This is a genomic window from Filimonas lacunae (assembly GCF_002355595.1).
Lineage (GTDB): Bacteria > Bacteroidota > Bacteroidia > Chitinophagales > Chitinophagaceae > Filimonas > Filimonas lacunae.
In genome coordinates this window covers 749728-807398 of record NZ_AP017422.1, presented here as the reverse complement: position 1 = coordinate 807398, position 57671 = coordinate 749728, and the positions used below count along the sequence as shown (strand labels likewise).

At 44.8% G+C, this 57671-nt stretch carries 51 protein-coding genes and 2 tRNA genes (2 of these 53 only partly in view); 25 read left to right on the top strand and 28 right to left on the bottom strand.

Features of this window, described 5'->3' with window-relative positions; translation table 11 throughout:
• Window positions 1-62, bottom strand: partial view of a tyrosine-type recombinase/integrase gene (locus FLA_RS03325; RefSeq protein WP_076381968.1) — the beginning only. It extends 898 nt beyond the left edge of the window; 62 of the gene's 960 nt are visible here — the first part of the coding sequence; it begins with the start codon at window positions 60-62; its stop codon lies off the left edge, out of view.
• A gap of 61 nt (window positions 63-123) precedes the next feature.
• Window positions 124-321, bottom strand: a complete 198-nt coding sequence (gene rpsU, locus FLA_RS03320) for a 30S ribosomal protein S21 (RefSeq protein ID WP_076381969.1) — start codon at window positions 319-321, stop codon at window positions 124-126.
• 96 nt (window positions 322-417) lie between these two features.
• On the opposite strand from rpsU, the gene FLA_RS03315 reads away from it, so the two are divergent.
• Entirely contained in the window at window positions 418-1002 is a 585-nt protein-coding gene (locus tag FLA_RS03315; RefSeq protein WP_076381970.1) for a riboflavin synthase, read from the top strand.
• A gap of 77 nt (window positions 1003-1079) precedes the next feature.
• Here the strand turns inward: FLA_RS03315 and hscA are convergent, their stop codons facing one another.
• The gene (gene hscA / locus FLA_RS03310) at window positions 1080-2936 is read right to left on the bottom strand and encodes a Fe-S protein assembly chaperone HscA (RefSeq protein ID WP_076381971.1); all 1857 of its coding nucleotides are present in this window, start codon (window positions 2934-2936) and stop codon (window positions 1080-1082) included.
• 39 nt (window positions 2937-2975) lie between these two features.
• Entirely contained in the window at window positions 2976-3356 is a 381-nt protein-coding gene (locus FLA_RS03305) for an RDD family protein (protein ID WP_076381972.1), read from the bottom strand.
• A 58-nt stretch (window positions 3357-3414) separates the two neighbouring features.
• On the opposite strand from FLA_RS03305, the gene tyrS reads away from it, so the two are divergent.
• The 3 genes from tyrS to FLA_RS03290 all read left to right on the top strand — a co-directional run bounded on the left by tyrS (window position 3415) and on the right by FLA_RS03290 (window position 5035).
• Window positions 3415-4692, top strand: coding sequence for a tyrosine--tRNA ligase (gene tyrS, locus FLA_RS03300; protein WP_076381973.1), 1278 nt, complete (start codon window positions 3415-3417; stop codon window positions 4690-4692).
• A 74-nt stretch (window positions 4693-4766) separates the two neighbouring features.
• A tRNA-Gln gene (locus FLA_RS03295) sits at window positions 4767-4837 on the top strand.
• Between the two features lie 127 nt (window positions 4838-4964).
• Window positions 4965-5035, top strand: a tRNA-Gln gene (locus FLA_RS03290).
• A gap of 52 nt (window positions 5036-5087) precedes the next feature.
• On the opposite strand, the gene FLA_RS03285 is transcribed toward FLA_RS03290, so the two are convergent.
• The 8 genes from FLA_RS03285 to FLA_RS03250 all read right to left on the bottom strand — a co-directional run bounded on the left by FLA_RS03285 (window position 5088) and on the right by FLA_RS03250 (window position 12241).
• Window positions 5088-5450: a DUF1304 domain-containing protein gene (locus FLA_RS03285; protein ID WP_076381974.1), complete on the bottom strand. Its 363-nt coding sequence runs from the start codon at window positions 5448-5450 to the stop codon at window positions 5088-5090.
• Between the two features lie 24 nt (window positions 5451-5474).
• Entirely contained in the window at window positions 5475-5996 is a 522-nt protein-coding gene (locus tag FLA_RS03280; RefSeq protein WP_076381975.1) for an acyl carrier protein, read from the bottom strand.
• A gap of 96 nt (window positions 5997-6092) precedes the next feature.
• Window positions 6093-6974: a dTDP-4-dehydrorhamnose reductase gene (gene rfbD, locus FLA_RS03275; protein WP_076381976.1), complete on the bottom strand. Its 882-nt coding sequence runs from the start codon at window positions 6972-6974 to the stop codon at window positions 6093-6095.
• 10 nt (window positions 6975-6984) lie between these two features.
• Complete coding sequence (locus FLA_RS03270; protein WP_076381977.1) at window positions 6985-8274, bottom strand: nucleotide sugar dehydrogenase; 1290 nt, start codon at window positions 8272-8274, stop codon at window positions 6985-6987.
• A gap of 5 nt (window positions 8275-8279) precedes the next feature.
• Complete coding sequence (locus FLA_RS03265; RefSeq protein WP_076381978.1) at window positions 8280-9257, bottom strand: UDP-glucuronic acid decarboxylase family protein; 978 nt, start codon at window positions 9255-9257, stop codon at window positions 8280-8282.
• Between the two features lie 20 nt (window positions 9258-9277).
• Window positions 9278-10579, bottom strand: a complete 1302-nt coding sequence (locus FLA_RS03260) for a UDP-glucose dehydrogenase family protein (protein WP_076381979.1) — start codon at window positions 10577-10579, stop codon at window positions 9278-9280.
• An 11-nt stretch (window positions 10580-10590) separates the two neighbouring features.
• The gene (locus tag FLA_RS03255) at window positions 10591-11724 is read right to left on the bottom strand and encodes a DegT/DnrJ/EryC1/StrS family aminotransferase (RefSeq protein WP_076381980.1); all 1134 of its coding nucleotides are present in this window, start codon (window positions 11722-11724) and stop codon (window positions 10591-10593) included.
• 94 nt (window positions 11725-11818) lie between these two features.
• Window positions 11819-12241 carry a VOC family protein gene (locus FLA_RS03250; protein ID WP_144264158.1) on the bottom strand — a complete coding sequence of 141 codons (423 nt, stop codon included), beginning with the start codon at window positions 12239-12241 and terminating at the stop codon, window positions 11819-11821.
• A 61-nt stretch (window positions 12242-12302) separates the two neighbouring features.
• On the opposite strand from FLA_RS03250, the gene FLA_RS03245 reads away from it, so the two are divergent.
• The gene (locus FLA_RS03245) at window positions 12303-13553 is read left to right on the top strand and encodes a 3-deoxy-D-manno-octulosonic acid transferase (RefSeq protein ID WP_076381982.1); all 1251 of its coding nucleotides are present in this window, start codon (window positions 12303-12305) and stop codon (window positions 13551-13553) included.
• Here FLA_RS03245 and FLA_RS03240 read toward each other — a convergent pair.
• On the bottom strand, window positions 13526-14500 hold the full coding sequence (locus tag FLA_RS03240; protein ID WP_096510699.1) for a hypothetical protein: 975 nt from the start codon (window positions 14498-14500) through the stop codon (window positions 13526-13528). The genes FLA_RS03245 and FLA_RS03240 overlap by 28 nt on opposite strands.
• 87 nt (window positions 14501-14587) lie before the next feature.
• Here FLA_RS03240 and FLA_RS03235 point away from each other — a divergent pair, with 87 nt between their 5' ends.
• The 5 genes from FLA_RS03235 (at window position 14588) to FLA_RS03220 (ending at window position 18265) form a co-directional block, all read left to right on the top strand.
• A complete protein-coding gene (locus tag FLA_RS03235; RefSeq protein WP_076381984.1) occupies window positions 14588-15151 on the top strand; it encodes a thymidine kinase in 564 nt (187 codons plus the stop codon).
• Window positions 15152-15166: 15 nt separating this feature from the next.
• Complete coding sequence (locus FLA_RS03230) at window positions 15167-15832, top strand: heme exporter protein CcmB (RefSeq protein WP_076381985.1); 666 nt, start codon at window positions 15167-15169, stop codon at window positions 15830-15832.
• 128 nt (window positions 15833-15960) lie between these two features.
• Window positions 15961-16641, top strand: coding sequence for a cytochrome c biogenesis protein CcsA (gene ccsA, locus FLA_RS03225; protein WP_076381986.1), 681 nt, complete (start codon window positions 15961-15963; stop codon window positions 16639-16641).
• Window positions 16634-16783 carry a CcmD family protein gene (locus FLA_RS31345; RefSeq protein WP_159445180.1) on the top strand — a complete coding sequence of 50 codons (150 nt, stop codon included), beginning with the start codon at window positions 16634-16636 and terminating at the stop codon, window positions 16781-16783. The genes ccsA and FLA_RS31345 overlap by 8 nt, the downstream gene beginning before the upstream one ends.
• Window positions 16784-16840: 57 nt before the next feature.
• On the top strand, window positions 16841-18265 hold the full coding sequence (locus tag FLA_RS03220) for a Glu/Leu/Phe/Val family dehydrogenase (protein WP_076381987.1): 1425 nt from the start codon (window positions 16841-16843) through the stop codon (window positions 18263-18265).
• 78 nt (window positions 18266-18343) lie between these two features.
• Here FLA_RS03220 and FLA_RS03215 read toward each other — a convergent pair whose 3' ends face one another.
• On the bottom strand, window positions 18344-18769 hold the full coding sequence (locus FLA_RS03215; protein WP_076381988.1) for a type I restriction enzyme HsdR N-terminal domain-containing protein: 426 nt from the start codon (window positions 18767-18769) through the stop codon (window positions 18344-18346).
• Window positions 18770-18810: 41 nt separating this feature from the next.
• Here FLA_RS03215 and FLA_RS03210 point away from each other — a divergent pair, with 41 nt between their 5' ends.
• Window positions 18811-19581: an AMP nucleosidase gene (locus tag FLA_RS03210; protein WP_076381989.1), complete on the top strand. Its 771-nt coding sequence runs from the start codon at window positions 18811-18813 to the stop codon at window positions 19579-19581.
• 5 nt (window positions 19582-19586) lie between these two features.
• Window positions 19587-21371 (top strand): ABC transporter ATP-binding protein, encoded by a 1785-nt coding sequence (locus FLA_RS03205; RefSeq protein ID WP_076381990.1) that lies wholly within the window; start codon window positions 19587-19589, stop codon window positions 21369-21371.
• Window positions 21372-21375: 4 nt separating this feature from the next.
• Here the strand turns inward: FLA_RS03205 and FLA_RS03200 are convergent, their stop codons facing one another.
• Complete coding sequence (locus tag FLA_RS03200) at window positions 21376-25050, bottom strand: TraB/GumN family protein (RefSeq protein WP_076381991.1); 3675 nt, start codon at window positions 25048-25050, stop codon at window positions 21376-21378.
• Window positions 25051-25298: 248 nt separating this feature from the next.
• Between FLA_RS03200 and queA the strand changes: the two genes are divergently transcribed.
• Entirely contained in the window at window positions 25299-26348 is a 1050-nt protein-coding gene (gene queA, locus FLA_RS03195; RefSeq protein ID WP_076381992.1) for a tRNA preQ1(34) S-adenosylmethionine ribosyltransferase-isomerase QueA, read from the top strand.
• 127 nt (window positions 26349-26475) lie between these two features.
• A complete protein-coding gene (locus FLA_RS03190; protein ID WP_076381993.1) occupies window positions 26476-27390 on the top strand; it encodes an alpha/beta hydrolase in 915 nt (304 codons plus the stop codon).
• 128 nt (window positions 27391-27518) lie between these two features.
• Here the strand turns inward: FLA_RS03190 and FLA_RS31340 are convergent, their stop codons facing one another.
• From FLA_RS31340 to FLA_RS03160, 7 genes are all read right to left on the bottom strand, one after another.
• Window positions 27519-27692 carry a hypothetical protein gene (locus FLA_RS31340; RefSeq protein WP_159445181.1) on the bottom strand — a complete coding sequence of 58 codons (174 nt, stop codon included), beginning with the start codon at window positions 27690-27692 and terminating at the stop codon, window positions 27519-27521.
• Complete coding sequence (locus FLA_RS03185) at window positions 27693-30068, bottom strand: ABC transporter permease (RefSeq protein WP_197705852.1); 2376 nt, start codon at window positions 30066-30068, stop codon at window positions 27693-27695.
• A gap of 200 nt (window positions 30069-30268) precedes the next feature.
• Window positions 30269-31588, bottom strand: a complete 1320-nt coding sequence (locus FLA_RS03180) for an aspartate kinase (protein WP_076381994.1) — start codon at window positions 31586-31588, stop codon at window positions 30269-30271.
• A gap of 103 nt (window positions 31589-31691) precedes the next feature.
• Complete coding sequence (locus FLA_RS03175) at window positions 31692-32759, bottom strand: Ldh family oxidoreductase (protein WP_231940385.1); 1068 nt, start codon at window positions 32757-32759, stop codon at window positions 31692-31694.
• Between the two features lie 11 nt (window positions 32760-32770).
• A complete protein-coding gene (locus tag FLA_RS03170) occupies window positions 32771-33262 on the bottom strand; it encodes a single-stranded DNA-binding protein (protein ID WP_076381996.1) in 492 nt (163 codons plus the stop codon).
• A gap of 48 nt (window positions 33263-33310) precedes the next feature.
• The gene (locus FLA_RS03165; RefSeq protein WP_076381997.1) at window positions 33311-34276 is read right to left on the bottom strand and encodes a type I glyceraldehyde-3-phosphate dehydrogenase; all 966 of its coding nucleotides are present in this window, start codon (window positions 34274-34276) and stop codon (window positions 33311-33313) included.
• Between the two features lie 52 nt (window positions 34277-34328).
• Window positions 34329-36755 (bottom strand): MG2 domain-containing protein, encoded by a 2427-nt coding sequence (locus FLA_RS03160; protein ID WP_096510697.1) that lies wholly within the window; start codon window positions 36753-36755, stop codon window positions 34329-34331.
• A gap of 100 nt (window positions 36756-36855) precedes the next feature.
• On the opposite strand from FLA_RS03160, the gene FLA_RS03155 reads away from it, so the two are divergent.
• Together FLA_RS03155 and FLA_RS03150 are read left to right on the top strand one after the other, a co-directional pair.
• Window positions 36856-37329 (top strand): 23S rRNA (pseudouridine(1915)-N(3))-methyltransferase RlmH, encoded by a 474-nt coding sequence (locus FLA_RS03155; RefSeq protein WP_076381999.1) that lies wholly within the window; start codon window positions 36856-36858, stop codon window positions 37327-37329.
• Between the two features lie 34 nt (window positions 37330-37363).
• Window positions 37364-38017, top strand: coding sequence for a rhomboid family intramembrane serine protease (locus tag FLA_RS03150; protein WP_231940384.1), 654 nt, complete (start codon window positions 37364-37366; stop codon window positions 38015-38017).
• A gap of 23 nt (window positions 38018-38040) precedes the next feature.
• Here the strand turns inward: FLA_RS03150 and tilS are convergent, their stop codons facing one another.
• Together tilS and FLA_RS03140 are read right to left on the bottom strand one after the other, a co-directional pair.
• Window positions 38041-39402, bottom strand: coding sequence for a tRNA lysidine(34) synthetase TilS (tilS, locus tag FLA_RS03145; protein WP_076382000.1), 1362 nt, complete (start codon window positions 39400-39402; stop codon window positions 38041-38043).
• Between the two features lie 23 nt (window positions 39403-39425).
• Window positions 39426-41321 carry a hypothetical protein gene (locus FLA_RS03140; RefSeq protein WP_076382001.1) on the bottom strand — a complete coding sequence of 632 codons (1896 nt, stop codon included), beginning with the start codon at window positions 41319-41321 and terminating at the stop codon, window positions 39426-39428.
• A gap of 342 nt (window positions 41322-41663) precedes the next feature.
• Here FLA_RS03140 and FLA_RS03135 point away from each other — a divergent pair, with 342 nt between their 5' ends.
• Genes FLA_RS03135 through FLA_RS03125 form a run of 3 tightly spaced genes read left to right on the top strand, consistent with a single transcriptional unit; the run spans window position 41664 to window position 44660 of the window.
• Window positions 41664-42113 carry a hypothetical protein gene (locus FLA_RS03135; RefSeq protein ID WP_076382002.1) on the top strand — a complete coding sequence of 150 codons (450 nt, stop codon included), beginning with the start codon at window positions 41664-41666 and terminating at the stop codon, window positions 42111-42113.
• Between the two features lie 54 nt (window positions 42114-42167).
• Window positions 42168-44015, top strand: coding sequence for an ATP-binding protein (locus FLA_RS03130; RefSeq protein WP_076382003.1), 1848 nt, complete (start codon window positions 42168-42170; stop codon window positions 44013-44015).
• Between the two features lie 15 nt (window positions 44016-44030).
• The gene (locus tag FLA_RS03125; RefSeq protein WP_076382004.1) at window positions 44031-44660 is read left to right on the top strand and encodes a response regulator; all 630 of its coding nucleotides are present in this window, start codon (window positions 44031-44033) and stop codon (window positions 44658-44660) included.
• 9 nt (window positions 44661-44669) lie between these two features.
• Here the strand turns inward: FLA_RS03125 and FLA_RS03120 are convergent, their stop codons facing one another.
• Window positions 44670-46328: a glutamine--tRNA ligase/YqeY domain fusion protein gene (locus FLA_RS03120; protein ID WP_076382005.1), complete on the bottom strand. Its 1659-nt coding sequence runs from the start codon at window positions 46326-46328 to the stop codon at window positions 44670-44672.
• 188 nt (window positions 46329-46516) lie between these two features.
• On the opposite strand from FLA_RS03120, the gene FLA_RS03115 reads away from it, so the two are divergent.
• Complete coding sequence (locus FLA_RS03115) at window positions 46517-48847, top strand: T9SS type B sorting domain-containing protein (RefSeq protein WP_231940383.1); 2331 nt, start codon at window positions 46517-46519, stop codon at window positions 48845-48847.
• Between the two features lie 66 nt (window positions 48848-48913).
• Here the strand turns inward: FLA_RS03115 and FLA_RS03110 are convergent, their stop codons facing one another.
• The 3 genes from FLA_RS03110 to FLA_RS03100 form a co-directional block, all read right to left on the bottom strand.
• Complete coding sequence (locus tag FLA_RS03110; RefSeq protein WP_076382007.1) at window positions 48914-49750, bottom strand: DUF6515 family protein; 837 nt, start codon at window positions 49748-49750, stop codon at window positions 48914-48916.
• A gap of 369 nt (window positions 49751-50119) precedes the next feature.
• Complete coding sequence (locus tag FLA_RS03105) at window positions 50120-51268, bottom strand: BamA/TamA family outer membrane protein (RefSeq protein WP_076382008.1); 1149 nt, start codon at window positions 51266-51268, stop codon at window positions 50120-50122.
• Window positions 51269-51303: 35 nt separating this feature from the next.
• Window positions 51304-51615 carry a tetratricopeptide repeat protein gene (locus tag FLA_RS03100; protein WP_076382009.1) on the bottom strand — a complete coding sequence of 104 codons (312 nt, stop codon included), beginning with the start codon at window positions 51613-51615 and terminating at the stop codon, window positions 51304-51306.
• A gap of 99 nt (window positions 51616-51714) precedes the next feature.
• Here FLA_RS03100 and FLA_RS03095 point away from each other — a divergent pair, with 99 nt between their 5' ends.
• The 5 genes from FLA_RS03095 to FLA_RS03070 all read left to right on the top strand — a co-directional run.
• The gene (locus FLA_RS03095) at window positions 51715-52458 is read left to right on the top strand and encodes an electron transfer flavoprotein subunit beta/FixA family protein (protein WP_076382010.1); all 744 of its coding nucleotides are present in this window, start codon (window positions 51715-51717) and stop codon (window positions 52456-52458) included.
• A 42-nt stretch (window positions 52459-52500) separates the two neighbouring features.
• Window positions 52501-53463: an electron transfer flavoprotein subunit alpha/FixB family protein gene (locus FLA_RS03090; RefSeq protein ID WP_076382011.1), complete on the top strand. Its 963-nt coding sequence runs from the start codon at window positions 52501-52503 to the stop codon at window positions 53461-53463.
• A 667-nt stretch (window positions 53464-54130) separates the two neighbouring features.
• Window positions 54131-56524, top strand: a complete 2394-nt coding sequence (locus tag FLA_RS03080) for an ABC transporter permease (protein ID WP_076382013.1) — start codon at window positions 54131-54133, stop codon at window positions 56522-56524.
• Between the two features lie 133 nt (window positions 56525-56657).
• Entirely contained in the window at window positions 56658-57260 is a 603-nt protein-coding gene (locus FLA_RS03075) for a TlpA family protein disulfide reductase (protein WP_076382014.1), read from the top strand.
• A protein-coding gene (locus tag FLA_RS03070) for a response regulator (protein WP_076382015.1) crosses the window boundary here: on the top strand, window positions 57257-57671 show its 5' portion. The gene runs 1886 nt beyond the window's last position; only the first 415 of its 2301 coding nucleotides appear in the window; the start codon lies at window positions 57257-57259; its stop codon lies off the right edge, out of view. The genes FLA_RS03075 and FLA_RS03070 overlap by 4 nt, the downstream gene beginning before the upstream one ends.

The following is a 57671-nucleotide window of genomic DNA, read 5'->3' as shown; positions in this document are numbered from 1 at the left end:
CGCTTCTCAAAACGGAGATAGTTGAGAAATTCCTGGACGTAAGGTTCGTATAGTGCTAACATAAAAAGGTAGCTACAAAGTTACAACCTTATAGCTACCTTTAAATATGCTTGATTAAATCAATTAAGCTTCGATTTTGCCACTAGCTAAATTCTGCTTGTAGATTGCTTTCAGCACTTCGCCGCGACGTCTAACAGACGGCTTAGTAAAGCTTTGACGCTCTCTTAATTGCAACAGGACTTTGCTTTTCTCAAATTTCTTTTTGTACTTCTTGAGGGCTTTGTCGATGTTTTCGCAATCTTTTGAATCTATAATAAGCATTGTGGATACCTCCTTTTGTGAAAAAATTTTTGGAATGCAAATATAGAACAACTGTGGAAAATTCCAAATAAAAACTGAAGTTACTAACTTTGAAAAATGTTTACAGGAATAATAGAAGCCACAGGACAGGTAAAAGAAGTAATTAGCACAGGCACCAACAAAACATTCTGGATCACTTCTCCCCTTTCAGAGGAGTTTAAAATAGATCAGAGTGTAAGCCACGATGGCGTGTGTTTAACCGTAGAAGAGATAAAAGACGGAGCCCACCGGGTAACCGCCATTGAAGAAACGCTGAAAAAAACCAACCTGGCGGGCTGGATCACCGGCCAAAAAGTAAATATTGAGCGTTGTATGTTGATGAATGGCCGCTTAGATGGTCATATTGTACAAGGCCATGTAGACACTACAGCTGTTTGCATTGACAGGCAGGACCTGGATGGCAGCTGGGAATTCCGTTTTTCTTTCCCCGAAAAATTTGCCGCTCTGGTTATTGAAAAGGGATCTATTTCGGTAAACGGTACCAGCCTTACCATCTTTAACGTTACCCGTAACGAATTCACCGTAGCTATTATCCCCTATACTTACAACCACACCAGTATTTCGGAGGTACAACAAGGTACCCGGGTGAATATCGAATTTGATATTATCGGTAAATACATACAGCGCAGAGCTGGTTTATAGCCAGCTCTGCGAAAAGGAATATTCGTATTGAGTGGTATATCTGGAATTCCACACTTACCGCTCAATACCTCCTTCCATTAAATACGTTTTCCCTTCATAGCCACACTGATTGCTTCATCCATCAACCTTTCCGCATAAGGGCGGGACACCTCATTTAAAGCTTCTATTTTAGAATGGATAGCATCTTTATCATCTGTAGCCATTGCCTGTTGCAACGCTTCTATAGCTGTGGCTGTAGCTATTGTTTCTTCCGGAGTTAAAAAGCCCGCGTTTTTAGACAAAAAACTTCCTGTGGCTTCCAGCAATTGCTCTCCTTCCGTTCTGGCTTCTACCACGGCCCTTGTTGTTATATCCGACTGGGCGTTGGTAATGCTATCCAGCAACATACTTTCCACATCTGTGTCTGTAAGGCCGTATTGAGGTTTCACTTCAATAGTTTGCTCTACCCCACTGCGTAGTTCCTGTGCTTTTACCACCAGTATACCATCTGCATTAATTAAAAAGCTTACTTCTACTTTAGGCAAGCCGGCTGGCATGCCTGGTATGCCGGTTAAGTTAAATTCCGCCAGCTTACGATTGTCTTTTACCAGGTCACGTTCTCCCTGGAACACCGATATACGCATGCTACCCTGTCCATCTTTTTGTGTAGTATACTGGCGACCAACCTTAGTGGGTATTTTAGAATTACGGGGAATGAGCACATCCATTAATCCTCCCATGGTTTCTATGCCCAGGCTTAAGGGTGTAATATCCAGTAATAAAAATTCTTTATTATTTCCGGCAAGTATATCTGCCTGTATGGCTGCGCCCAGCGCCACTACCTCATCAGGATGAACACTATTATTTACTTGCTGCTGAAAAAAGGAGCTTACTGCTTGCTGTACTGCAGGCACACGGATGCTACCCCCTACCATTACCACCGATTCAATATCTGTAGTCTGCAACCCTGCATCACTTAAAGCATTTGCACAACAGGCAATGGTTTTATCTATCAGTTGTTGTGTTACCGCTTCAAAGGCTGTTTTGTTAATTGACAACTGAATATCGTTCCAGCTGGTTTCATAACTATCATTCACACTTAACTGCTTTTTAGCTTCTTCTGCTTTCATACGCAGCAATTGCGACAGAGACTTATTTTGTTGCAGCGTGCTCACCTCTATACTATATGTGTTGATCCAGTACTCAAGTATAGCCTGATCAAAATCATCACCCCCTAAGTAAGTATCCCCATTGGTGCTAAGCACTTCAAAAATGCCATTGGTTATTTTAAGTATAGAAATATCAAAGGTACCGCCGCCCAAATCGTATACAGCAATGGTCTTATCGGCTTCTTTATCCAGCCCCAGTCCATAGGCCAAACTAGCTGCGGTAGGTTCGTTTACAATGCGCAGCACATCCAGTCCTGCCAGCTTACCGGCATCGCGGGTGGCCTGGCGTTGTGCATCGTTAAAGTAAGCCGGCACAGTAATTACCGCTTTGCTTACCGGCGTTTTTAAAATATGCTCAGCCCTTGCCTTTAATTCTTTCAGTATGAAGGAGGATAATTCAATAGGAGAGTAAAATTTATCTCCCACCTGCACCCGAACCAGGCGGTCCGTATCGTCGTCAATTACTTTATAGGTGAAAAAGTCTGCATTATTCTTAATGTCGTTATAGCTTTTACCCATTAAACGCTTAGCGCTGAAAATCGTATTTTGCGGGTCAGATTCCAGGTACTGCCTGGCCTGCTCTCCTACTACCACATTGCCTACAGCATCAAAGTGTACTATGCTAGGCACCAGGCTACTGCTATCATGTTCGCGTAAGGCTACCGGCTTTTTAGTGTCAGGATGTATAATAGCTACCAGGCTATTAGTAGTTCCTAAGTCAATTCCCACAATCATCTCTGCCTGCTGCAAGCCACCGGTTGCTATATTAATTCCAATCTTAGCCATTTCTGCTGTTTGAAAAGCAAAGATAGGCGCGCAATACGGTTATTTAGTTTCTACCACTTCGGTGCTGCTGAGCACATCATGTAAGGGTTTTTCAAAGAAAGGAATAAACAGGAAATCAATAATAGTAAGGCGCACTATAGAACGCACCAGTATTTGCCAGAAAGCCGGCTTACCCCCGTTTTTGTTCACCACCACCGAGCTGGTAAACTTTTTACCAGGCGTACGGGCCGTAATACCTTCACAAACAATGTAAAACAAAAACCAGGCGATAAAAAAACACTGGGCAAAGGTTAAATAGTAGTCGTGATAAAAGCGATAACGGAACTCAAACCACTTATGACCGGCAAATGCTATCCAGAAGAATATAAACGTGTCTATCAGATAATTCAATATTCGTGTACCTATGCCTACCTTAATCATACCGCAAAGAAAACACTTTACGTTGTTTCCTGTTATTTTTGCTTCAAATTAAGTTGGAATGAACCTTATAGAAGAATTACGCTGGAGGGGTATGATTGCAGATATTATGCCCGGCACAGAAGAACAACTTTTAAAAGAAATGACTACAGGCTATGTGGGCTTTGACCCTACAGCCGATAGTTTGCATATAGGCAGCCTGGTTCCTATCCTGTTACTGGTTCATTTGCAAAAAGCTGGTCACCAGCCTATTGCACTGGTAGGTGGCGCTACCGGTATGATTGGCGATCCATCGGGCAAAAGTGCCGAACGTAACCTGCTGGACGAGGAATCTCTGGCTAAAAACGTAGCAGGTATTAAAGGTCAGCTGGAGAAGTTTCTGAATTTTGACCCCAGCCTGAAGAACAAGGCTATTATGGCCAATAACTACGACTGGTTTAAAACCATTTCTTTTATTGACTTTTTACGCGACACCGGCAAGCACATCACTGTTAACTATATGATGGCTAAGGACAGCGTTAAAAAACGTATTGAAGGCGAAACCGGTATCAGCTATACCGAGTTTGCTTACCAGCTGATGCAGGGATATGATTTTTACTGGCTGTATCAACAGAATAACTGTAAGCTGCAAATGGGTGGCAGCGACCAGTGGGGTAACATGACCACCGGTACAGAACTGGTACGCCGCAAAGCAGGTGGTGAAGCTTTTGTATTTACCTGTCCCCTGCTTACCAAGGCCGACGGCGGCAAGTTTGGTAAAAGCGAAGGCGGCAACATATGGCTGGACCCTGTGCGCACAACCCCTTATCAGTTTTACCAATTCTGGTTAAACTCCAGCGATGCAGATGCAGAAAAATGGATTAAGATCTTCACTTTCCTGGATCAACCCACTGTAGCCGACCTGGTACAACAACATCAGCAAAACGCGGCTGCCCGTATATTACAAAAAGCATTGGCGAAAGAAGTAACCGTATTGGTGCATGGCGAAGAAGAATACAACAAAGCCATTGAAACCACAGAAAAACTGTTTGCCAACCAAAGCGCCCCTGCTGAATCTTTATCAGTAGAAGACCTGGAAGGCATGGAGGGTGTAGAAAAGATCAACTTCGCTGCCGGCACACTACAGGCGGGCATTGATATAGTAACTTTCCTAGCCGATAGCACTATTTTCCCCAGCAAGGGCGAAGCACGTAAAATGATACAAGGCGGTGGCGTAAGCATCAACAGAAATAAAGTAGGCGATGTACAATTTCAGTTGAACAGTTCTCTATTGCTGCACAACAAATACCTGTTGGTACAAAAAGGCAAGAAGAATTACTACCTGGTTGCCTTCAGCTAAAAAAGACGGGAAAAAAGTGCAAAATATTTGGTGTGAATGAGTTAAACACTATATTTGCACTCCCAACAACGGAATGGATTATGGTGTAACGGTAGCACTACAGATTTTGGTTCTGTCTGTCTAGGTTCGAATCCTAGTAATCCAACAAAAAAGCGAGATCATTCCTCGCTTTTTTTGTGCCCCTACCACACTATATATTTTTTTTATTTTTCTCGATATCATTTGCAGGTAGTTTCTTTTTTACTCCTATATTTGCACCCCGAACAACGGATTGGATTATGGTGTAACGGTAGCACTACAGATTTTGGTTCTGTCTGTCTAGGTTCGAATCCTAGTAATCCAACAAAAAAGCGAGTAATAATTACTCGCTTTTTTTATGCTCTTATAATAAGAATCTAATAACCTAGCACCAATACCGCCAGCAAAGCCACAGCCGCAGGCAACGCCTGCTTTACCAAAATACCGCGCATAGTAGTAAGGCCACCGTATAAACCGGCGACTAATACACAAGACAAAAAGAAAGTAGCTATATGTTGCGCCCATTCCTGGTTAGTAATTAATAATGACCATACAAGGCCAGCGGCCAGAAAGCCATTGTATAAACCCTGGTTAGCAGCCAGCGATCGGGTTTTCTCGAATAAGTCAGGGGCCAGGCTTCTGAATACCTTACGTCCTTTGGTGGTCCAGGCAAACATTTCCAGCCATAAAATATACAGGTGTTCTATGGCAACCAATGCCACCAATATTTTAGCAATCATAATGCAGGTGTTTTTATGTTACTACTAATCTATGCCTAAATCGTCAGTAAATGATTTTTCAGGGGCTATTTCATAATATGCCACTCCTGTTTTATTTACCGTAAGGCCACCTATAGCTATATAAATTTCATAACGGCTGCTAATACGTTCCCGCTCAATCAGCTCCTCGTAGTTAGCCATACAAACAGCATCTGTAAAGGCTCCCCATGTCAATTTACCCCAATATCTTTCGCCTATGCAGGGAACAGATAGGATCAAATATTCCTGAAACGTATTCCACTGCTCTTTGTGATATAGATCAATACAGGATGACAATGTATCCGACATCACCCATTGGCCCATGCGTCCCGATTTGGCAAGCGCATGCATTATGCTTTCAAACACCTTATTCCTAAGCAGCGCCCTATCGTACGTCACCTGTAAATGTGTAGCCACCACATCTACCATGTTTTGTATCGTAAATATATTCTCAGATTCCCTGCCAGGGATCTGAATATTAAAATATCGCTCAACATCCATTAACAGCTCAGCGCTATCCAGCCCCATAGTTCATTTTTTTAATAAAGGAATGATGCCCCCCAAAAAAATACCCGTTACACAATATAACGGGTACATTCTTTTTATCCTATACAACGGCTGTAACTACAAAGAAGCATTCAGCCTGTTGATACATTCTTTTAACGAATTTTCCCAGGGCACTACCGGTACACCATATACATCCTGTATTTTTTTCAGATCCATTACAGAGTAAGATGGACGTGCTGCCGGTGTGGGATAGGCCGAGGATGGTATGGGATGTACCTGGCAGGATAAACCGGCGATATTGCGTATGCCTACGGCAAAATCGTACCAGGAAATAACACCACTATTACTATAGTGATAAATCCCCCCTTGCGTTAAGGTTTCACCTGAATGAGTAACGGTTATGATGTGCATGATAGCTGCTGCCAGATCGCGCGCATAGGTAGGGCACCCTACCTGGTCGCTTACCACATTTAACTCGGGACGTTGCCCCATTAAGCGCAGCATTGTTTTTACAAAGTTGTTACCATGCTCGCTATACACCCACGAGGTGCGTATGATAATGGAATTAGAACAAGCTTTTAATGCCAGCTGCTCGCCCTCCCACTTGGTTTGACCATAATAGTTGAGCGGGGCTGTAGGATCATCTGGCAGATAGGGACTGGTGCCTTTGCCATTAAACACATAATCTGTGCTTACATGTATTAATTGCGTACGATGCTGCTGGCAGTAAGTGGCAATAATACCTACCGCGTCTGCATTGATACTTGCAGCTGCTTCCCGCTCTGTTTCAGCTTTATCTACAGCAGTATATGCCGCACAGTTCACAAAATAAGCGGGTTGATATTGCTCAAAAGCTTTTAATACATCGTCTTTACTGGCGATGTTTAAAGTAGTTCTGTCAGTGAACACAAATGTAAACTGCGGAAAAGCAGTTTCCAGGCGGGCCAGTTCAAAGCCCAGCTGCCCGTTTCCACCAGTAACCAATATAGTCGGTTTCATAATTATAATATTATAAGCTCCAGTACATCCTGGACGGTATCCTGTTTTTATAAATACCTTTTACATCTGCAATTAAAGCATGCGGCTTAGTGATAGCAGCAAACCAGGCATCGTCATATGCTTTATATTCATCGTGCGCCACGGCGACAATAATGGCATCATAATGTCCTGCAGGCTTTTCTACCAGGCCAAAGCCATATTCGTGTTGTAGCTCATCCGAACTGGCGTTAGGATCGGCCACTTCTACCTGCAGGTAGTACGATTGTAAACCACGTACCACATCTGCCACTTTAGAGTTGCGCACATCCGATACATTCTCTTTAAAGGTAGCGCCCAGAATTAATACTCTGGCTTCTTTCACGTTACCGTTGTGCAACAGCACATGCTTTACTATCTTTTGTGCGATATAAGCCCCCATTCCGTCGTTGATGTAACGGCCGGCCAGAATTACTTTAGAACTATACCCTAGTTCAGCCGCTTTATACGTAAGGTAATAAGGATCAACACCTATGCAGTGTCCTCCTACCAAACCCGGGTAAAACTTTAAAAAATTCCATTTAGTGCCCGCAGCTTCCAGCACCTCAAAGGTACTAATGCCCATTTTATCAAAAATGATAGACAACTCATTCATCAACGCAATGTTTAAATCGCGCTGTGTGTTTTCTATCACTTTGGCAGCTTCCGCTACTTTAATAGCACTCACTTTGTGTACACCTGCTTTCACTATCAGTTCGTACACGCCGGCTATTTGCTCCAGCGCTTCGGCATCGCCTCCGGCTACTACTTTTATCACACTGGCAATGGTATGCACCTTATCTCCAGGGTTAATACGCTCGGGAGAATAACCGGTTTTAAAATCACTGTTACGGGTAAGACCACTCACCTGTTCTATTACAGGCAGACAATCTTCTTCGGTACAGCCGGGATACACAGTAGATTCATACACTACATAATCACCTTTTTTAATCACACTGCCTACGGTGGCCGATGCGGCCTTGATAGCAGTTAAATCGGGCACATTATGTTCATCTACCGGTGTAGGAACGGCTATAATAAAAAAGGCCGCCTCTCGCAGCACCTCTATAGAAGAGGTGAACACGATGTTGCGGCCTTCGAATGATGATTTATCTATTTCGCCACTGGGATCTACTCCCTGTTGTAGCTGCCGGATGCGATTTTCTTTTACATCAAATCCTATCACTTTCAGGTGCTTCGCCATTTCCAAAGCAACGGGAAGCCCTACATATCCCAGACCAATTACGGCCAGTGTCTTTTCTTTAGCAACCAGGGAAGCAAGCATGCTTATTATTTAGATTCAAATGTTTTGGGCTGTTTGTATAGCTCTTCCTGCGGCAGGTTTTTGAAGTACTCGTATGTTTTTTTCAAACCTTCTGCACGGCCTACTTTTGGCTCCCAACCCAGCAATTCCTGCGCCTTGGTAATATCCGGGCGACGCTGCTTAGGATCATCTACAGGCAAGGGCTTGTAGATAATTTTAACAGAAGAACCGGTGAGTTTCAACACCTCTTCTGCAAAGTCTTTCAACGAAATTTCGTTCGGGTTGCCAATATTTACCGGTTTTTCATAATCACTCATTAACAAGCGGTAAATACCTTCTACCAGGTCATCCACATAACAGAAGGAACGCGTTTGGCTACCATCGCCAAATACAGTTAAATCTTCGCCGCGTAACGCCTGTCCAATAAAGGCAGGTAAAGCACGACCATCATTCAATCGCATACGTGGGCCATACGTGTTGAATATGCGTATAATACGCGTTTGCACACCGTGAAAAGTATGGTAAGCCATAGTAATAGCTTCCATGTAACGCTTGGCTTCGTCGTATACTCCACGCGGACCAACCGGGTTAACATTACCCCAGTACTCTTCGTTTTGCGGATGCACCAACGGATCGCCATATATTTCACTCGTAGAAGCTACCAGCATTCTTGCGTTTTTAGCACGCGCCAGCCCCAGGCAATTGTGAGTTCCTAATGCACCTACCTTCAATGTTTGAATAGGAATTTTCAGGTAGTCGATAGGGCTGGCAGGTGAAGCGAAGTGCAGGATATAATCCAACTCGCCCGGCACATGTATAAACTTGCTTACATCGTGATGATAAAACTCGAAGTTAGACAATGGGAACAGGTGCTCGATATTACGCATGTCACCGGTTATAAGGTTATCCATGCCTATGACATGATAACCTTCATTGATAAAGCGGTCGCAAAGGTGCGATCCCAGAAAACCGGCTGCGCCGGTTATTAAAATTCTTTTGCCCATACAGGTAATAAATAATAGAGTTAAGGACGACCAATGCTTTCGTAATAAAATCCTAAACCACGTACATAATCAACATCAAACAGGTTACGCCCGTCGAATATGGTTTTACTTTTCAGCAGAGTTGCCAGTTTATCAAATACAGGAGTTCTGAATTCGTTCCACTCTGTAGCTATAATCAGCGCATCTGCATGATGGAGTGCAGAATACTGATCGTTGGAAAAAGCAATGCTATCTCCCAGTACCCGCTGCACATTTTTCATTGCCTCAGGATCGAATGCAGTAACGGTTGCACCCGCTGCTAATAAGGCGTCGATAATATATAAAGCCGGAGCTTCGCGAATATCATCGGTATTAGGTTTAAAGGCCAAACCCCATAAAGCAAAATGTTTGCCTTTCAGCGCGTCTTTATAATAAGTTTTAATCTTGCTTACCAGGTGAAGCTTCTGTAATTCGTTTACCTCTTCTACTGCATTCAGTATTTTAAAATCGTAGGCTACTTCTGTAGAAGATTTGATCAGCGCTTTTACGTCTTTAGGAAAACAGCTGCCACCATAACCAATACCTGGAAACAGGAAGCGTTTGCCAATACGATCATCTGTACCAATCCCTTTTCTTACCATGTCCACATCTGCACCCAGCTTTTCGCACAACTGTGCAATCTCGTTCATGAAAGAGATTTTAGTAGCCAGGAAGGAGTTAGCGGCATATTTGGTTAACTCGGCGCTTTTTTCATCCATAAAGATGATAGGGTTGCCCTGACGAACAAAAGGAGCATATAAATCGTTCATCAGTTTCTGCGCTCTTTCTGAGGTAGTCCCAATTACAACGCGGTCGGGCTTCATAAAGTCGTCAACAGCTACTCCTTCGCGTAAGAACTCGGGGTTACTTACCACGTCAAATTCGCCTGAATAGTTTTTGGCAATAGCTGCATGCACTTTTGCAGCGGTGCCTACGGGTACGGTACTTTTATCAATGATTACTTTGTAGTCTTTCAGTAATTTACCAATGCTGTCGGAAACCCCTAAAATGTAGCTAAGATCTGCACTACCATCTTCGCCGGGAGGGGTAGGCAATGCAAGGAATACTACTTCTGCATCTTCCAGGCCTGCCGCCAGATCGGTAGTAAACTGTAAACGCCCATCTTTCAGGTTGCGGGCAAACAGTTTTTCCAAACCTGGTTCGAAAATGGTGATTTCTCCGCTGGAAAGTTTTTCTACTTTCTTAGCGTCAATATCCACACAGGTTACAAAATTCCCTGTTTCTGCAAAACAGGTACCAGTTACCAAACCAACATAGCCAGTGCCAACTACGGTTAATTTCATTGATACGTTTTTTAATTGTTATTTATATATTCCAACACGGTTAAAGCAATGTATTCCAGTTGTTCCGTGTCCAGTTCGGTATGCATTGGCAGGGATATTACACGTTCGGTAAGCCAGTCAGTCACCGGCAAATCATACTCAGGCAAACCCAACGCATCAAACATCTTTTGCTTATGTCCCGGCACAGGATAATAAATCATAGAAGGAATTTGCTTCTCAGCCAGGTATTGGTTTAACCCATCCCTGCTTACCCCGTTTAACACCATGGTATATTGGTGAAACACGTGGTTGCTGTAACCGGCAATGGCAGGTGTGGTAATTTTAGGATTACCAGCAAAAGCCTTGCTGTAATAAGCAGCAGCATTATTCCTTCGCTGAATATAATTATCCAGCTCACGCAACTTAATATTCAATATGGCAGCCTGAATCGTATCTAAGCGGGAATTGCAGCCTACTACATCGTGATAGTAGCGCTTACTTTGTCCATGGTTAGCAACCATCTTCAATTGCACAGCCAGCTTGTCGTCGTTCGTAAATATAGCCCCTCCGTCACCATACGCCCCTAAATTTTTAGAGGGAAAGAAAGAAGTAGTGCCCACATGACCTATTGAGCCGGTTTTCTTTACGGTTCCATCACTAAAGCGGTAATCACAACCAATAGCCTGGGCATTATCTTCAATTACCGGCAGATTATGTTCTGCTGCAATTTGCATAATCGCTTCCATATTGGCGGCATGGCCGTATAAATGTACAGGAACAATTGCTTTTGTTTTAGGTGTAATAGCCTTGCGCAATGCTTCCGGATCTATACAAAATGTATCCTTCTCTACTTCCACAAACACGGGCTTCAACTGTAACAACGCCACCACTTCGGTAGTAGCTATAAAAGTAAAAGAAGGCGTAATTACCTCATCACCTGGCTGCAAACCCAATGCCATTAAAGCTATTTGCAGAGCATCGGTACCATTGGCACAGGGAATTACATGTTTCACCCCCAGATAAGCGCTTAAAGCATCAGATAAATCCTGCACAGGCTTTCCATTAATAAAAGCGCTGCTTTCCAGTACGCCAATCACTGCTGCATCTATTTCCTGCTTCAAATGCTGGTACTGTGTCTTTAAATCCACCATCTGGATGGCCTTCATAATCCTTTATTTTGAGTGCGGACAAAACTAATGTAAAAACGTATCAAAACCATACTGTTACAATGGCCCCCGGTGGGTGCTATTGTGTTTCCCGTTAGTCTACCGGAATATGGGGATTCCATACAATTTCCCAGTAATTTTCTTCCGTGTCCGCAATATAGCCCCGATATCCACCCCATGAAACAGTTTCAGGCATTTTTAATATGCGAACTCCTTTTTTTGTAAAAGCAGCAAACAGCGTATCTACCTGTTGCCTGTTTGCCATATTTACCGCCAATGTCACTTTACTTTTACCCATTACCATCCCCTCCTCGCCTATTTCCGCAGCCAATAGCTGCACCGGATAAAGGGCCAACACGCATCCATTCATAGCAAAAAACACCATTTCCGGTGTATCTTTCATAGGTGTCCACCCAAAAAGGTACATATAAAAGTGTTTCATCGCTTCCAGGTTTTTCACCCCTATTGTAATATAACTAATGGCCTGTGGTAACATGTTATAAATATACCCACCCACATTTTACCGGTTACATTTCCCATGCGCATTTTTACCCTTTCTTTGTAACAGAGAATCAATTATGAGTAAGCTGCTATACCGCTTTTTTATCAGTGTATATCCTTTTATGGCAAGGATACTGGGTGCATTTAACGCCAAAGCCCGCTTGTGGGTGAACGGGCGTAAAAACATATTCACTGCCTTACAACAGGCCCTGCAACCAAACACACAACCGGTTATATGGATGCATTGTGCTTCACTGGGCGAGTTTGAACAGGGCCGCCCAGTGCTGGAAGCTTTACGGCTACAACACCCCCACACCCGTATATTACTCACCTTTTTTTCGCCTTCGGGATATGAAGTGCAGAAACAATATAAAGGTGCAGATTGGATCTTTTACCTGCCAATGGATTCTGCACGCAATGCCCGTAATTTTTTCGACATCGTACAGCCTTCGCTGGTGCTGTTTGTAAAATACGAGTTCTGGCACTACTACCTGCAACAGGCCCGTAACCGTAACATTCCATTATTGTTAGTATCAGGCATTTTCCGCAGCAACCAGGCTTTTTTCAAAAGCTATGGTCAGTTTCACAGGCGAATGCTGGATTGCTTCACGCATTTTTTTGTACAAAACCAGGCGTCTGCAACTTTACTGCAAAGTGTAGGCTATAACAATATTACCATAGCAGGTGATACGCGGTTTGACAGGGTGCTGGAAATTGCCGGTAACTTTTCGCCACTGCCGGTTATTGAACAGTTTTGTAATGGCAAACCCGTTATTGTTGCCGGCAGCACCTGGAGTGAGGATGATGAAGAACTGGACCATTTTGCCAATACACACCCGGACATACGTTTTATTATAGCCCCCCACGATATAGGCGTGGAAAGGATAAAAGAATGTCAGCACTTATACAAGCAGGCTGTATTGTTCAGTGAGTGGGAAAAACAGCAGAATAGCAATGCCAATGTGCTGATTATAGATAATATAGGTATGCTAAGCCGGTTATATCACTATGCCACTATTTGTTATGTGGGTGGCGGCTTTGGTGGCGATGGCATTCATAATATACTGGAAGCGGCAGTGTATTACAAACCGGTAGTCTTTGGTCCTGTTTACGATAAATACTTTGAAGCAGTGGAAATGCTGGAGCAGGAAGGTGCTTTTAGTGTGCCGGATGCCTTGCACCTGGAAAAAGTATTTGACCAATTGTTGAGCAACGCAGCGTTGTATACCGCCGCTGCTGACCATGCCGGTAACTATGTAAGCAGTAAGGCAGGCGCCACTACAACCCTGGTCAATTATATTCAGGTAAACCGTCTTTTCACCAATTGATCAAAATGCGCAACAGCTTCGCTGTGCTCGTTCCAGCCTAGTTTTACTTTTAGCTCGCGTTGTATCCAGTACTGCGCTTCGGGTAGTATATTAAAGCCATTAATGGTTTTCAGACTGCGTTCATACATGGTTTCGTCACCCCTGAACAGTTCGTTGATAAACAGGTAGCGGTCGTTGATGCCTATAGCTTTTTTCAGGTCCCTGATAGGGCTTTCCTGTAACACGCTCCCCAGCTCTATTTTCTCTACCCGCAACCTTTCGTTCAGGCTTTCGCTTTTGGTAGCTGCCGTTATCCTGTCGTTAATATCGTAAATCACTGCTGTTGCAGTATCCTGCTGATGTATTAAAGTAGGCACATCATGTACAGGGTCAAACTGCCAGCCTTTGCTTTGCTGCACAGGAGCCGGTGGCACAGAAGGAATAGCAGGCTGTGGCGCAGGCGCTTCTTCTTCCATTACCGGGGTAACAGGCATAGGTGTAACTACGTGTTGCTGTACAGGCGCTACCTGTTGCATGGGAACAGCTTGTTGCATGGGAACCACCTGCTGTACAAACGCTGTTTGTTGCACAGGTGCTGTAGCTGCGGGCATTTGCACCGTAGTAGTATGCGTGTGTGTTGCCGGTGCAGGATTTGCCTGCTGCCATCCTGATGAAGACTGGTAATGCTGATAAGGCTGGTATGGCTGCTGTGGTTGAAATGGTGGCGAACTTACTGCCACGGTTTCGGCCACTACCGGTTGATGCGCCTGCAGTACAGGCTCCGGCGCGGGTTGTGCTACAGCGGGAATCACTACGGTCACTGTTTTTGACGCAGGCTGCGCAGCTGCCAGCTCACATTGCTGCAGCTCGGTAAGCAGCATCTGGGCCGTCATCATCATTTGCCCGGGCTGTGTTTGCAATTGGTATTGCTCCAGTAATTTATAAATCAATGTACCGACTCTTTCCATAGTATCTGTACTTTTGGGGGGCGTGAGAAAAATGGAATAGTTATTTAAAGTTACTAAGGTTTTTCCTTCAAATACAATTATTTACAAATGTTTATTGAACCTAACATTACAGGTGAACGCAGAGGGTGGATAGAGGTGATATGCGGATCTATGTTTAGTGGAAAAACGGAAGAACTGATCAGACGCCTGAAACGGGTTAAAATTGCGAACCTGAAAGTAGAGATTTTTAAACCTGCTATAGATGTGCGCTACCACGAAATGCAGGTGGTAAGCCACGACTCCAATGCTATATTGTCTACTCCTATTGAAAACTCCCAAACCATTCTGCTGCTGGCCCAGGATGTAGATGTGGTAGGTATTGACGAAGCCCAGTTCTTTGACGAAGAAATTATTCATGTTTGTGAAACTTTAGCTGTGAGGGGCGTTCGGGTGATAGTAGCAGGCCTGGATATGGATTTCTTAGGTAAACCTTTTGGGCCTATGCCGCAATTGCTTGCTATTGCGGACTACATAACCAAACTACATGCCATTTGTGTAAAATGTGGCAACATTGCCAATATCTCGCACCGCAAAACCACGCAGGGCAGCCAGGTGTTGCTGGGCGAAAAAGATGTGTACGAGCCTTTGTGCCGGCACTGTTATCACCTATAACCCTACCTTTATACTATGCGGGAAAAGCCTGGAGCGCGTGTTTTAGCGCTTGTTAAAAAAGATATATTATTAGAACTGCGGCAGCAATACAGCCTGTACGGGGTGTTCCTGTACATTGCTTCTACCATTTTTGTAGTATATCTTATTATGGGGCAGCCCGAGAATGAAGTATGGAATGCCCTGTTCTGGGTGGTGCAGGTGTTTGTATGCACCAACGGGGTGGCTAAAAGCTTTTTACAGGAACAGCGTGGCCGCCTGCTGTATTATTACACCATAGCCGGTGCTAAAGACTTTATTTTATCCAAACTCATTTTTAACACTTTGCTAATGGGTGTAATGACCCTTCTTAGCCTGGTTATTTTTGTAGTACTGTTAGGTAACCCACTGGAACATTTTGTGTTGTTTGCGGGCATCTCGTGCCTGGGTGGCGCAGGGCTTAGCCTGCTGTTTACCTTTTTGTCGGCCATTGCTGCCAAAGCCCAGCAGCAGGCGTCCCTGGTAGCTGTTATGGGCTTTCCGCTGGTGGTGCCACAGTTGCTGTTACTGGCCCGTATTGCCAATATTGCTTTTGCCCCGGTGGTACAATCGGGTTTAGCACAAATGATTTTCTTGCTGGTAGGCTTTGATTGTATGATAGTTGCGTTAGCCGTTATTCTTTTCCCCTTCCTTTGGAAAGATTAAAAAAATAAAAAACTAACGCGCGTTTGTTAACACCTTTCCCCCTAATTTTGCGAAGCAGAACACAATAAAAACCCGTATTGCTTGCTAAACAAACCCGTACTGGTTTCTGCGTGTAAATTAGATTTAGCATGATTCGACAATCCTGGTGGAAGCTGTTGACCTTTATTCTTCTCATGTACGTTTGTACGATGGGCTTTTTGGTTGATATTCCCAGTTTAGATGGCAGGCTTCAACATTCTATCCGCAACCTGTTTTTTCATGTACCTATGTGGATAGTGATGATGTCTCTGTTTGGAGCGTCGGTGTTCTATGCAGTTCAATATTTACGTACCAACAATATTGAATACGACCTGTATTCCGTGGAATTTGTGCGCACCGGATGTGTGTTTGCACTGTTGGGTTTGGTTACCGGTATGATATGGGCCCGCTACCAGTGGGGCATTGCCTGGAGTGGCGATCCTAAACAAAACGGGGCGGCGCTAGCTATATTAATATACCTGGCCTACTTTGTTTTAAGGGGCGCTTTTACCGATATGGACAAACGCTCACGCATCAGCGCTGTATATAACATCTTTGCCTTTTGTATGCTGTTTCCTACTATCTGGATTTTGCCCAGGTTAAAAGAAAGCCTGCATCCCGGCGGACAAGGCAGTGAGGGTAATCCCGCATTAAACCCCGGCGATACCACCTTGGCTATGAAAACAGTGATGATTCCTGCTTTTATTGGCTGGACGTTGCTGGGTGTATGGATAGCCACTTTACGCATCCGTTTACGCATACTGATAGAAAAGAAACATGCTCATGAATAGTACTACAACAGATTTGATGTTAACCAACGGAAAAATTTACGTGGTGATGGCCGTAGTGGTTACCATTGTTACAGGCCTGTTTATTTACCTGGTAAACCTGGATAGAAAAATTGGCCGACTGGAAAAAGAGCAACACAACTAATTTCCAGCCTTATTATCGCACATTGAAAAAACAGAATACGAACCTTAAATTAAATGTATGTCAGAACAAGAACAGCACTATAGCTTTTATGACAGTGTAAACAAAAGTTTTGATAAAGCGTCCAAGTTCACTAAGTGGGAAGCTGGTATACTGGAACAGATTAAAGCGTGTAACGCAGTATACAGCATGAAATTCCCTGTTCGCCGTGATAATGGTGAAATAGAAGTAATTGAAGCTTATCGCGTACAACACAGCCACCACAAATCGCCTTGTAAAGGTGGTATCCGTTTCAGCGAAGCGGTGAACCAGGATGAAGTACAGGCGCTGGCGGCTCTGATGACCTATAAGTGTGCTATTGTAAACGTGCCTTTTGGTGGCGGTAAAGGTGGTATTAAAATTAACCCGCGCAGCTTCAGCGAGTTTGAACTGCAAAAAATCACCCGCCGTTATACCTCTGAGCTGATCAAGAAAAAGTTCATTGGCCCCGGCATTGACGTACCCGCTCCTGACTACGGTACCGGCGAAAGAGAAATGGCTTGGATACTGGATACCTACATGACCATGAACCCCGGCGAAGTAGATGCCATGGGTTGTGTTACAGGCAAACCTGTTTCACAAGGTGGTGTACGCGGCCGTAAAGAAGCCACCGGTTTAGGTGTGTTCTTTGGTATTCGCGAGGTATGTTCTATGCCTGATGTTATGAAGAAACTGGGCCTTACTGTAGGCGTTAAAGATAAAACGGTAGTAGTACAAGGTTTAGGTAACGTGGGTTATCACTCTGCCAAATTCTTCCGCGAAGGCGGTTCTAAAGTGGTAGCTATTGCTGAGTTTGAGGGCGCTATTTATAATGCAGCCGGCTTAAACGAAGAAGAAGTGTTCCAGCACAGAAAAGCAACCGGTTCTATCCTCAACTTCCCTGGTGCTACTAACCTGGCTAAAAGCACAGATGCACTGGAACTGGAGTGTGATATCTTAATCCCGGCTGCACTGGAAAACGTTATCAATGGCGATAACGCTCCTAATGTAAAAGCAAAAATCATTGGTGAAGCAGCTAACGGTCCGTTAACTCCTGAAGCAGATGAAGTCTTTGCTAAAAAAGGTATCCTGGTAATCCCAGATATGTACCTGAATGCAGGTGGTGTAACTGTTTCTTATTTCGAATGGCTGAAAAACCTGAGCCACGTACGTTACGGCCGCTTAGGCAAACGCTTTGACGAGAATATGAACATTCACATCCTCAGCACTATTGAAGAGCTGACTGGTAAAAAGGTAGCTGACCAGGAAAGAAAATTCATTGCACATGGTGCAGATGAAGTAGACCTGGTACACAGCGGCCTGGAAGAAACCATGATTGAAGCCACCCGCGAAATCATGAACACCTGGTTAAGCAATCCTACTATTCCTGATATGCGTACTGCAGCGTTTGTAGTAGCTATTAACAAAGTAGGTACTTCTTATGCCGAGTTAGGTATTTTCCCATAGTAGTTACTTTCTTTTCTTATATAGAAAAGCCAGTACCTTTACCGGGTGCTGGCTTTTTTTATGGGTACCAATATGGCTTTAATACATCGGTAATTCTGCCATTCCCTGCCTGGCTTTAGTATCCAGTGCATACGTATAATGCCCATTGGTAACCACCAGGTAGTCTACATCCAGGGTAATGTTATAGCGGAATATCTGTGATGCTACGGCATCGTTTAAAGGCACTTCTGTTTCTTTACATTCAATAATCATCCAGGGTTTGCTGTGGCGGTATACTACAATGTCGCAACGCTTTTTCAGCTCGCCCAGCTTAATGGTCTTTTCCACCGCCATAATAGCGGTAGGATATTTTTTCACCTGCACCAGGTATTGAATAAAGTTCTGCCGCACCCACTCTTCCGGGGTTAGCCGCACCCATTTACAACGAACCTCGTCAAAGATGCATTCTTTCCCCTCCTCCTCCTTGAACCGGAAATTATGCTCAGGAAATGTTATCTTCACCATATTACACGCAAAGCTAACCTGCATACTAATACTTATAACACATGAAGACAAAAGAAGAGATCGTTAACAACTGGTTACCCCGGTATACAGGCGAAAAACTAGAAAATTTCAGTAAATACATCCTCCTCACCAACTTTAGCAATTACGTGCAGATGTTTGCCGACTGGCATAATGTGGAAGTAGTTGGTAAAGACCGCCCTTTTCAATGCGCCACAGCAGAAGGTATTACCATTATCAACTTTAGCATGGGCAGCCCTAATGCCGCCACTGTAATGGATTTGTTAAGCGCCATTGCCCCTAGTGCGGTGTTATTCTTAGGCAAGTGTGGTGGCTTGAAAAAACGCAATAAAATAGGCGACCTGATACTACCTATTGCTGCTATACGCGGCGAAGGTACTTCCGACGACTACTTCCCTTCCGAAGTACCGGCCATGCCTGCTTTCGCCCTGCAAAAGGCCATTTCTACCACTATACGCGACTACCAGATAGATTATTGGACTGGCACCGTATACACCGTCAACAGGCGTGTATGGGAACACGATATCGAGTTTAAAGAGTACCTGAAAAAGATACGGGCCTACGCCATTGATATGGAAACAGCCACCATTTTTACCGTTGGCTTTTATAACCATATCCCTACCGGCGCCTTGTTGCTGGTGAGCGATCAGCCTATGATTCCGGAAGGCGTGAAAACCGAAGCCAGCGATACTAAGGTAACAGCGCAATACGTAGAAAAACATTTGCGTATTGGCATTGACTCGCTGAAACAATTAATTAATAACGGCGCCACTGTACGCCATCTTCGTTTCTAATTACTATGAGCCAAAGCCGGAGCCCTTTGTTACAGGTAGCGGCGCTTTCTGTTGCCTTTCAGCAACATAATGCCACCCACAACGCTTTACAAAGGGTTTCCGTTACTGTTAACAAGGGCGAACTGGTAGCCGTGGTTGGTGAATCTGGTTCGGGCAAATCGGTTACTTCTTTATCCGTGCTGCGTTTACTACCCAGCCCTCCTGCCCTCTACACACATGGTCATATCTGGTACACCCAAAACAATAATAGCCTGGATCTGTTACAGGCCACTCCTGCACAAATAAGGCAACTACGTGGCAAACGCATTGCGATGATTTTTCAGGAACCCATGACTTCACTTAACCCGGTGCGCACCTGCGGCAGCCAGGTGATGGAAGCATTACGGCAACATACTGCTCTTTCACGAAAGCAGGCCTATACACAAACTATTCATTTGTTTACCCAGGTGCAGCTGCCCGATCCGGAGCGCATTTTCAAAAGCTATCCGCACCAGATAAGCGGCGGCCAAAAGCAACGGGCAATGATAGCCATGGCCATGAGCTGCCAGCCGGAGCTATTGATTTGCGACGAACCTACTACTGCACTGGATGTTACCGTACAAAAAAGTATATTACAACTCATTAAGCAATTACAGCAACAGCAGCAAATGGGCGTGTTGTTCATTACGCACGATTTAGGTGTAGTAGCCGAAATAGCCGACCGCATTGTAGTAATGTATAAAGGGCAGGTAGTGGAAGAAGGCACTACGCACGATATCTTTACACAACCCCAACATCCTTATACCCAAGCGCTGCTGGCATGCCGCCCTGCTTTGTATCCCCGCGGGCAACGCTTACCTGTGGTGAGTGATTTTTTAACGCCTGGCGAATCATCGTCTTTACCTGACGAAAACAATACAGTGTCCGTGGCGCTGACAATAGCCTCGTCACCCGCATCCATTACCACTACTGAAACTGCCAGCAACAGCATATCCGATAACATTAACACCGTTGAAGCCACACCGCTTATTACCGTTACCAACCTGGAAGTATGGTATCCCCGCTCCCGTAATTTCTTTGGTAAGGCCACCGCATACACAAAAGCGGTAAACGATGTAAGCTTTCAGATATATGAAGGTGAAACATTAGGCTTAGTAGGTGAATCCGGTTGCGGCAAGTCCACATTAGGTCGCGCTTTACTGCGTTTGGTGGCCCCCACTTCAGGCGAAATCACTTTTGGCAATGAATCGCTTAACCATATGAGTGAAAGCAGGCTCAAAGAAATGCGCCGGCAAATGCAGATTATTTTTCAGGACCCGTATTCCTCTTTAAATCCACGTAAACCCATAGGCAGCGCCATTGCAGAGGTGTTGAAGGTGCATGGCATAGGCAACACAGAAGCACAACGCAAGACAATGGTAATAGAACTACTCCAAAAAGTAAACCTGCTGCCAGAGCATTTTAACCGCTACCCGCATGAGTTTAGCGGTGGTCAGCGGCAACGTATTGTAATAGCGCGGGCACTGGCTTTACAGCCCTCTTTTGTAGTGTGTGATGAAAGTGTTTCGGCGCTGGATGTGAGTGTGCAGGCACAGGTGCTGAACCTGCTGAACGACTTAAAAAAGGAGTTTCGTTTTACATCGGTGTTTATCTCGCACGACCTGTCGGTGGTAAAATATATCAGCGACCGTATTATGGTCATGAACAAAGGGCAGATAGAAGAATGCGGCCCTGCCGAACAGGTGTATAACCATCCAAAGAGTAGTTATACACAACAGTTGATAGCGGCCGCCCCCCAATTATCTCTATAAATATTTAGAATTCGTAGCGTGAAGCAATGTCTGCATTCTCAAAAAACTCAGCAGCGCTGGGTCGCAGGGCATATACCAGTTTACGCAATTCTGTATCCAGCTGCTCTTTCAGCTCATCGCCGGTTTTCAGTTTACGGTTGGTCATGCTTACCAGGTCATCACCACTGCTCACCTCCTTTGTATTCACCGGTTGCAATCCGCTAATACCCAGTTTCCACTCATCCCCTTTCTTTACACGGTATTTAAAAAAGTAAACGATGCCTTCTTTTTCTTTTAAGCGCACTTTCTGTGTCGAAAGCACGGCTATGGTATCCAACCTGGCGTATCCTTCTGCATGCATCAGCACAGCCCTTGCCACCAGGTCCTGCTTTTTATAAGTAGCCGGAAACAGATCTTTTCTTTTTATATCTTCCAGCAACTCCAGCAGGCGGGCACGATAGTCTTCTTTAGCCGCCAGCCATCGCCAGATAGTATCTGATACTTTATAATTATTCTTCAACATGATTAATGCTGCCTGGCACTGCACTTCCGGGTCTTTCGATTGCAACAACCTTTCAAAATAACGGGGCACTGCCGCGTTTTTGTTATAGTAAGGCGCAATTAACACTGCATAGTTTGCCAGGTCGGAAGAAGAGAGATCGTTATTTATACCACGCTCATAACTATCACCATCGTTTTCATCCAGCTCACTCTGTTTTTCCAGTGTTTTCTCGTCACGTCCCTGCTGCCTTTTCAATTCTATTTTAGCATCGAAATAAATTTTACTGTAATAAGTTTCATAATCTTTCGCGGCTATCTGCCCGCTATCTGCCATTTTACGTAATAAGCGAATCACCGGCGTTTTATAATCTTCCAGCGATGCCAGTTGCAATAGCTCCGGAAACAGGCTACGGGTTAACTCCAATGAATCTTCCAGGTGGTTGAACAATGCGTTCTGATCAAAGCGATTGGTTAATATAGGCGGATCCTGCAACAACAGCTCTTTCAACTTTGCATAAGATATTTTATTCTTTAATCTTGCCAGCGCACGCAACACCTCATCCTGAAAATAGCTGGTATCGGCAGTTTTGTTATACAACCTTTCCAGCTGCTGCACTACCTTATCTACACAGCAGCTGTCTTTTAAAAAGCCGAATTCGTTAATAAAACGATTCTTAACATCAAAGTAGTTTTTGTTACCGTACTGTAGCCTGTCAATGGCTTCCTGCAACCTGCCGGTATCTGCTATAGAAAAGTACACATTAGATATGGCAGCAGATGCTTTCTTGCGCACAGCCGTGTCTTTGCTATAGTAATCGGCAAAGAACTTATTTACCTTGTTCTCAAACACCGATGGCCCCAGCACAGAATCTTCCGGTGTAAAGCTGTTAAAAAAATCCTTCACAAAAGAAGAAGAAGGGCGGATAGTGTTTATAAAAGCAGAGATACAAAAGGTATAATTATCCTTTAACAAATGCCTTCTGATAATTTTCTTCGACGTGTTGGTGTCTTGTATTTCCAACTGGTAACCGATGGTACCATTGGGTAACTGTAAACGGGTTTTAGCTGTTACTACCCTGTCTTTATACTGTTTTTCATTCAACTCTTCCCGCCAGAACTTTACTGTGTCTTTACTGTAAAAGTATTTGGGATATTGTTGCACCCGCACCGTAATCACCTCCCCTGTTGAATCGGCCCTGAAGCCCGCAAAACGTTCTGCCGGCCAGTAGCTATATTGATTATAGGTATCATCCAGAAAAGATTCATTCAGCGCGCGGTTCATCATGCGCACCAATGTAGTATCTAATGTGGGCTGCACCGCTGTTTTCACCGTAAAATGCAAAGAAGTATCTGCATATAGCACCGGGGTTGCATATGTAAAATCTGTCAGCTGAAACGATTCCAGATATTTGTTCACCACCGCTTCATTCTTTTTAGGCGCAGTTGCAGCCACCAGGTAGTAATGCGCACCACGCAGCACTGCACGGGCTTTCAGCAACTGGCCACTCTTCAATTCAAAGCTCATGTCCAGCGCCGGATAACCATTCTGCAAATGTTGTTCGCGCTTTAACTGCCGGCTGATACATTCCGATTTTTTCAGACTTTGTTCCAGCAGCGACAAATCAAAAGTATCTTCTTCCAGGAAGCTGTAGTTGGCTATTGTTTTTTTCCAGATAAAGCAGGCTGTTTGTGTAGTGCTGTCTTCCGCTTCATATTCCCAGCGGGCAAGCCTGTCAGTAGTTCCCGTGTTCTTACGCACTACCGGTTGCTGTGGCAGCAACACACTAAAGTCGCCATAAGAAGGCGTAAACTGCTGCCATTTCTTTTCATTGTTACCTACCTGTATAGAGCTAAAGAAAGTGTGGGCTTCCGCACCATCTACATAATCATCATTGCCGCTCATTTTAAACACCAGCACTTCAAAAGGAGTAACAAGAATGTTGTAGCGCTGTAAATCGCCACGGCGTGTGCGATTGGTGATATCAAAGCCCGGATAACCATTTTTAACGATGGCCGTTTTTTTGATAATTCTACCAGGTATATTTTCATACAGCAGGCTGTCTATTTTTTTAACCACCTCCTTCTTGCTATCCCCTGTTACAGCAGCATGCGTTTTTACACGGGTAAGCATGTAATAAGCGCCGTTATCCATATCTGCATATTGCCAGCTACCATTGTTCATGCTTACATAGGTGTCAGATCTTTTGTATAAAGGGCCAGGCAATTGCATGGCAATAATACCATCATCTGTAGTTACTTGGTTAAACGCCACCGGCACCCGCATTTTATCAATGGCTTCTTTACGGGTAGCGTCCCTGTCCTGCATTATCACAGGTCGCAGACGATATCCTTTCTTACGCAGCAATTCTATCACCCCTCTTTCACCAGGCAGGTGCGCCGCACCAACCCCCACAAACAAGGCACGGTGGCGCATGATAGTATCCATAGAGTTGGCTTGTATCTCGTTGCGCTTGTAAATGAACTTTTCGTTGAAGGCCGCTGAAACGCTGGTTAGCTTTTCCAGAGAATCCAGCATATCCAGATCGCCACGGCGATATGCTTCCTGCAGCTTCTTGCTAATGTTCTGCATCGATTCGCCATCTGTGTCCGGACGCTTTTTATTCTTCTCTTTGGCCATATCCTGGTAGGCTTCAAACTGCAGACGCTCTGCTTCGTAGTAATCTTCCACTCCCCCAGGCTGTTTGCCTAGCTTGCGGCCGGTTTGGTAAATGTATAAATCCAGGTAAGTACTTTCTTCATAATCGGCCTGCGACTGCACGCTGCGATACAACAACCCGTTTATGAGGGTAGGATCTTCTGTTAAAGCCGCCTTCAGGTTATCTTCATACCGCATCAGCCGGAAAGAAGATTCCAGCATAAAATTGCCAGGTGTTTTGCTGATATACTCTGTAAGATTGCGTTGGTCGCCTTCCATCTTCATCATATCCCGCTGCCAGAAATAAGGATTCAACTCCAGAGCCACCACATCACAGCCTTGAATAGCATGGTAAAATGAATCGCTCAGGTGAAATACCATCTTACTGCTTACGTGCATCGTACCAAACAGGTAAGAAGGCTTTTCAAGACCATTGCCGGTGATTTCCCACAACAGGCTGGGATAACGAACTGGTTTAGTTTTCTGAGCCTGGGCCGAAAAACACAGCACAAAAAGCAAACAAAATGCGGGAATTCTGTACATAACCGGGTTGGATATTAAGTAAGTACTGAAGTTGGCGAAAAGATATGATTTACTAAAATTTTATATACCCAAATAGTTCATCATCTGCCTATTTATCCGTAATATTCGTTAAAATAAGCTTAGCCCATACGAAATATGCCGCTAAATACCATACCTTTGCACACTTTTAAATCATGCCGTAACATGACACGAACCCTGTTTCAAAGCAGGGTGAACTGCATGTGACCATTGAAAAAATCAATAGACACATGAAATTATCACAATTCAAATTTGATCTTCCTCTTAACCTTATTGCCCAAAACCCTACCAAGCGTCGTGAAGACAGCCGAATGATGGTTATTGATCGCAAAACCGGCAACATCGAAAACAGGAACTTCAAAGACATTCTTGATTACTTCGATGACAAGGATGTGTTTGTAGTAAACAACACTAAAGTGTTCCCTGCCCGTATGTATGGCCGTAAGGAAAAGACCGGAGCGAAAATAGAAGTGTTTCTGCTGCGCGAACTAAACAAGCCTAACCGCTTGTGGGATGTAATTGTTGATCCTGCCCGTAAAATTCGCGTAGGCAATAAACTGTACTTTGGCGAGAATGATGAACTGGTAGCAGAAGTAATTGACAACACCACCAGCCGTGGCCGTACCATCCGTTTCCTGTGGGACGAAGATGAAGAGAGCTTCAAAAAAATGCTGGAATTTTTAGGGGAAACTCCTTTACCTAAATACATCAAACGTAAGCCAGACGAAGAAGATAAAGAGCGTTACCAGACTGTGTACGCTAAGTACGAAGGCGCTGTTGCAGCTCCTACCGCCGGTTTACACTTTTCAAAAGAACTGATTAAGCGTTGCGAAATTAAAGGTGTACGTTTTTCTGAGGTTACCCTGCACACTGGTTTAGGCACTTTCCGCCCTATTGAAGTGGAAGACCTGAGCAAGCACAAAATGGATGCAGAGTACTATCGCATTGACGAGAACGCCTGTAAGATTGTAAATAAGGCTAAAGAAACCGGCCACCGCATCTGCTCTATCGGCACCACTACCATGCGTGCTATGGAAAGCAGCTTTACTGCACAAAAGCTGTTAAAGCCCAGCGAAGGATGGACCAACACCTTTATCCACCCTCCTTACGACTTTAACGTGGCAGATAGCCTGGTTACCAACTTCCACCTGCCTAAAACCAGCCTGTTAATTATGGCTTGTGCTTTTGCCGGTTACGATTTAATTATGGAAGCTTACAAAAGAGCTATTAAAGACAAATACCGTTTCTTCAGCTATGGAGATGCGATGTTGATTCTGTAGTTCTTTCTTGTATAATAGAGTTGAAAAAGCCGCTTTTGAATGTTCAAAAGCGGCTTTTTCGTTTACCGATAACCCTGGTCATATATAACCCATTTAGCATAACTTAGCCCCTATCAATAACAGATTTATGAAAAAGATATGTTTGGCCATAGGTGTTTTACTTATCCATTATACCATGCAGGCACAACAAGTGATTACATTATACGAAGGTGTAGTTCCCAACTCCAAACCAGCTGCTACATATGCTGAAAAAAATGAAGAAACCAACGGACAGCTACGTACCAGCCAGGTAATCAATCCCACCCTTACGGTATATACACCGGCAGCCGATAAAAACACGGGCGCTGCCATTATCATTTGTCCCGGTGGTGGTTATAGCCGCCTGGCTATGACGCACGAAGGGCATGATGTGGCTAAACTATTTGCCAGCTGGGGTATTACTGCTTTTGTATTAAAATACCGTTTACCATCTGATTCTGTTATGCTGGACAAGTCAGAAGGCCCTGTGCAGGACGCGCAACGCGCTATTCAACTGGTAAGAACCAAAGCCAGCACCTGGGGCGTAGATACCGGCAAAATAGGCATTATAGGCTTTTCTGCGGGTGGTCACCTGGCATCTACTGCCAGCACGCATTTCAACAAAGCTTTTATCAGCAACCCGGATAATATCAGCCTGCGTCCTAATTTCTCTATGCTCATTTACCCGGTAATCACTTTCTCTGAAAAGTTCACGCATAAAGGTTCACGCGAAGGCCTTATTGGTAAAACGCCCAAGCCGGAAATGGTCACTTATTTCTCTAACGAATTGCAGGTGACAGATGCTACCCCTCCTACCTTCCTGGTACATGCCGGTGATGACAAAGCAGTTCCCGTAGAAAACAGCTTATCTTACTACAGGGCTTTAAACGATCACCATATACCTGCCGAGTTGCATGTATATCCTGGTGGTGGACATGGCTTTGGAATGAACAATAAAACTACCGCCGATCAGTGGACAGACAGATTGCAGAACTGGCTGAAAGGCTTGAAGGTGATTAAATAATATTTCGCCAGCTGGCGTGGAAAATCCGCCAGCTGGCATTATTTCTCCGCCAGTCCACACTTTTTTCCTACCAGCTGGCAGTATTATTCCGACAGTTGGCGCGAAAACTCCGCCAGTTGGTATTATTACTACAACAGTGTACCTCTAGCTTCCATCAGCTGGCCATATTGCTTCATCAATGAGCCTAACAGTGTCAACAAGGAGCATTTTTCCGTCAACAGTTCTCCTTTGTTTTCCAGCAGGCTTTGGCGGTTTCCCAACACAACTCCTGAAAGCTCCGCCAGTGGGAATATTCTCCTCACCTACTCCGTTTTCAGGCTTTTCAACGGATTGGTACGGGCCACTTTAATGGCTTGAAAGCACACCGTTAACAATGCAATAAGCATAGCCAATAGGCCTGCCGTTACAAAAATCCACCAGCTGATAGCAGTATGATAAGCATAATGCTGTAACCATTTATACATGGCCCACCAGGCTATAGGAGCAGCTATTATAAAAGCCAACCCTACCAGTAGCACAAAGTTGGTGGTGAGCAAACGGCATAAGGTGATAAAATTAGCTCCCAACACCTTACGCACACCAAACTCTTTGGTACGTTGTTCGGCAGTGAATATGGATAAACCTAACAACCCCAGGCAGGAAATTACAATGGCCAGAAATGCAAATACATTAGACAGGCTCTTAATCACCTGCTCGCTCTTATACAGTTTTGCATATTCTTCGGAAGAGAACTGATACGAAAAAGGAAACTTCGGGTTTACCTGTTTCCATAGCTTTTCCAGGCTGCCCAATGTGGCTTCCGTGTGGCCCGGCTCCAGTCTTACCAATAAAGAATTGATATAAGTGGGCGTAGTAATTCGCAATACCAGCGGGTTTATTTTATGATGTAACGATTGAAAATGAAAATCTTTCACCACTCCTATCACCTTGCCCTCTTTACCCCAGAAAGTAAAGGGCATACCTAAAATGTTTTTATTATTTATCTTCTTAGCAGCGGCTTCGTTAATAATATATGCTACAGAATCAGATAAAAAGCTTTTTGAAAAATCACGGCCTTCCACTACGGTTAGCTTCATGGTTTTAATAAAATCATATCCTACTCCCAGCTGCGTAAACGCCACTTTGTTCTTAGGATCTTTACCAGGCCACCTTACGCCCAATGTACTGTTTTCGGCATTTACAGGCACCTGGCTTACTTCACTCATGCTGTTAATGCCACTGATGCGCGCTGCTTCGGTAGTAAAAGAAGATAAATGTTTAGACATTTCATTATCGATATCAATAGCCACCAGGTTCTCCCGGTTATAACCCAGGTTAGACTGCTGCACATAGTCCACCTGCTGCGAAATTAATATGGTGGCAATAATCAGGATGATAGATAAAGTAAACTGAAATACTACCAGTGATTTGCGAAACCACAAAGCTGCAGGGCCTGCCTGCAATGAGCCGCCTTTTAACACCCGTACCGGGTTAAAACCTGCCAGGAATAATGCCGGGTAGCTACCTGATAAAAAACCTGTGATCAGTATTAATGCCAGCATTACACCTAAAAATTGACCGGAGAATATAGGTATAGCTATTTGCTTACCGGTTACCTGGTTAAAAAACGGCAAGGAAAGTATTATCAGCAATAAAGCCAGCAACGCCGCAATCAGTGCTATTAACACCGCTTCGCCCATAAACTGCCACACCAGCGACATTCTGTTAGCGCCAATTACTTTTCTTACGCCTATTTCACGCGCCCTTTTTACCGAGCGGGCGGTAGTAAGGTTCATAAAATTGATACAGGCTATTACCAGTATAAAAATAGCCACCAGCGTAAACAGGTTTACATATTCAAAACGCCCCCAAGCAGGCTTGCCGTTTTCAAACTGGCTTTTTAAATACACCTCTTTATACGGCTGAAACCCTATCTCTACATGAAACCCATATTTGGAATCATCTTCAAAACGTTCAATAAAATTTTTAACCTTTGCACCAACAGCAGCAACATTAGTGCCTGGGCGAAACAGTACATAAGTAGCAGGCATATGATTGCCCCAATCTTTTAACCAATCCTGGTGTTCAACATAACCATCCCAGTTTAACAGAAAATCAAACACCATAGACGATTGCGGGGTAATATCTTCAAACACGGCTTTTACCGTATAGTCGCGTTCATTTTCGTAACGGATCGTTTGCAGCATCGCCTTTTCGGGACTACCAAAAAAATTCACCGCCATAGAGCGGGATATAGCAATACTTTCCGGTGTGGCAAGCGCATCTGCTGCATTGCCCTGTAACAAAGGATAACTGAATATCTGGAAGAAGTGTTTCCCGGCTGCTGTGCCTTTTTGTTTCAGCGCTTTGGTGCCCACTGAAAAGGTATTCCCATATATTTCCGCCATGCTAACAGCCATTTCCACTGCCGGCACCTGCTTTTCCAGTTCCTGTGCCAGCAAGCCCGGCGTAGCATATTGCCCTTCTATTTTACCATCGTAATGCTGTGCTTCATATACCTGGTAAATCTGCTTAATATTTTTATGAAACCCGTTTATTCCTTTTTCGTCCTGTATCCATAAAAATATCAGCAGGCTGCAAGCCATGCCCAATGCCAGGCCGGCTATATTAATAGCAGAAAATCCCCTGTTTTTCCAAAGATTTCTGAAGGCTACTTTACAGTGGCTTTGCAACATCATAAGCGTGCTGGTTTCTTAGGTAAGTTAGGTATATGCACAGAATAATGCCAACCTTTCTATGCATTGATTTACAAGCGGTAAGTAAAAAACAAACGTGTAAACCTGTACGGTTTTATTACAGTGTAGTGTACGCTTACACCCAAAAAAAGGGGCCGGGATTACTCCCGGCCCCTGGCAAAGTATATTGATACAATTATTTACTACAAGCCAAAAATGCCTGCGTTTAACAACTGTAATGTTTTGGTTCTATGCTCGCTTGGCACCAGCAGTGAAATATTATGCGGGCTGCCACCGTAACTTACCATACGCACAGGCACACTGTTCAGTGTTTCAAACAAACGCTTTAACACGTCGGGCGTTTGTGCTATTTCGTTACCCACGATAGAAACAATGCTCTGGTTGGTATCTACTTCAACATGACCAAATGGTTCCAGCTCTTTAATGATATGATCTAAATGTGCATCGGTATCAATAGTAACCGATACTGCAACTTCCGAAGTGGTGATCATATCTATCGGCGTTTTGTATTTTTCAAATACTTCAAACACCTTTCTTAAAAAACCATAAGCCAGCAACATACGGCTGCTCTTGATTTTGATAGCAATGATACCGTCTTTAGCTGCTACTGCTTTCACGCCTACAGTACCCGCTTCTTCCTGGATGGTAGTGCCTTTGGCTTCGGGCTGCATCGTGTTCAGCAGCTTTACAGGCACATTACCTAACTGGGCAGGCCAGATACAGGTAGGATGCAGAATTTTAGCACCGAAGTAAGCCAGCTCAGCCGCTTCGTCAAAGCTTAACTGCTCAATAGGCAATGTTTTGTCAACAATACGTGGATCGTTGTTGTGCATGCCATCAATATCCGTCCATATTTCACATACAGTAGCGTGGGCTGCTGCCGCTATCAGGGAAGCAGTATAATCACTACCCCCTCTTTTCAGGTTATCTACCTCACCACGGGAGTTGCGGCAAATATAGCCCTGGGTAATGAACATTTTTTTATGGCTATGTTGTTTCAACAGCTGGTCCAGTTTATTAGTGATAGCAGGCAGGTTAGGCTCTTCGTTGCTATCAATGCTCATAAACTCCAGTGCCGGCAACAGCAGGTGGTCAATACCCTGCTCTTCCAGGTACACGCTGAACAGCTTGGTGCTCATCAGCTCGCCCTGTGCCAGAATATCTTTATTCAGCGCTTCGCTAAAGCTAATGCGCAGTATGATGTTTAAAAATTCAAAATGCTCCGTTACAATAGCGTTAGCCTTAGCACGTGCCTCTTCCTTTATCACCAGTTCGGGTACAAATTTCCTGTAATGAGCTTCCAGCTCGTCAATCTTTCGTTTGGCTGCTTCGCGGTCGCCGCCTGCAATAGAATCACTAATACCTACCAATGCATTGGTAGTTCCACTTAATGCACTTAACACCACAATTTTAGCATCGCTGTCTTTGGTTATCAGCTGTGCCACCTGGTGCATACGTTCCGGCTTACCAACGCTGGTGCCGCCAAACTTCATAATTTTCATCGCTGAGGGATATTTAATACCAGTTCAGAACACTTGACTCGATGTCTTACTGACTAGATGACAAAATGTACTCTTTCAACTTGTTTTGAAAAGGTTGCCGAAGTTAAAGCTCAATTCCGAACTTCTGCGCCAATTGTTGTAAATCTTCTGTCACCGCCGCCACAACGGGAATACCGTCTTTTCTGCGGGCTGCTTCCATTTCCCTTTCCGGATCGCCTGGAATCAACACCTTCTCGTAACCTTCTGATGGTTTTGCCTTGCGGAAACGGGTAATCCAGTTGTCCATATGGCTTTTAAACTCATCAGCCGGGCGAAACGCGTCTACACGCATAGCGCCGAAAAAGTGTCCCAGCCCCTGGCCCGGCATGTTTTCGGGCATAGGCACATAGGCAGGAAAAGGCGGCGCCCAGGGGCCATAGCTGGCGCCACTGAGTACAGCAGAGAATATATCAACAATACTGCCCAGGGCATAGCCTTTATGGCTGCCATGTTCACGGTCGCTACCCAAAGGCAATAACGAACCACCCTGCTTTAATTCATTGGCATTGCTGGAAGCATGGCCGGCTTTATCCTGCACCCACCCTATAGGCGCGCTGGCCTGCTTGCGCTGTAATATTTCCAGCTTGCCATTAGCAGCTGTGGTAGTGGCAAAATCGGCTACAAACGGAGGTTGTTCCTGAGCGGGAATAGCCACTGCAATGGGGTTAGTACCCAGCATTTTTTCTACACTAAAGGTAGGCGCTACCAATGCACTGGCATTGGTCATAGACATACCAATCATATCGTGCTGCAAAGCCATCATAGCATGATAACCGGCAATACCGTAATGGTTACTGTTGCGCACAGCCACCCAGCCGGTACCGGCTACTTTAGCCTTTTCAATAGCCACCTGCATAGCAAAAGGAGCTACTACCAGGCCCAGGCCTGCATCGCCATCCACCACCGCAGTAGACGGGGTTTCATGCACTATTTTAATCTGAGGATTGGCATTGATACGGCCGGCTTCCCATAAACGAACATAGCCGCTTAACCGGGCTACGCCGTGGCTGTCTACTCCACGGATATCGGCACTTAATAAAACTTCGGCAGCAAGCGCTGCGTCTTTGGCATTACAACCTATTTTGGTAAATATGCCGACTGTAAAATTATACAGCCGGCTATATGCGTACATTTTTTCCATGTTTAAAACGGAAGATCATCCAATGGTTCTGTTATTTCACCGGCTGCTGGAGCATTGGATGCCGGAGAATTGTAATTGTTACCACCGCCGTAATTTGCATTACCGCCTCCACCATAACTGTTACCACCCTGTTGGCCGTAGTTACCACCACCACCTTCGCCACCACCGCCTTCACGGTTACCGCCACCCAGCAACTGAATGCTTACTACACGCATAGTTAAGCTGGCGCCCTGGCGTCCGTCGTTGGTTTGGTAGGTACGTACTTCGGGGTTTCCTTCCACATATACCGAAGTACCTCTTTTCAGGTAAGGCGCAATACCGGTTTTATCAGTCCAGTAAGCACACTCTACCCAAATAGTTCTATCTTTCGTATTACCGGTAGCATCCCTGAATTTTTCAGTATGAGCCACACTGAAATTGATTACGCTTCTTCCGTTCACATTATTCAGCACGCAATCTTTACCCAGGTTTCCTATCACTTGTAATTTGATCATATTGAGGTTAATTGTTAATTAGTTTAGCAAAATAAACAAATAAAATGGTTATTTCTGCATGTCTGTCCAGTGTAATAACCAGTCTATCATGCGGCTGGTATAGCCATATTCGTTATCAAACCAGGCAATCAGCTTTAACTGCCTGCCAACCACCGAAGTAAGTGTGCCATCTACAATACATGAGTGGGTGTTGCCCTTAATATCCAGTGATACCAGCGGGTCGGTAGTGTATTCCACCACCCCGTCAAATTCGTTTTCGGCCGCTTTTTTAAACAACTCGTTGATTTGTGCGGCGGTAATATCGGCTTTCATTTGCACGGTAAAATCGGCCATAGCCCCATTAGCTACCGGCATTCGCGTTGAAATAGTGGCTATTTTACCCTGCAAATTGGGGAAAAGGCGTTCCAGCGACTGAAACAGGTCCACCTCAAACGGGATAATTGACTCCGCTGCCGCTCTGCCCCTGCGAAAGTTTTTATTAGGCCCGTCTACCAGTTCCTGGCGCGAAGTATAACTATGCAGCATGTTTACCTGCACCGATTCTATACCTATAGCATTGAGTATGTAAAGGATATGTGTAGAGCAGTTGGTCATACAACCACCCGGCGAAAACAAAGTGGTATCGGCCGTTAAATGATGCTGGTTAAAACCATAAATCAACAAAGGCACATCCGATGGGCCGGTACTGGACAGCATTACGCGGGAAGCGCCTGCTTCGCGGTGCAGGGCCGCCCCGGCACTATTGGCAAAAACACCTGTACATTCCAGCACCACATCTACCTGCAACTCTTTCCAGGGCAATTGACGCGGATCGGCGCACTGCAAAAAACGAACACCTTCGGCAGGTATGGGGCCTGTGTAGGTACCATACACCGAATCGTATTTCAGCAGATACATCAGGTGGTCCGTTTCCATTATATCGTTCACCGCAACCAGTTCCACTTCTGTACAGGTAGCCAGCCGTCTGTATAACAAACGACCAATCCTACCCATTCCGTTAATAGCAACACGCATACTTTTCGTTTAAAGGACTGCAAATATCAAAAAAGAAAAGTATTGCGCGCACCTATTTTATGTTATAGTTGAGTAACGCCGTTACCGGGCTGCCGTTACCGGTAATTCCTTCCACTATCACCCTCACCGGCGCGGTGTTAACGCTGTTGACGTAAGGCAGGGTTATTTTGCCGTTAATATTCACATCCGGCTTCCAATACAGCGTAGTGCGCTTGTCCTGTGCGGGATTATCCAGACCGGCGCGCGGCACATAAAATTCACGTGCTTCGTAATAACCGGTTACGGTGGTATTCAACAGGTCCAGCTGCTTGCGCGACCAGGCTTCCGGCTTCAGTGTCAGGTAAATAAACCAGGCGTCGTTCATGGTAGCGCCTATCATATGGCGAATGGTTACCTGTTCTATTACACTCATGGGTAATGTGTAATAATCCAGACGTTCAAACACGTCTTCCACCTTATTTACTTTAAATCGCGGTCTTAGTTTTTGGCCGTTGGAGTAAAAATATACCCCCTGGCTTTCGGCGTCGGTAGTGGCACCGGGCATGCGATGCAGTATAAAGTTTTCGAGGGTGCCATAATCCTTATCATCTGCCGCGGTAACGCTAAAAGTGGAATCCGGACCACCAAAACTGGTATAAAACCCATCTCTAAACTCGGCTTTTTTAGGCGTATTCTTTACAGTAACCCCTTCCAGCATACGTGCTGCATCTTTCTGTTGCTGCTCAATCAAAGCCTGCCTTTTACCGCTCTCTGCTGCAAAACGCTGCACGGGCGCAGCAGTATCAGACAAAAGCGAATTCCACGCAGGTAAGGCTGTTGCTACCAGCTTATTGTTCATTACAGAATCTAGTAATAACATCCCGCCTTTTTTCCCTTCTTTATTGCGCGAGGTAATAGAAACCGGCTGCGATCCGTACAAAGGCAGGCCATCCATGTACCAGTTACCCAAACTGTCTGTTTTAGTAAAATAGATCTTATTGCCCCTTGCTTCTGCCGCCATTAAAGTAATGTTCATGTTGGGTAACGATTTACCACCCAGCGACTGCTTTACATGACCCGAAAGGGTAATACCCGGTTCGGGTAAATAACGTATTACAATAGCCGTGTCTTTTACACGTCTCCATAAAAAGTCGCGCCATCCCTGGGTACGTAACAGCAAATCACGTTGCGCCGCCCGGTTGTTATTTTTCTTATCCAGGTAAGCAGCCAGGTTAGTGATACCACCCCGCAGCTCACTTTGCAGCAACAGGTAATTCACAATATTCTCTTCACCGGCAGGCACTATACCACCATCTACTACCGCTACCGAAAGCGCAGCCGTGGCCGGCGTGCCATCTGCTTCACAGGCTTCTACCGATAAAGTAATAGGCTCACCTGGTTTATAAATGTCCTTGTCTGTTTTCAGCGCCAGGCTGGCAGCAGTTGTTTTTTCTACATATACCAAACGTTCACTATGCGGGCGCAGCTGCGCATCGTACAGCGTAATAGCTGCAACCCCTTCCGGAAAAACCCGCTTAGGCAGTAACATCATAGTTTGCTGGCCTTGCAAAACGGTAGTATCCTCAAAGTAAAATTTGCCTGCATGTTTACCGGCTATAGTAACACGCTTATTGGCGAGTGCCTGTAGTGTGGCATTGTTGGTATATATCTGCACTTCAAAAGCGGTATCCTTTTCGTTCACCTGTAAGGTAAAACCCTGTTCCAGGGCCGCAGGAATATCTGTAGTAAATGTTGCTCCATTGGCATACCTGCCTTTTACCTGGTAAGCAACACCAGGCGCAGGCTGTAATAAAAAACTGCCCATGCCATTGCAGGTGGTTTGTATAGTGGCCAGCTTTTCGCCCGAAGCTGTTTCTACTGTTCCGGACAAGCCCACAGGTTTACCCGCTATGTCTTCTGCTTTAAAAGCCACCCGGTTATTCACTCCCGCTATCATGGCACCGCCTTCGGGAAAAAACAACACCCGGTTATCGGCACTTACCGCGGCAGCAGTTACTGTATTTTTTCCACCATTTGTTTTAACAGCTTCTGGTTGGCCGGCAGGTACCCCTGCACTGATATGAATGTCTTTCTCAAACACAAACATGTTTCCAAAATTGCGCATCCAGTTGGTATAGGCTCTCAGTTGATAGCGCCCGGCAGGTAAGGCATCGTCCAGCTTGCAATCGCCATGCCCTGCGCCATTCTCTACCCGTATAATAGCGCTGTTTATGATATCGCCCTGCTGCGATAACAACTCTACATACACATTATTACTGTTTTTGGCAGGCAGGCCGGTTTGCGCATCCGTTACATACACCTTATACCAGATATCTTCCCCCGCGGTATAGTAATCTCTATCCGTGTGCAGATAGGCCTTTTCAAAAAACAGGAGGGCCTTGCGGGGTGGTTGCTGTGCGTGTAAGGCAACAGCACCATACATAGCGGGGATGGCACAGGCAAGTAAGCCTGCTATCAACATTTTGATCATGCGTTTCATATGACAGGTTTCGAATATAAATCATTTACCGATGGAAGAAACCCATTTCAGGACAGTATAGGATGGTTGGCCAATTACAACTATTACCTATCTTGCCTGTGTGAAAATACTTTTCTATTCCGTAGGCAAAGCCCATGAGGCGTATGTAAAGCAGGGTGTGGAGGACTTTACCGACCGTATTACCCGGTATTTTCCGGTAAGCTGGCAAATTATTGCCCCGCCCAAAAATGCAGGTGTAATGCAGGAAGCCGAGTTGAAAAAGCAGGAAGCGGCCCTGATATTACAGGCATTACAGCCCGACGATCAGCTGATTTTACTGGACGAAAGAGGTAAACAACTGTCTTCGCCCGAGCTGGCAAAACTGATACAGCAAAAAGCCAATGAAAGCAGCAAGCGCCTGGTATTTTTAATAGGCGGCGCTTTTGGTGTAGACGATAGTATTACCAAACGCGCCAATTTTGTGTGGAGCCTGAGTAAGCTGGTGCTGCCACATATGCTGGTGCGGCTGGTACTGGCCGAGCAGGTATACAGGGCCTGCACTATATTGCGTAACGAAAAGTATCATCACGTTTAACATATTATCATACCCGACCGTTTACACTTTTTATATGAGCCTGAGCATTACCATTATCATTATTGCCATTACAGTAGTTATATCTATTATGAAGTTTAACAGCTACGAACTGGAAGACGCTTTAATATTCGATCCGCCGGCTGTGTACTACCGCAAACAATGGTACCGCTTTATTACCTGCGGCTTTATTCATGCCGATATTGCGCACCTGGCCTTTAACATGTATTCGTTGTACCTGTTTGGCCCTATTGTGGAACAGAAGTTTATATACATATTTGGCGCACAGGGCAGGTTGATATATCTGCTGATGTATCTTACTTCACTGGCTGCCTGTTTAATGCCCACGTATGCACAGCATAAAACCAACAACGGTTACAGAAGCTTAGGTGCATCTGGCGCCATATCGGCAGTATCGTTCTGCTTTATGTTCCTGGAGCCAACCACCGGCATCGGCTTTATCTTTCTGCCTTTTTATATTCCCGGTTTCTTATTCGCTATTATTTACCTGGTAATATCTTCTGTACTGGCTAAAAGAGCCGATAGTCATATTAACCACTCCGCGCACATATGGGGTGCTATTTATGGAGTAGCTTTTTTAATATTCACCTGTTATGTATTGAGCGACTACAAGGTGCTCAGCAATTTTGCAGAACAGGTTTCGGGATATATCAGCGCTAAGTTTCATTAATCGCCTCTGCACTTATCAACTCATTAGCCAATGGGTTGATAAGTGCATATCAGCACGTTTTGCGTAGCAGGTTTTACTTTAAACCTATTGTCTATTCTTCTTCCTACTATCCATATAATTTTCTGATTCATTTCCAGCACCCACACTTTCTCTTTGTCGGTAGCAGACAGTTTCTGATCTATTAAAAACCGGTTGATCTTTTTCTTTTTCTGCATGCCCAACGGGTAAAAATAATCACCTTGCTTCCAGGGCCTGAGCAATAAAGGAAACTCAATGTCTTTAGCGTCCAGCATAGCCACCAGTGGGCTGTTTTGTGTTTCGGCTTCGGCCGGCTGCGCTACCTGTAAAGCCGTAAGCAAAGTGCCTTCTTTAAACACTACCACACTGCCCTGCTGTTCCACTACCACATGTTTGGCCGTTTCTGTTACTGCCGGGGCAATAATCAGCCAGTTGCGGTTTTTAATAATGCGGTGTGTGGGCGATGCAATATAACTGCCGTTGTGCCCGGTATACATCAGCTTTTTCACTTCCTCTACCTGTGCGGCTGTAAACTGGCAGGGGCGTATTATTTCCCACAACAGCGTGTGCATGGGTTCTGTTTTCAACAGCTTAAATATGGGAATATGTATTTCGTTGCCTTTGTGTTCTACCAGCTTTGCGAGCTGCTGCGTTACGGCCTGTGTGTATAGCATTTCAACTTCATTAAACCTTTCTATATTATGCAGTAAATTATCTTCCACCGCGGGAAAAATGTTTTTCAATGCCGGAATCAGTTGTAGCCGGAAATAGTTACGGGTATATTTTTCAGAAGCATTGGAAGAATCTTCCACCCATTGCAAGCCATGCTGTGCAGCGTATTGTACAATCTCTTCGCGTGTAGCAAACAGCAAGGGCCGGATAAGGTTGCCCTGCATCGGTTGTATACCATGCAGCCCCTGAATACCTGTGCCCCTGAAAAAATTCATCAGTAGTGTTTCGATATTGTCATTGGCATGATGTGCAGTAGCTATGGCCACCGGCCCTGCCGCTTCTTTTTCGCGCGCCATTTGTGCAAACCAGTTATAACGCAACACCCGGGCCGCTTCCTGGATAGCCATTTTATGTTGCTGCGCCCACTGGACCGTGTTAAAAGGTTGCACCCATACAGGAACCTGGAACTGCTGGCCTAACGACCTCACAAATTCCTCGTCCCGTATGCTTTCCTGGCCCCGTAAACCAAAATTGCAATGAAGTATGGTAAAATTAATAGAAGCGATGTGTAACAGGTGGGCAAGCACCACACTGTCTATTCCTCCACTTACTGCCAGCAGCACATGACACTGCCCTGAAGGGAGGTGTGGAAACCTTTGTTTCCAGCTTTGCATAAAACGTTCCGGCACATTCATAGTGCAATATGCACAAAAACCTGCTATTGAGCTGTAAATGCCGGCAATACCCTGGTGGCGTTCACCAATAACGTGGCGCTATCCATCACTATTACGTCTAAGATGGCGATGGACGGATGCTGCACTTCAAATACCAGGTAATGCGGCTCGCGGTTCAGTAACCGCAAGCCATTACCGGTTTGTGAAAAATGCAACAGGGTGTTTTCAAAGGAATCCAATGAAATTATAAATTGAGCGCCTGCGATGGCTCCGTTTCCTTTACATTGAAAACTGGTGCCAGGCAAACAATTCTGTACATGATTTACCAGGTGATTACTGGCCCAGTGAATATACCAGGCTGCTATCTCCGACAGGTTGATGGCAGTATTGGAACAAGTGATGTCCAAAACGGCGTTATGAAAAATACATAAGTAACGGTTATCAGATGTGCTGTTACTACTCACTGCACAATGCGCGGCCACGCTGTTATCTACCTGTAAGGCCAGCTCTTCACACTGCGTTAAACTTCCCTGTGCCACAAAACGGTTATAAGCCAAAGCGTTGCCTCCGCTGCTCACATACAGCTTCACCATCAGCATATCCTCCCCACGTTGCAACATCCATATTTTCAGCACCTCTTCCTTACCCGGCACTACTTCTGTATAACTGGTAACCCACGCGCCTTTAATATAAGGAATAGCCGCAGGCTCAGGCCATTTACCTGCAATGACCTGTTGCGCCTGTGATAAAAAACGGGCAGCTGAAAAACCCGTTTGAGAGATAAAAGCGTTTGTATGTGGTAAATCGGGCTTGCGGTGTAAACTATATATTTCATCTACACTTACCACCCCGGTATACTGCATTACATCATCTTCAGTCACCGCTTTTCTTTTATGGCGAATGTTAGCGGCGTTGTCTATGGTTTGCTCAATATAATCGGGCATCATTTCATAACCCATATGTGGCCCCAGTGCTGCATCAGCAACTACCCCATAAGCAGGCAGATACACGAAAGCATGATTATCCCAAGATGTAGTGGGCTCTTCTGTAGCCCTAGTAGCAACCATTGCGGGCTTATTGCCACTAAAAGTACTGTTTAGCAGTTCATGCCCCGCTATTCTGGTAGGGCTAACAAAGCCAGCCTGCTGCAATAAACAATAATAAGTACGGTAACCATAACATTGCAGCATGTATTGCAGCAAGGCTGCTTTATCGTAACTGTTAGCAACGGCCTTGCTGCTTTTGCCTGCGGCAAAATAAGCGTTATAGTGTAATGTAACCTGGTTAAAGCTATTCACTGTTACAAAACGTGCAGCTGCGGTATGGATATCTAAAACGGGCGAAGATGTATTAAAAATACTTTGTACAATAGATTGAACGGGATACATATAGGCAGCCTCTGCCGGAAAATAGCTGGCCAGTGTTACTGCTTCGCACAAAGTGTTTAACAGCTCCACTGGCGTGCCATTTTTGTGTACTGCATCTGGTAGCTCGCATAGGTTTATCCAATACATTTCTACAGGTATAGTTCCCAACGGTATTACATGACCGTTGTTCAATACCAGTTGCATATACAACAAATCATCCTGCAGCTGGGCAAGGGCTTCGGGTATATAACAAGCAGTTGCTACTATAGTATCACTGGTATATTCGCCATAAAACAATAAGGTACCGTTGGCGGCAAGTACTTCAAGCACCCCTTGCCTTGTTGCATTGCCGCCAACCGCCAGCTGTATAGCTAATTGCGGGCGTGTGTTGCACCCGATATTAAATGCTACAGGTACCGGCGCGGTACATATGTTCTTATTGTTCCATAGTGACAAATGCGGATTAATAAGTTGACCGTTTTGCGACAACACAATATTATTGTGTGCCTGAACGGCTATAAGTTGCACATCCAGGGTAGCAGATGGTTTGGGTTTTAATAAAGTGGCTACCATATCATATTGGATTTACAATCGCATGCAACCCGTGTTATAAATATTTGTTTATAACCATGCGGCATGTTATCTTTAGTTAGTTGGTTATTTCGCAGTTAAAAGACGCTATTGCCATTTACTGTTACTGCTATAAAGTTGAAACGATTTGCTCAAAACAATAACACGGTTAACCGGCATTTTTCATCTACCGGAAAACCGTTAGGCACTCCACTTCTTCCGTACTTCATGCAATTAAACTGTTTGCGATATTCGTAAACATATTATAATGATGGCCTTATGATAACACGCTGACTATAAAAAAATAGTATTTTTATTTTTTAACATCTAAAATTTAAAAAACAAATGAGCCTTTATCCAGTGTTAAACCCCCGTATTGTCTACACTACCCTTCCTGAATCTTATCCCCTTTTAGGCTTTTCAGGTGGTAACGTTTATCAGCCTGCTGCTTATACCGAGGGCAACGAAGACAAAGCATCTTACACCATTTTATTACCTATTCCGGGCGGCATTATGGTATCCTTACCACAGGAGATCGTTTTTGATCCGGTTTACAAAAAGTTTTACTGCACGCTTACCCTTTATCCGGATCTGAACGCTCAGGAAATGCGCCTGGCCATGATCAGCTTTACAGTAGACCCTTCTGAATTACTGGTTGTATCTAACCCTATTGAAATTTCAGTTTCTCAGTACGAGGCAGACCCGATAGTAAGCCAGGCGGGCAACGATGACGGCGTAGGCGGCGGAAGGCTGGTAGGTAAGGTGGTAATGGATTCGAACATTATACCTAATTAGTATTATGCATACCCGGATGGAATATGTACTTTAGCCTTTACTGACTAACTACTGATGAAAAAAGCATATACCCTTTTCCTGTTTATTGTATTAGTGTGCACAGTATCTGTTACTCATGCGCAATCATCTTTGTATATTGATAGCATACAGCAATTACTGCGTTTACCCAAACCAGACACCAGCAGGTTGCATTTATTTATAAAGCTGACCCAGCTGCCAGACTGTTCGCCGGATACACTGTTCAGGTATGAAAAGTTGTATTACGAATATGCAGAAAAGCATCATCTCACTACAGCTATTCCCTACGCTTTGTATGGAATAGGAGTGGCTTGTTTTAAGAATAACAACAACTCTGAAGCCGTTAACTACTTTTACCGTGCCGCCGAAATGCTGGAGAAAAGTAACAACAATCCACTGCAACTTTCCAGGTGTTATGAGATGCTGGCTATGACATACAAAAATACTGACAGGAATGAAGATGCCCTGAGATATTACAGGCAATCTTATTGGTTAAGGCTTTCATTAAAAAATGAACAGTACCTGGTTAGTACTTATAACGGGCTAGGCACAACTTTTCGTGCACTGGGCAAGCCAGATTCGGCTATCTTTTACCTGAAAAAGTCGCTACTGGTAGCCCAAAACATGCACAATACCTTAAATATTGCCCAGGTTACCAATAACCTGGGTAATATTTACTGGCAACAAGATAATTATACAGAAGCCATCAGCTGGTATAAAAAAGCGCTGGAATCATTTGAAGAGCTGGAGAACCCCCATGGTATTGCAGAAGCTACATTTAACCTGGGATCTATAGCTTATAACCAAAACGACATACCTGGGGCCATCAAATACTTTAACCAAAGCCTTGCAGCGGTTGAAGATGGTCAGTCCCTGGAACACCTGGAGTGGACTTATATACACCTGGCCTACGCTTATGAGAAATTACATCAATACGAAAAAGCAAATATCAACTACAAAAAGCACGACTTAGTACACGACAGCATTTTCAACATTGCCACCCAGAAAGCAATCGATGATGTGAAAGAAAAATATGAAACAGAGAAAAAGGAGCAAGCTTTAAAACATGAGAAAGAAAGAACTTTAACCCTTTCCAAATTAAACCACCGCAACCGCCTGGTTATTTACCTGCTTATATTTATAGCCATCTCCATCACTACCCTGGGTTTCTTTTTACTGAGCGCCAGCCGCAAAAAACGGATGATAGCCGACCAGTTATCAGCTTTAAAACATAAAGAAAACGAGCAATTGATTCGTGAGCAGGAACTAAAAAGTAATATTGCCATGCTGGAAGGGCAGGAAGCTGAACGGCAGCGTATTTCCATGGAGCTGCACGACAGGCTGGGCGGCACATTGGCTTCATTAAAGTTTTTAATACAAAGCGTGTATGTTAAAGACGAACAACTGTCCGATCACTCACAGAAAATAGACCTGTTATTGCAAGATGCTTTAAAAGACGTAAGAGGTATTTCGCATAACATGTCTGTAGGCATTTTGCACAAATACGGTTTGGCAGAAGCCCTGTCCGATTTAAGAGAAACCATTGAAAGTTCAGGTACTATGCAGGTAGTGATGAATTTACAGGGCGTTAACCGTTTACCTAAACAAAAGGCGGAAGAAGTATATTATATTGTGCGGGAGCTAACCACCAATGCTTTAAAACATAGTCAGGCAAGCGAGCTGTATGTACAGTGCCTTACCGAAGAAGAAGTGCTGGTACTTACCGTTGAAGATAACGGAGTGGGCTTTGATATGTCGCAGCGGGCCAAAGGCATAGGCTTAACCAACATAGAAGCACGCGCCCATAAAATCAATGCCACACTGGATATTGAATCGTCGCCCGGCAATGGCACTTCCTTTTTTTTCCGCATTCCTATTGCATAACTTATAGATGACTACATGAACAATTTTTCAATTATAATAGTAGACGACCACCAGCTTTTTATAGAAGGACTAACGGCTTTACTGCGCGCCAATGACTATAACGTTATGGGCTTTGCCAACAGTGGCAAAGCACTGCTGGAACAACTGGAAACACAGCACCCCGACTTGTTGCTGATGGATATAGGAATGAAAGAGATGGATGGCGTAGAATTATCGGCAGAAGTAAAAAAGCGCTACCCCGAAATTAAAATCCTGATCATTTCCATGCATGCCAAAAGAGTATACCTGGAAAAACTGATTGAAGCAGGTGTAGAAGGGTATATATTAAAAAGCGCCAGCGATGAGGAGTTAAAAACAGCTATTTATTCTATTGTAAACGGGGGCACCTATTTTTCGTCGCAGGTAAGCGACAGCATTCTGCAAAACATGCTGGGCCGCAACCACCAACCGGATGTAATATTAACGCCACGCGAAAAAGATGTGCTGAAGCTGATTGCAGAAGGCATGAACACCAAAGAAATTGCCGCCAGTTTATTTATCAGTGTCAACACAGTAGAAAGCCATCGCAAGAATGTGCTGTTGAAAACAGGCTTAAAAAATGTGGCCCACCTGATTAGATGGGCCTTTGAAAACGGTCATTTATAAGCAATAAGATTATCCTTTTTTCACTTCTTTAGCCCAGGCATCTTTTAAGGTAACAGCGCGGTTAAATACCATTTTTTCTTCGCTGGTATCTTTATCCATACAAAAATAGCCTTTACGCAAAAACTGGTAGCGGTCGCTGAATTTAGCATTAGCCAAAGCCGGTTCGGCATAAGCATTCTGTATCACATGCAACGACTCGGGGTTCACATAATCTTTAAAATCGCCCTCTTCGTTGGCAACATTCTCCACTTTAAACAAACGATCGTACAACCTTACTTCGGCATGAATAGCGTGTGCTATGCTTACCCAATGCAGGGTCCCTTTTACATTAATGCCCGATGTATCTGCACCACTTTTACTGTTAGGGAGGTACACACAATGTACTTCGGTAATATTGCCCGCTTCGTCTTTGATTACTTTTTCGCATTGGATAATGTAAGCGCTTTTTAAACGCACCATTTGTCCCGGAGCCAGGCGAAAATATTTTTTCGGCGGGTTTTCCATAAAGTCTTCCCGCTCTATATAAATCTCATTACTGAATGGCACTTCCCTTTGGGTAGTATTCGGATCTTCCGGATTGTCTTCGCTCAGCATCATTTCCACACCTTCGTAGTTAGTAATCACCACCTTCAGTGGATCAAACACCACCATACGGCGTTGTGCTTCTTTGTTCAGATGCTCGCGCACACAAAACTCCAGCAATCCCACATCAATCAGGTTATCGCGCTTGGCCACCCCTATCCTTTCGCAAAACTCGCGAATGCCTTCCGGCGTGTATCCCCTGCGGCGCATACCACTGATAGTGGGCATACGGGGGTCGTCCCACCCGTCTACAAACTTTTCCGTAACCAGTTGCAGCAGCTTTCTTTTGCTGGTGACTGCATAGGTAAGGTTTAAGCGTGCAAACTCATATTGATGACTGGGGAAAATTTCCAGTTGTTGAATTAACCAATCGTACAGTGGGCGGTGCGGAATAAATTCCAACGTACAAATACTGTGCGTAATCTTTTCTATGCTATCGCTTTGGCCATGGGCAAAGTCGTACATAGGATAAATGCACCAGGCATCCCCCGTGCGGTGATGGTGGGCATGCTTAATGCGGTAGATAATAGGATCGCGCATGTGCATGTTAGGGCTGCTCATATCCACACGTACCCTTAACACCTTTTCACCATCTTTATATTTACCCGCGCGCATATCTGCAAACAACTGCAGGTTTTCTTCCACGCTGCGGCTGCGGTAAGGACTATCAGTGCCAGGCTGTGTAGGCGTGCCTTTCATAGCGGCAATTTGCTCGCTGGTACTGTCATCCACATAGGCAAGCCCTTTTTGAATCAGCTGCACTGCAAAAGCGTATAACTGCTCAAAATAATCGCTGGCATATAGTTCATTTGCCCAGGTAAAACCGAGCCATTGAATATCGGCCTTAATACTTTCTACATACTCTGTGTCTTCTGTAACAGGGTTAGTATCATCAAAACGCAGGTTAGTAGCTCCGCCATATTTTTTGGCCAGGCCAAAGTTGAGACAGATGCTTTTAGCATGTCCTATGTGCAGGTAGCCGTTAGGCTCAGGCGGAAAACGCGTAAGGATAGATGGATACTTGCCGGACTTCAGATCCTCTTCAACAATCTCTTCTAAAAAATTAAGACTTTTTTCTTCACTCATTCAATGACGGTTTCAGTATTGGCAAATGTAAGGTTTCGCATTTATGTAAAAAACACGGCATTTCCTCCATATTACAATTTAATTTATATTTTTAGCAACGTTTAGCCCGGTTTTGCAATCTTAATACCAGATAACGCCAGATTATGCCTTTACCCAGCAGGCAGTTTTTGCTACTTATAATAGTGTTAATGCTGTTTCGCTGTGTGCCGGCGCAGGCGCAGTGTGCCACAGGGCAAACACCCTCCACAGCATTTCCTATTTGTGGGTACGACACTTTTCATATGGCCACTGTGCCAGCCTGTTCGGGACGAAACCTCCCTGTACCCACCTGCGCGGGAGACGGAGCCGCTTATGGTGATTTAAATGCGTTCTGGTATAAATTTACCTGTTACACCGCCGGCACCCTGGGTTTTCTGATTGATCCGGTGGAAGCTACAGACGATTACGACTGGCAATTGTATGATATTACCGGGGCCAATCCGGATGATGTATATACCAATCCCGCGCTGATTGTAACAGGAAACTGGGCCGGTACCTATGATAAAACAGGGGCTTCGGCAACGGGTGTTACACATATTGAATGCGCCTCCATACCCTCAGACAACAGGCCCACCTTCAGCAGCATGCCTACCCTGATACAGGGGCATATTTACCTGCTGATGATCAGCCATTTTACAGTAACCAATCAAAGCGGCTACTCGCTCAGTTTTGGCGGTGGCACCGCCGGAATCACCGACCCGCTGTTACCTCATCTTGCCAACGGAGAATATTATTGTAATACCCAAACAGTACGGCTCAAACTCAATAAAAAAGTAAAATGCAGTAGCCTGGCCACAGATGGTAGCGATTTTACCCTCAACACCCCGGGCATTAACATTGTCTCAGCCACGGGAATCGGGTGTAATAATGGATTTGATCTGGATTCGATAGTGCTGACACTGAACCAGCGGTTGCCACCAGGCAATTACTCACTCGTTATTCAAAATGGTAGTGATGCTAACACGCTGCTGGACTATTGCGACCGGGATATTCCTGCCGGAGAACACGTTGACTTTTCGGTAAGTGCGCCGGCGCTGGTGTATATAGATAGCATCAAGCCCCTGCCCTGTGCCCCGGACAGCCTGCAAATTGTGTTTACCCAGCCTATTGACTGTGCCACCATAGCAGCCGATGGCAGCGATTTTACCATCACCGGGCCTATGCCCGTGGGCATTATTGGCGCTAAAGGATCGTGCACCAGCAATAACACAGATAATACCATTACGCTGTATTTTGACAAACGCCTTACCACCGCAGGTACCTATACCGTTGTTATTGGCACCGGTACCGACGGCAATGGCATTTCCAGCCAATGTGGACAGTATATACTGGCCGGCGACAACACCCGTTCTTTCATCATTCCGCCACAGCCCGTATCGTTGCTGAAAAGGGTAACACCGGTTACCTGCCGGGTGCAAAAAATAAGGGTGGCGCTTACCCGTAAAGTACAATGCGGTTCTGTGGCCACCAATGGCAGTGATTTTACCATCACGGGCCCCACCACTATTACCATTACCCGCGCCGAAAGCATCTGTAGCAATAACTTAACCGACTCTATTGATCTGTATTTTAATGCACCGGTACTCACAGCCGGCGCTTACCAGGTAAACGTGCAAACCGGCACCGATGGCAACACCCTGTTAACAGAATGCTGGCAGGAAACACCTGTGGGCAACACCATCAGGTTTGCTACCAGCGATACGGTCAATGCCAATTTCACCTACCAGCTTTTTTTACATTGCACCATTGACAGTGTAGTACTCTCGCATAACGGCGCCAATGGTGTCAATCAATGGAACTGGTATTATGATGGCAACGATTCCAGCAAACTGCAAAACCCGGTGAAAGTGTACAAAGTGTTTGGCACCAAAAATATTAAACTGGTAGTGAGCAATGGAGTTTGCAGCGATAGCAGCACCCGGCAGGTGGTGCTTACCAATGTGTTAAAAGCCGCTTTTTCTATACAGCCGGATACCTTATGCCCTAACGATCAGGCATTGTATATTAACGAAAGTTACGGTAACATCATCCGTTACGAATGGACATTTGGCAACGGCAATATCAGTGCACAGCATACCCCACCCGGGCAAACTTATGCCGTGCCTACTGTGCGGGAACAGTTGTATTATGTAAAGCTGGTAGTGCAAAGCGAGGTGAACTGCTACGACACGGTGATACACCCCATTCACGTGCTTAACAGCTGTTATATAGCCGTACCCACCGGCTTTACGCCCAATAACGATGGACTGAACGATTACCTGTATCCCCTAAATGGCTTTACCACTTCGCAAATGGATTTTAAAGTGTTTAACCGTTTGGGGCAAATGGTATTTCATACCACCCGACCCGATGGCAAATGGAATGGTGTGTTTAATGGCGAAGCACAGCCACCCGGCGCTTATGTATGGATGTTTTCTTACACAGAAGCCAAAAGCGGCAAACACTTCTTTTTAAAAGGCACTTCGGTGCTGATCCGGTAATGAAAAAGCCCGGAACAGGAGAAGCGATTCCCCATTCCAGGCTTGATGGCTATTGGTAAGCTATTTTTATAATTGCCCTTCGCCTGCTTTGGCCACCAGTTGGTAATACAGCTTATTGCCTTCTATAACTTCCTGGTAGTAGTTGTTGATAGACGACACATAATATTTACGCCCGTTCAGCACTACTATTTTACAGGTTTCGGGTAGCTGCTCATACTTGTCGCCCACCTGTGGTTCCGGGGCAGCATCCGGCGTATTCAGCTCTCCGTTTTTGCCAGCCACCTCATACCAGGTTTCGCCATTGTTATTAATAATTTCAGCATAATAAGTCCCATCCAGCTCGTAATACCGGTTGCCATTGATAACCACATCTTTAGTGCCATCTGGCAGGCTGGGCACCTGTGCGCCTACCGGGGCATCTATCACTTCATAATTATTTTCCTGTGCACCTGCTGTGTTGGTGATCACTGTTTGACGGTAAAAAACGCCATCAAAAAAGAAGAAAGGATTGATGCCTACATGCAGGCTGATAAAACCTGTAGGTAGCACATTTATCCTGATGCCGGGCGGTGGCGCCACCACGCGGTAATAATTACCGTAGGGACGATAATAATAACCATTGGAATACTGGTAAGGAACACCCCTGAAATTAATGCTTACGTTAGGCCCGGTGATAGCAGCGTAACGCTGGCCACGCATAGGCGCAGCCTGTGGCTGCCGTTTAACGGGCTGCCTGTTTTCAACACGTTGATTTTGACCGCCATTGCGGGGGGCATTGTTATTACGTGGGCCACCATCCCCGCCCCTTTGGGCCTGGGTAGTTGTAGCTGAAAAAGCCAAAGAACACATTAAAGCCGTTACTGCCAACGGCTTATAAAAAGTAAAGCACAACGCTTGTTTCATAAAATAACCGCCTTTAAAAAGTTGCGGCCTTAAATGTGGGGAATTAAATCTCTGATGAAAAGGGGAAATAGACAGAATGCGGGAATACGATGGCAGTTTTTAAGCTTCGCGGGACATTTTTAATAATCCTATAACCGGTTTTTGCATGCTTTTAGGAAATGGACTTCGTATCTTTGTATCACTCCACTACCACAACTCTTATTTCAACCAATCCCAACCATTTTAATGACTTGCCGTTGTACACAACAGTATGCGCTGTAAGAACGTTCTTATAGAAATATTGTGTGTAATTAAAGATACTTTTTGCGAACCAGAGGGTATTTGAACCCCCCATTGGTACGACCCCTGTTTTCACAGGGGTCTCGTTTTTTAAAAGGCTTCCCCTACTTTAAAATAAAAGCCCGATGTTTTATCGGAGCTTACTGCGTAATCGAAACGCAGATAAATACGTTTTGATTTATTGGCCAATACCCGCATACCTATGCCACCGGCGAATTTGGTATCGCTGATATTAAAGTTTCCCACCGTATGCTGCACCTGTCCGGCAGCGGCAAAAACAGCCAGCGTAACCCAGCGATGTACCGGCTTTCGGTACTCGGCCTGTGCGGCCGCATATTGATTATCACGAAACCTGCCGCTGAAATATCCCCGCATAATCATACTGTTGCCCATGCGTGCTTTTTCGCGCCAGGGAACAGTGCCGCCTGTTAACAAGGCATACCCCTGAAAAGCCAGCACACTACTATCTCTCAGGGGGAAATATTTACGGATATCGCCCAGATATTCTGTGTAACTGAAATCGCTGCCCACCGACTGCATGTAATGAGTGGCAGCCAGCTCGCCATACCATCCACTACGTGTGTTCAATGGATGGTCGCGCTTGTCCCAGATGATGGTAGGTCCCAGGCCTATTACCAAATAACCATTTTCGCCAGGCTGCCCGGCCAGCAGGTTAGAATCTTTGATGGTGCCCACCACATCGTACGTTTTGCTTACATTCAGGTTCAGGCCTGCAAACAGTTTGTTCTTGATCTGGCGGGTAAAGCTGGTTTGCAAATACAAACGGGTATAGGTTACCTTCTCAAAATCAGCCGCCGACATCGTTTTATTGCCAAAGCCCCAAATGCGTTCGTTGTTATTGACATATCCCATCCGGTGGCGGAAAAAGTACTTTTCACCGGGCGTGAACATCTGCGTGTAGCTTTCAAATACCGTTTGCCTGCGTGTAGAATACAAGGCTTCCAGGTAAGAGTATGAATCACGTGTTTTACGCGTGGAATCCTTGCCGCTGCCTGTGTTTAAAAAGTATTGCAACACTACTCCTCCCCGCAGCCCTGTTTCAGGGCTGCTGGTAATTACCGGAACAGGAATAATACTGAGTTTGCCATTGATAATAGAATCGGGATGAAACTTTCCCAGCCAGTGTTTTTTAGGTGCCACCGCAGTAACTGTATCCTGCGCCCGTGCACCGTAACCACCGGCAAGCAATAAAGCAGCAACGGCAATGCGATAGATCATTTTACTTATTCACTTTTTGCGAAACAAAGGTGTGTTTAATAAGCCAGTTCGTCATGTACGCTTTGCAGCTCACTATAGGCATGCAGGTCGCCCACCTTGCGGGCTGCTATCATCCCTTTCGCGTACCATTCCAATGCCAGGGCAGGCTCGCCCATCGCTTCCAGCAGCTTGCCCAAATGGTAATAGCTGCCTATGTAGTCGGGAAATTCTGTTAAGATATCTTCAAACAGTTGCCTGGCTTTAGCCAGCTCGCCTGCTTTACTATATTCCAATGCCAGCGCATGCCGCAGAAAATTATCCTTAGGCGTAACCTGTAGTAACTGGTGTATTCGTGCAATTCTATCCATACATTACCATAAATCGTAAATACTAAATCCGGGTTCGTAAACCCTTTTCCCGCCTGACCCCTTATCTTTACGCAAAGAAAGTTCAAAATTCCTTTCAACATGAAGATATTAGTCTGTGTAAGTAAAACACCTGACACTACGTCTAAGATTGCTTTTAAAGATGGCAACACAAAATTTGATGAGGCAGGTGTACAATGGATTATTAATCCATACGATGAATGGTACGCACTGGTAAGAGCCGTTGAGCTGAAAGAAAAAGATGCCGCCACTGTAATTCACCTGGTAACTGCCGGCAGTGCCGACACAGAACCTATCATACGCAAAGCGCTGGCATTGGGTGGTGATGAAGCTTTTCGTATAAACGTGGAAAGCGGTGATAGCTTTTACATTGCTTCGCAAATTGCAGAAATAGCTAAACAAGGTGGTTACGACCTGGTGCTTACCGGTAAAGAAACCATTGATTTTAACGGAGCCTCTATAGGTGGTATGGTAGCAGAACTGCTGGACACGCCTTATATAGCCCTGGCTACCAAATTTGACCTGAACGGCACTACCGCTGTAGTTACCCGCGAAATTGAAGGCGGTGAAGAAGTGGCTGAAGTAGCCTTACCGGTAGTAGTAAGCTGCCAGAAAGGTGTGGCCGAACAACGTATACCTAACATGCGCGGTATTATGGCTGCCCGTACCAAACCATTAAAAGTGGTGGAACCCGTAGCTGCTGATAATTTAACCCAGGTAGTAAGCTTTGAATTACCACCCGCTAAAGCCGGTGTGAAGCTGGTGCCTGCCGACAATGTAGCCGAGCTGGTACGCCTGCTGCACGAAGAAGCCAAGGTGCTGTAATGAGGAGGAAAGGGAACCGTTAAAAGTTAAAAAAGAAAAAGAATGTCTGTTTTAATATTGATAGACCACGCTGATGGTCATGTTAAAAAAGCTTCGCTGGAAGCATTAACTTATGGTGCAGCTGTAGCCAAACAACTGGGCGTATCTGCTGCTGGCTTATTACTGGGTACCGTGCAGGACGATGTTGCTGCACTGGGCCAATATGGTGTAAGCACCATACACCAGGTTGCCAACGAAGCTTTCAATAGCCTGGATGCCCAGGTATATGCCAAAGCGGTAGCAGAAGCCGTACAAAGTACCGGCGCTACTGTTGTGGTAGTTAGCCACAACCAAACCGGTAAAGCAATAGCCCCACGCATTAGTGCTGCTTTAAAAGCAGGTCTGGTGGCCGGCGCGGTAGCACTGCCCGATATCAGCAATGGCTTTGTAGTGAAAAAAGCTGTTTTCAGCGGTAAGGCATTTGCTAATGTAAATGTTACCTCTGCTATAAAAGTAGTTTCGTTAAACCCCAACAGCTTTAAAGTGGAAGCTATCGGTGGCACTGCTACTGTTAGCGCCCTGGCTATTACCCCTGCTGCTGCACGTGTAAAAGTAACTGCCGTAAACAAAGTAAGCGGCGAAGTGCCTTTAACCGAAGCAGAAGTAGTGGTAAGTGGTGGTCGTGGCCTGAAAGGCCCTGAAAACTGGGGTATTGTAGAAGACCTGGCGCATGTGTTACACGCTGCACTGGCCTGTAGTCGCCCGGTTGCCGACAGTCACTGGCGTCCACACCACGAGCACGTTGGCCAAACTGGCTTCCAGGTAGCTCCCAACCTATACATTGCTATTGGCATTTCTGGTGCTATCCAACACCTGGCAGGTGTTAACCGCAGCAAGGTAATGGTAGTGATTAACAAAGATCCGGAAGCACCGTTCTTTAAGGCCGCAGATTACGGTATTGTAGGTGATGCTTTTGAAGTAGTGCCACAATTAACAGCAGAAATTAAAAAACTGAAAGGTTTATAAGATAACTCACCTTATACAATGAAGGCGTTTCCTAATAATGGAGACGCCTTTTTTTATGGTACCACGCCTGTGCAAATCACTCCCAAAACTTCCTGATCCTATACGGAAATTTCCTGTTTCAACTAAAAAGGTTCCTGGCAACTACAGGAAGTATCCAACTTTGTTCAGGAAGTTTCCTGCTTTATTCAGGAATATTTTTAATTAAAACAGGAAGCTTTTTATAAAAGGCAGGAATATTCCTTATACGGACAGGAAATTTCCTTAAATATTCAGGAAGCTTCCTGTCTATATCAAAAAAGTTCCTAAATCAGTCAGGAAACTTCCTGACTAAACCAGGAAGTTTCCTGATAATTGTGGGAAGCATATATTTTCCCGGGAAATAAAGTACAGTCCCATCAATATTCTTAACCCTATAGATTTTATCCATTACTCCACAAATTTTGTACATGATCACAGCAAGCTTCATGCGTGCAACGTGGAGCGTTGCACGCATAACAAAAATGCGATGTGCGATACTGCACATATACAATCAGTCGGCAAAAGCGAACACCTTTGTATCAAAAGCGCACATATCATAAGCGCACATGTAAATAAGTAATTGTTTATCAATACATATGCAAATTGGTAGCGTGTTTGCACCTATAAACGCCAGTACAAACACATTATTATGATAAGCAGCTATTTTACCATTGCATGGCGCAGTATTCAAAAGAACAGAGCCGCTGCCTTTATTAATATAGCAGGTCTTGCGCTGGGTGTAACCTGTGCCGTACTTATTTACACCTTAGTTTCTTATCAGCTTAGTTTTGATAATTTCCATCCTAACGCCAACAGAATATACCGCACCGTTAGCCTGTTTCATTACGAAACAACGGAAAACCAGCCCGGTGTACCTCAGCCAATAGGTAAAGCCTTTCGCAACGAGTTCTCTTTTGCAGAAAAAACGGCTATGGTAAATGTGTATGAAAATGCCTTAATAAGCTTACCAGGTTCGCCCGATAAAAAGTATGAAGAAACCAATGGCGTAGCCTATGCCGAGCCGGATTTTTTCGACATCTTTCATTTTCCCTTGGTGCAGGGCGACAAACAAACCGCTTTAACACAACCCAATACCGCACTGATTACTCAGCACCTGGCACAGAAATATTTTGGTACAGAGAATGCCATAGGCAAACTAATACGCTTTGATAATAAGCGCGATTTTGTTATCACCGGTATATTAAAGAACATTCCGGCCAACACCGACCGGAAGCAGGAAATTTATCTTTCGTATAGCAATATGAAAGACAAAAGCGCCTGGCTGGCCAGCGATAGCAGTTGGGGCAGTGTAAGAAGCAGTATGAATTTTTTTATGCTTTTAAAGCCCGGTGTAACCGCGGCTACCGTAAACGCCGCCTATCCCGGCCTGGTAAAAAAATACCTGGATAAAGAAGACGCCAAAGCCACTGAGTTTTTGCTGCAACCTTTATCTGACATACATTTCAATACGGACTTTGATGGCAGTGCCAACAAAAAATATTTATGGGCCTTAGGCATTATCGGTGTTTTCTTACTCATTACCGCCTGTGTTAACTTTATTAACCTGGCTACCGCACAGGCTTTAAACCGTGCTAAAGAAGTAGGGGTGCGCAAAGTAATGGGCAGCAAACCTGCACAGCTGTTCTGGCAATTTATAAGCGAAGCAGCTGTTATCAGCTTTTTTGCTATACTGGTAGCCTATGGCATTGCCTGCCTGGTACTTCCCTGGCTGAACCATTTATTTACATTGCATTTGTCGGTAAACCTGTTTCGCACCCCTATAATATTATTATTCCTGGTGTTGGTATGGCTGGGCATTACTTTTGGAGCCGGTTCGTATCCCGCCTTACTGCTTACACGCTTTCAACCCATACTGGCATTAAAGGGCAACCTGCAACAAAAACATATTGGCGGCTTTTCGCTTCGTCGCGTGCTGGTGATTGTGCAGTTTAGTATATCCCAGGTGCTGATTATTGGCGCTATTGTTATTACCGCGCAGCTGTATTACTCCAGCACAGCCAATGCCGGTTTTGATAAAGATGCGATTGTAATGTTGCCTATACCTGGCGGCAGCACAGCATTACAGCAACATACGTTACAAACCAGGTTGCTACAGATAAACGGAGTACAAAAGGTGTCGCTGTGTTACGAAGCCCCCGCTTCAGAAGCCAACAGCTACACGACCATACAATTGGAAAACGAGCCTAAGATAAAACCCTGGGATATTAACCAGAAAGAAGTGGATGCACAATATGCCAGCACCTTTGGTTTACAGTTTGTGGCAGGAGGTAATTTTATAAGGGATGATACCCTCAGTGGTTTTATATTGAATGAAACAGCAGTGAAAAAGCTGGGAATAGCTCACCCGCAGGATGCCATTGGAAAAATGCTTACCACCAATGGAGATAATTACAAAGCCCCTGTTACTGGTGTGGTAAAGGACTTTAATAATCAATCGTTTCGCGCACGTATCGATCCTATAGCGCTGATGGTGGCACCCAAATATTATAGAAACTGTGCTATTAAAGTAAACAGTGCCCATGTGCAAAGCCTGCTGGCAGCTGTTGAAAATATCTGGACCAGCACCTTTCCGCAACATATTTATAAATACCAGTTTTTAGAAGAACGGCTCACCCGCTTTTATGCCTGGGACAACATGATGTTACAACTGGTAAAATTATTTGCGTGCATCGCTATTTTTATCGGTTGCCTGGGCCTGTATGGACTGGTAGCCTTTATGGCCGTGCAAAAAAGCAGGGAAATAGGGGTAAGAAAGGTGTTAGGAGCTACATTAGCCAGCATTGTATGGCTGTTTGGCAAAGAATTATCATTGCTGTTATTGATAGCTTTTGTCATTGCAGCACCGGCCGGCTGGTGGATGATGCATAAATATCTGCAGGATTTTGCCTATCATATTCATATGGGAGCAGGTGTTTTTGTGCTGGCAATAGCCGCTTCGGCGGTAGTAGCCGCCATAACGGTGAGCTACCGCTCGCTCAAGGCAGCCCGCACTTCTCCTATTAAAAGTTTGAAACAGAATTAATTTTAAATATTTGTTTTTACAATAAATAAGCAGTTTCCTTCACAGTCCTTAATTTAAGTTACATCCGGAGATAATGTGGTAAAAAAAATATAAATTCAGGCCCTGAAAACGCTATTCTTCTAAATATTACCCTATGAGAAAGAAGATGGTAATGGGATGGTTGCTGCTACTACTGGGCGGAATAGTTACACTATTCTGGCACAATGAATGGGTATATGCCTTACCCACTCCTGTTCCGGCACATTATAAACCCGTTCATACGGGCGATGCAGTTCGCCTGCCCCAGCTACCTGTTTTTGTGCAGGACAAACCTGTGCTGCTGCACTTTTTTAATCCCGATTGCCCCTGCTCGCGGTTTAACATACCCTATTTTACGTCGTTGGTACATAAATATAACAGCCAGGCTGCTTTTGCCATAGTGCTAATGACGCCCAAACACTACACCGAAAAAGAAATACAGGATAAATTTCACATAAATATTCCGGTTATTACAGATGCTTCGCTAGCTGCAACCTGTGGCGTGTATTCCACCCCGCAGGCAGTAATTATAGACGCAGAACAACATTTATATTACCGGGGCAATTACAACAAAAGCCGTTATTGCCAGAACACCGAAACCAATTATGCCGAAATTGCCCTGAATGCCTTGCTGCTGCATACCCCATCTACCGTGTTATATGACAGCAATGCTTTACGCGCTTATGGTTGCCAACTGCCTAACTGTACCAAAAAATGACAAAAAACATCTACTATTATTCTTTGCCTGATGAACAAAAACATAAAGACACCTTTAGCCAGGAAGTAAAAAAAAGAAGTGACAGGATTATTAACTATTTCCTGATCAGCTTTTTTCTCATTGGCTTGCTGCTGGCTTTTTATTTTGACACCTGGGCAATTGCTATAGGAGTAGGCGGTCTGTCACTGGTAGCCTACTACACCACCAAACGCTTACTACCTCAATCAGATCTCTATCAATATGTATTAAGTACTGTGCTTGCCATTTTTATGGCACAATACATTTACCAGATGCATGGCCTGTTTGAAATGCATTTTTTTGCTTTTATAGGGAGTGCCATACTCATTACCTATCAAAACTGGAAACTGCAGATCCCTATTATGATCATTGTGCTGCTGCACCATGCCTTAT

Excerpts from the sequence above, each read along its gene's own strand:
- rpsU (WP_076381969.1), bottom strand. The coding sequence starts at position 321 with ATGCTTATTATAGATTCAAAAGATTGCGAAAACATCGACAAAGCCCTC.
- FLA_RS03315 (WP_076381970.1), top strand. The coding sequence starts at position 418 with ATGTTTACAGGAATAATAGAAGCCACAGGACAGGTAAAAGAAGTAATT.
- hscA (WP_076381971.1), bottom strand. The coding sequence starts at position 2,936 with ATGGCTAAGATTGGAATTAATATAGCAACCGGTGGCTTGCAGCAGGCA.
- FLA_RS03305 (WP_076381972.1), bottom strand. The coding sequence starts at position 3,356 with ATGATTAAGGTAGGCATAGGTACACGAATATTGAATTATCTGATAGAC.
- tyrS (WP_076381973.1), top strand. The coding sequence starts at position 3,415 with ATGAACCTTATAGAAGAATTACGCTGGAGGGGTATGATTGCAGATATT.
- FLA_RS03285 (WP_076381974.1), bottom strand. The coding sequence starts at position 5,450 with ATGATTGCTAAAATATTGGTGGCATTGGTTGCCATAGAACACCTGTAT.
- FLA_RS03280 (WP_076381975.1), bottom strand. The coding sequence starts at position 5,996 with ATGGGGCTGGATAGCGCTGAGCTGTTAATGGATGTTGAGCGATATTTT.
- rfbD (WP_076381976.1), bottom strand. The coding sequence starts at position 6,974 with ATGAAACCGACTATATTGGTTACTGGTGGAAACGGGCAGCTGGGCTTT.
- FLA_RS03270 (WP_076381977.1), bottom strand. The coding sequence starts at position 8,274 with ATGCTTGCTTCCCTGGTTGCTAAAGAAAAGACACTGGCCGTAATTGGT.
- FLA_RS03265 (WP_076381978.1), bottom strand. The coding sequence starts at position 9,257 with ATGGGCAAAAGAATTTTAATAACCGGCGCAGCCGGTTTTCTGGGATCG.
- FLA_RS03260 (WP_076381979.1), bottom strand. The coding sequence starts at position 10,579 with ATGAAATTAACCGTAGTTGGCACTGGCTATGTTGGTTTGGTAACTGGT.
- FLA_RS03255 (WP_076381980.1), bottom strand. The coding sequence starts at position 11,724 with ATGAAGGCCATCCAGATGGTGGATTTAAAGACACAGTACCAGCATTTG.
- FLA_RS03245 (WP_076381982.1), top strand. The coding sequence starts at position 12,303 with ATGAGTAAGCTGCTATACCGCTTTTTTATCAGTGTATATCCTTTTATG.
- FLA_RS03240 (WP_096510699.1), bottom strand. The coding sequence starts at position 14,500 with ATGGAAAGAGTCGGTACATTGATTTATAAATTACTGGAGCAATACCAA.
- FLA_RS03235 (WP_076381984.1), top strand. The coding sequence starts at position 14,588 with ATGTTTATTGAACCTAACATTACAGGTGAACGCAGAGGGTGGATAGAG.
- FLA_RS03230 (WP_076381985.1), top strand. The coding sequence starts at position 15,167 with ATGCGGGAAAAGCCTGGAGCGCGTGTTTTAGCGCTTGTTAAAAAAGAT.
- ccsA (WP_076381986.1), top strand. The coding sequence starts at position 15,961 with ATGATTCGACAATCCTGGTGGAAGCTGTTGACCTTTATTCTTCTCATG.
- FLA_RS31345 (WP_159445180.1), top strand. The coding sequence starts at position 16,634 with ATGAATAGTACTACAACAGATTTGATGTTAACCAACGGAAAAATTTAC.
- FLA_RS03220 (WP_076381987.1), top strand. The coding sequence starts at position 16,841 with ATGTCAGAACAAGAACAGCACTATAGCTTTTATGACAGTGTAAACAAA.
- FLA_RS03215 (WP_076381988.1), bottom strand. The coding sequence starts at position 18,769 with ATGGTGAAGATAACATTTCCTGAGCATAATTTCCGGTTCAAGGAGGAG.
- FLA_RS03210 (WP_076381989.1), top strand. The coding sequence starts at position 18,811 with ATGAAGACAAAAGAAGAGATCGTTAACAACTGGTTACCCCGGTATACA.
- FLA_RS03205 (WP_076381990.1), top strand. The coding sequence starts at position 19,587 with ATGAGCCAAAGCCGGAGCCCTTTGTTACAGGTAGCGGCGCTTTCTGTT.
- FLA_RS03200 (WP_076381991.1), bottom strand. The coding sequence starts at position 25,050 with ATGTACAGAATTCCCGCATTTTGTTTGCTTTTTGTGCTGTGTTTTTCG.
- queA (WP_076381992.1), top strand. The coding sequence starts at position 25,299 with ATGAAATTATCACAATTCAAATTTGATCTTCCTCTTAACCTTATTGCC.
- FLA_RS03190 (WP_076381993.1), top strand. The coding sequence starts at position 26,476 with ATGAAAAAGATATGTTTGGCCATAGGTGTTTTACTTATCCATTATACC.
- FLA_RS03185 (WP_197705852.1), bottom strand. The coding sequence starts at position 30,068 with ATGATGTTGCAAAGCCACTGTAAAGTAGCCTTCAGAAATCTTTGGAAA.
- FLA_RS03180 (WP_076381994.1), bottom strand. The coding sequence starts at position 31,588 with ATGAAAATTATGAAGTTTGGCGGCACCAGCGTTGGTAAGCCGGAACGT.
- FLA_RS03175 (WP_231940385.1), bottom strand. The coding sequence starts at position 32,759 with ATGTACGCATATAGCCGGCTGTATAATTTTACAGTCGGCATATTTACC.
- FLA_RS03170 (WP_076381996.1), bottom strand. The coding sequence starts at position 33,262 with ATGATCAAATTACAAGTGATAGGAAACCTGGGTAAAGATTGCGTGCTG.
- FLA_RS03165 (WP_076381997.1), bottom strand. The coding sequence starts at position 34,276 with ATGCGTGTTGCTATTAACGGAATGGGTAGGATTGGTCGTTTGTTATAC.
- FLA_RS03160 (WP_096510697.1), bottom strand. The coding sequence starts at position 36,755 with ATGAAACGCATGATCAAAATGTTGATAGCAGGCTTACTTGCCTGTGCC.
- FLA_RS03150 (WP_231940384.1), top strand. The coding sequence starts at position 37,364 with ATGAGCCTGAGCATTACCATTATCATTATTGCCATTACAGTAGTTATA.
- tilS (WP_076382000.1), bottom strand. The coding sequence starts at position 39,402 with ATGAATGTGCCGGAACGTTTTATGCAAAGCTGGAAACAAAGGTTTCCA.
- FLA_RS03140 (WP_076382001.1), bottom strand. The coding sequence starts at position 41,321 with ATGGTAGCCACTTTATTAAAACCCAAACCATCTGCTACCCTGGATGTG.
- FLA_RS03135 (WP_076382002.1), top strand. The coding sequence starts at position 41,664 with ATGAGCCTTTATCCAGTGTTAAACCCCCGTATTGTCTACACTACCCTT.
- FLA_RS03130 (WP_076382003.1), top strand. The coding sequence starts at position 42,168 with ATGAAAAAAGCATATACCCTTTTCCTGTTTATTGTATTAGTGTGCACA.
- FLA_RS03125 (WP_076382004.1), top strand. The coding sequence starts at position 44,031 with ATGAACAATTTTTCAATTATAATAGTAGACGACCACCAGCTTTTTATA.
- FLA_RS03120 (WP_076382005.1), bottom strand. The coding sequence starts at position 46,328 with ATGAGTGAAGAAAAAAGTCTTAATTTTTTAGAAGAGATTGTTGAAGAG.
- FLA_RS03115 (WP_231940383.1), top strand. The coding sequence starts at position 46,517 with ATGCTGTTTCGCTGTGTGCCGGCGCAGGCGCAGTGTGCCACAGGGCAA.
- FLA_RS03110 (WP_076382007.1), bottom strand. The coding sequence starts at position 49,750 with ATGAAACAAGCGTTGTGCTTTACTTTTTATAAGCCGTTGGCAGTAACG.
- FLA_RS03105 (WP_076382008.1), bottom strand. The coding sequence starts at position 51,268 with ATGATCTATCGCATTGCCGTTGCTGCTTTATTGCTTGCCGGTGGTTAC.
- FLA_RS03100 (WP_076382009.1), bottom strand. The coding sequence starts at position 51,615 with ATGGATAGAATTGCACGAATACACCAGTTACTACAGGTTACGCCTAAG.
- FLA_RS03095 (WP_076382010.1), top strand. The coding sequence starts at position 51,715 with ATGAAGATATTAGTCTGTGTAAGTAAAACACCTGACACTACGTCTAAG.
- FLA_RS03090 (WP_076382011.1), top strand. The coding sequence starts at position 52,501 with ATGTCTGTTTTAATATTGATAGACCACGCTGATGGTCATGTTAAAAAA.
- FLA_RS03080 (WP_076382013.1), top strand. The coding sequence starts at position 54,131 with ATGATAAGCAGCTATTTTACCATTGCATGGCGCAGTATTCAAAAGAAC.
- FLA_RS03075 (WP_076382014.1), top strand. The coding sequence starts at position 56,658 with ATGAGAAAGAAGATGGTAATGGGATGGTTGCTGCTACTACTGGGCGGA.